This is a genomic window from Ruegeria sp. HKCCD6426 (assembly GCF_057221115.1).
The window spans coordinates 280265-335680 of the sequence record NZ_JBWVBF010000002.1 but is presented as its reverse complement, the minus strand read 5'-3'; the positions used below and the strand labels follow the sequence as shown (position 1 = coordinate 335680).

Below are 55416 nucleotides of genomic sequence, written 5' to 3'. Positions count from 1 at the left end.
GGTGTCAAACACCGCGTGCAGCGCCGTCGTCAGCTCGACCACCCCCAATCCCGCGCCGAGATGCCCGCCGGTAACGGACACGGCAGAAATCGTCTCGGCCCGCAACTCGCCTGCCACTTGGTGCAACTGCGTGTCCGAGAACTGTTTGAGGTCCGCAGGACGGTTCACGAGATCCAGCAGCGGAGTATGCGGGCGGTCAGAGGTCATCTTTAGCGCGTTCCTTGCGGCTTAGCTGTCCCGGGCAATAACGAAGCGGGCGGCATCCTTCAAGGTTTCAGCCTGCACCCCATAAACATCAATCACTGCGCAGGCCTGATCCACCAGTTCCGCCGCACGGTTTTTGGCCGCATCCAGACCCAAAAGCGAGACAAAAGTGGCTTTTCCTGCCTCTGTATCTTTTTGCAGCCGTTTTCCGGCTTTTTCGGCATCGCCTTCGATATCCAAGATGTCGTCGGCGATTTGAAAGGCAAGGCCAAGCGCTTGCGCATATTTACGTAGAGGTTCGGGGTCTGCCTGTGCCAGACGCGCTCCGGTGCAAGCGGACCATTCGATCAGCGCTCCGGTTTTGCCTGCCTGAAGCTGTGTGACTTGCTGCAGGGTCAACGGCGATGCGGCCGTTTCCGCTGCTATGTCCAAAGCCTGCCCAAGGACCATTCCCTGCGCACCGCTTGCTTTAGCGAGTGTTAGAGCCAATTCCGCGCGAACTTCCGCATTTCCCGTCTCGGGCTGCGCGCACATTTCAAATGCCAGTGTTTGCAAAGCATCCCCAGCCAACACAGCTGTGCCTTGGTCCCATTTCACGTGTACTGTCGGACGTCCACGTCGAAGGTCATCGTCATCCATACAGGGCAGATCGTCATGAATCAGCGAATAGGCATGCAAAGCCTCGATCCCGATCGCGGGCCAGATTGCCTGGGCTTCGTCAATTCCGTGCAGGCGAGCGCTTTCCAGCACCAGAAACCCACGTAGCCGCTTGCCGCCCCGAGTGGCATAGGCCATCGCTCGGGTTACATCCAAATCGTCCAGTGCGCCCAGAACCAGATCAAACTGCTCCTGAATCCGCGCCGCATCCTGGGCCAGTCTTTCGCGAAACATTTACTGACCTTCGACAGGCGTCGTCCCGGTCGGCTGACCATCTGCGTCCAGACTGATTGCGGCCACTTTTTCCTCGGCCCGCTTCAGCTCCTCCTCGCAGCGTTTCTTCAATTTCGCGCCGCGCTCGTACAGATCGATAGACTGGTCCAGTGCCACGTCGCCACGTTCCAGTTGACCCACAACGGCCTCAAGCTCTTTCATCGCCTGTTCAAATGTCATCTGCTCAACTGGAGTATCGGTCATCGTCCTGCCTTCATCAGTTCTTCCACATGGGCGCGTGTCGCCTCGGCCAGTGCGTTCAGATCATACCCGCCTTCCAGAGTCGAGACGATACGGCCTGCGCAAACCTCACCAGCGATCTTGCAAAGTTCCGCCGTAAGCCAGGCAAAATCCCCGGTCGACCAGTTCAAATTTGCCAACGGGTCATCCTGGTGGGCATCAAACCCGGCCGAGATAATAATGAGCTCTGGTTTGAAGCTGCGCAAACGCGGAAAGGCTTGGGTCTCATAGGCGGCCTGCATCTCGGCCCCGCCTGTGTTGGGAGCCAACGGGATATTAAGAACCGTCTCATAAACGCCGGTTTCATCCGGACGACCGGAACCGGGCCACAGCGGCATCTGCTGGCTGGTAATCACCAAAGCTCGCTTTTCATCCCACAGCAAGTCCTGCGTGCCATTGCCGTGATGGACGTCGAAATCAACGACGGCGACGCGGCTCAGCCCATGATGATCCAGCGCGTGTTTTGCCGCGAGCGCGGCATTACCAAACAGGCAAAAGCCCATAGCAGTTTCGGTTTCAGCATGATGTCCGGGAGGACGAATGGCACAAAAGGCGTTGGAGGCTTCGCCCCCCATTACTAAATCCACCGCCCGCACTGCCGCTCCGGCGGCGCGGTAGGCAGCTTCGACCGAACCCGAGGACATGAAGGTGTCGCCGTCTATTTGTTTGAAACCTTCAGTGGGTCTGCCATCACGAATGTCGTTGATATGACTTTCCGGATGAATGCGCAGAAGATCATCGTCAGCCGCCAGAGGCGCCGTCACGCGCTTTAGGTCCAGCGCCTCCAGCGCATGCAGTATATGCTCCAGCCTTGCAACACGTTCGGGATGCCCTTGCGGGGTCACGTGCTCAAGACAATCGGCATGGGTCAAAAGCGCGGTCGTCATCGTAATCCCCTGTTCATTGGTTCAAGAAAAACCTCACTGAATGATAAAACCGCTGTACGGTTGTAAGCTCAATCCGGTGCCAGCATATACCCGGCACCCCGCACAGTCTGCAGATAGCGCGGCTGTTTGGGGTCTTGTTCGATCTTACGGCGCAGTCGCGTGATCTGCACGTCCACTGCACGCTCTTGCGCCTGACCCTTGTCGCGACCGAGGTCTTCGACCAGTTTGGCGCGGCTGATCGGCTCACCCGGCTGGGTCGAAAAGATCTTCATCAATTGGCTTTCAGTGGCTGTCAGGCGCACCGGATCTTCGCCCTGCCACATCTCGCCGCGCTCGATATCATAGCGGATCGGGCCCAGGTGCAAGATTTTCGCGGCCGTATCTTGCGCCGGTGTTTCTGGCATGCGCCGCAAGATTGCGTTGATCCGCAACAACAGTTCTTTGGGCTCAAACGGTTTGGCCAGATAATCGTCAGCCCCTGCCTCAAGCCCGGCTATCCGATGCTCGGTTTCACCTTTGGCCGTCAGCAACAGGATGGGCGTCGTATGTGTCTCTCGCAGGGCGCGGGTCAGGCTGACGCCATCTTCGCCCGGCATCATCACATCCATGACGATTAGATCGAAATCCAGCCCGGACAATACGCGCCGCGCATGGGCAGCGTCGCGGGCCGAGGTCACCAGAAACCCGCTGCGCATCAGGAATTTCTTGAGCAGATCACGAATACGCTCGTCATCGTCGACGATCAGAAGATGGGCGTCCATTTCGCTCATGAAGTCGTATCCCGCAGTTTGGTATATGCACGACGCATATCAGCATCCATCATTGCTTCAAGCACTTTGCGAAATCCGGCCACCGCTTCGGGTCCGGCATCTTTGTATGCGGTGCGCATTCGGGCGCGCTGGGCGTCCGACAATTTGGCTTCAAGAGCCTTGCCCTTGTCCGTCAGGAACAGGTGGCGTTCGCGCTTGTCGATCGTGCCGACCCGGCTTTCCACCATGCCATCATCTATCAGGGTGCGAAGAACCCTGTTTAGAGACTGTTTCGTGACGCCCAGGATGGCCAGAAGGTTGTTGACCGTCGTTCCCGGAGCGCGGTTGATGAAGTGGATGGCCCGGTGATGTGCCCGGCCATAGGCCATCTGTGCCAATATGCGATCAGGATCAGCAGTAAAACCGCGATAGGCAAAGAACATTGCCTCGATTCCCTGCCGCAACTGCTCATCTGTCAGAAACAGCAAACTCTCACCAAAGGCCGGAGCGGACCGGGTTTCAGACATGTATTGCCTCATGGTTTAGGTCGCCCGAGTTTAAGTCAGCGTTGTTGACATTCCAAGGGTGGAGGAGTATCGAAACTCGAATTTTGCGCATTATTTCGGCGAAATCGGAACGTATCTGCGCAAGGATCGGAAATTCATCCCATTTCTGGAGGGTTCACATGGCTGGATATGATGATCGTGATGGTGTCATCTGGTTGGATGGCAAGTTGGTGCCCTGGCGTGAGGCCAACGTACACATTCTGACCCATGCGATGCATTATGCCTCGTCCGTATTCGAAGGTGAACGCGCCTATAACGGCAAGATCTTCAAAAGCCGGGAACATTCCGTACGCCTGATCGCTTCGGCCGAGGCGCTGGACATGCCGATCCCCTACTCGGTGGACGAAATCGAAGCCGCCAAGGAAGAGGCGCTGAAAGCCAGCGGTTTACAGGATGCTTACGTGCGGGCGCTGGTCTGGCGCGGTTCGGGTGATGACATGGGTGTCGCATCGGCCCGGAACCCGGTTCGGATGGCCATCGCTGTCTGGCCCTGGGGCGCGTATTATGGCGATGCCAAGATGCAAGGCGCCAAACTGGACATTGCAGAATGGAAACGCCCCAGCCCCGAGACCATCCCGGTGCATGCCAAAGCTGCCGGGCTTTACATGATCTGCACCATCTCCAAGCACAAGGCCGAGGCCAAGGGCTGTTCGGACGCGCTGTTCATGGATTGGCGGGGATATGTGGCAGAGGCGACCGGCGCCAACGTCTTTTTCGTCAAAGATGGCGAGGTGCATACCCCGCTGGCCGATTGCTTTCTGAACGGTATCACCCGTCAGACAGTCATCCAGATGCTGAAAGATAAAGGCATCACTGTGCATGAGCGTCGCATCAAGCCCGAGGAAATGGCAGATTTCGAACAATGCTGGCTGACCGGCACGGCGGCCGAGGTTACGCCCGTAGGTCAGATCGGTGACTACACGTTCGAGGTGGGCGATCTGACGCGCGAGATCGCGGCAGATTACGAAAAGCTGGTTCGTTCGTAACATCCCAATATTACAAACCCCCGCTTTGGCGGGGGTTTTTTGCAGGGCGTGCAATTTTCTGTGCAGTCCGTTCGCAGCCGTGGACGAGGGCGCCAAACTGCGTATCTTGAAGCCATGTTGGACCTTCTCAGCGATATTCTCACCCGCCTGTCACTGCGCGGGACGTTCTATTTCCGCACATCCTTCACTCCGCCCTTCGGCATTCAGGTACCCGAATTCGAAAATGTGGCCCGGTTCCACTTTGTTCAACGCGGCGAGTTGAAGGTTCACATTTCATCCACCGGCGAGACCCTGCGACTGCGGCAGGGTGATTTGGTCCTTATTCCTCACGGGGCACCGCACGCTCTGTTGTGCAACGAGGTTAGGCCGCTGGACGCACTTCCATTGGAACAGGTTATTGAAATTGCAGGTTACAAAGGCGATGGAGTGCTTGTTTACGGTGGCAACGATGAAGACCGCGACACGCAGTTGATTTGCGGACATTTCTCGTTCACCGGACCCGCCGGTCGTCGTGGCACCGGGCATATGCTGATCGATCGGTTGCCGCCCTATATTCTGATCGAGAATTATGGCGAGGAAGCCGGCGCATGGGTCGAGGCCACATTGCGCATGATCGGATCCGAAGTCGCTGGTGCCCGAATCGGCGGTGATTTGATCGCGCTGAAACTGTCCGAGGTTCTGTTTGCCCAGGCTATCCGCGCCTATCTGGAACGCCAAAGTCCGAACAACGCCGCGTTGGCGGGCTTTGCCGATCCACGTATCTCCCGCGCTCTGACCGCTTTTCACCAAGCTCCTGCGCAGGAATGGAGTGTTGCAAGCCTGGCGAAAGAGGCTGGCATGTCGCGCACGGCCTTTGCCCAGCTTTTCGCTGAGAAAATGGGGACCACGCCCATGCAGTATTTAACGGACTGGCGGATGCAGATCGCCTGCCACGGATTGACCGAAGCACGATGGAACGTGGCGGATGCCGCGGCCGAAGTTGGATATGCGTCCGAAGCCGCATTTTCGCGCGTGTTCAAAAAGCAGGTGGGCCTTTCTCCGGCGGCCTATAGGGCCATGCACTGATGCGCCGTTGTTTTTGAACGATCTGCAGGATTTATCAAACGATCTGAGCTGCAACGTTCGATGCGCCTTTCCTACCTTTCTTTCATCACTGTTTGAGGAAAGGAAGTTCAAATGTCTCTGCGTTTTGTTACCCGTTCTGTTCATGCTTACCTTGACTATCCGGTCGCCTTGGCGCTGATGGGCCTGCCCTTTGTTTTGGGGTTGGGCCAGTCCAACCCGATAGCTTTATGGTTGTCGGTGGTCACTGGTGTAGCGGCCCTTGTGTTGACGGTTCTGACCGATCACCACTTGGGGATCTGGCGGGTCTTGCCCTACAAGTTTCATCAGGCGGTGGATTTGATCGTCGGCATCACGTTCTTGCTAGCGCCCAGTTTGTTTGGCTTCTCTGGCATTGACGCTCTGTATTATTGGCTGAACGGTGCGGCAGTCGTGGTTGTCATATCGCTTAGCGCACCGGAACACGAAGCCTTGGCCTGAAAAAAGTAATCACTGATGTCGCGGTATCCACTTGATATTTCCGACAGAAATGATCAGATAATTGCCAAGGCCAGATATTCGACATCCAGCACGGAATTTCGGGGTGGTTTGCGAGTTTAGCGTATGAACTGGTGAGAACTTGCCGCCGCCCCGGAAACGACATGGACCAGTGTTTCAGAGGTCAGGAATGAGCGATCCACTTGGTGAAATCATTGTTCGGCACGAGGCGGCAACCTGTTGCGGTTGCTGCTGTGATGACGATTTTGCGGCTTATGTCGAACAACGTAAACCTACGCCCAAAGCTCACATCGACACGCGAGAGAACAGGCTGCCAACCAGCGCGGCCAGTCAGCGCGGCTCGGTCAGATATGTGTATGAAAACATGCGCACCGAGCAAACTAGGTCACAAAAAGAATAGCGCAGCCAGTTTTGGGCTGCGCCGAATGCCAGTTTTCAGAAATCCACGCCCCGCTGGGCTTTGATTCCGGCCTGGAATGGGTGCTTTTCCTCGGTCATCTCGGTCACCAGATCGGCGTAATCGCGCAGTTCCTGCGGCGCGTCGCGGCCCGTCAAAAAGACGCTGGTCTTGTCGGAACGAGTCTTTAGACCCTCAATAACAGTGTCTACTGTGAGGTATTCGTACCGCAGCGCGATGTTAATCTCGTCAAGTACGACCAGATCATAGTCGCCGCTGCTCATCAGATCGCAGGCTTTCGCAAAGGCGGCGGTTGCCGCCGCGATGTCGCGCTCGCGATCCTGTGTGTCCCAGGTAAATCCTTCGCCCATCGTATGCCAGGTTACCAGGTCGCGATCTTCAAAGAAGCGCCGCTCACCCGTTTTCCACTTACCCTTGATGAATTGCACCACGGCCACCTTCTGGCCCCAGCCCAGAGCGCGAATGACGACACCGAAGGCCGCCGAAGACTTGCCTTTGCCCTTGCCGGTATTGATCAGAACCAATCCGCGTCCTGGATCAACCGCTTCGGACACCTTTTTTCGGTGCTTGGCCTGCACCTCTTGCATCTTTTCCTTGTGATCCTGCGCGTCGCTCATGGGGATACCTCGTTCATTGTCGCGCCCAACCTAGGGGAAGTTCGTAAAAGGTAAAGTCATGGTTTATGATCGCTGAGCGCCCGAGCCTTGCCGCGCTCCAACCCAAGCTGATGCTCGCGCCAGATCACTACCACGTTGCCCGCGATGACCAGAGCCGCCCCAGCCAGGATGGCAATTGTCGGCAGCTCGTCGAACCAGACATAACCAATGATTATGGCAAATAGCATGCTGGTGTAATCATAGGGTGCCAACATTGAGGCTTGCCCAAACCTGTAAGACGAGGTCACGAGAATCTGTGCAACACCTCCGGTCAAGCCAATGGCGATCAGAGTCACCGTTTGCTCCCAAGTCGGTAAAGTCCAGCCCCAGAATACGGTCAGCCCGGACAGCAACGTCGCCGTCATGGAAAAATAGAAGACGATGGCTGCGGGGTGATCTACCTGTACCAGTTGCCGGATATGGATTTGCACAAAGGCACGGGCGATAGTCGCGCCGAGAACGCACAGCGCTCCGATGGTGGCGGCCAATTCCATTTCACTGCTGCCGAGGCGCGGCCAGATCATGATCAGAACCCCCAGCAAGCCTAGTGCGACAGCACCGATGCGGATCATACGAATACGCTCACCCAGCATGATAGCCGCAAGAATCAGGGTGAAGATTGGGGTGGCATAACCAATGGCAGTTACTTCGGGCAGCGGCAGCAAGCTGAGGCCGGTAAATGTCAGGCCCATGGCGGTTGTACCCAGAACTCCGCGCCAGAAATGACCCATCGGCTTTTTCACGACAAAGCCTTGGGCTAATTCTCCGCGCGATATCAGCCAGATAATGATGACGGGAATCGCAAACAGTGATCGGAAGAATACCAGCTCACCTGGTGGAAAATCGTCTGACAACGCTTTGACCAGTGCCGACATCGCCGTGAACAGAAACAGGGCGCAGAGTTTCAGCGCCACGGCAAGAACAGGTCGATGCGATGTTAAGGATTTTGCCATCGGCGCGACCCTGCGCTTTTGTCGGGCAAAGATCAACGCCCGGCGAACTAGTTTAGCGGTTTATCCAGTTTCGCGGCAAGCTGCTGCCGATCTCATCCGCGAATTCCTCGAGAAACCGGATCATTCGACCAGTTCGGTCCTTCGCGATCTTTTTCCCAGTCTCCGTCAGCATATCATCCGGGAGGTTCAGGAGTTTGACCTTCCAGTGGTCGATCGAGAATTGTAGATCGTCCAGCCGCCGGTGCTCGGCGAAGGGGTCGGACGGGTCGTACAGGGCGCGACCCAATGCGCCAGCAACCGAAAACGTACGTGCAATACCGATGGCACCCAGCGCATCCAAACGGTCGGCATCGCGTAAAATGCGCGCCTCTGGTGTGTCAGGAGAAATCCCGGCAGAAAAACTATGCGCGATTATGGCATGTTGCGCGGCCTGGATTTGGTGTCGATCAAAGTCCATTTCCCCAAGAATAGACTCTGATTCCTCGGCTGAACGATGAGAGGCCAGATGACGGTTAGGATCGTTTTTCGGCAGATTGACCAGATCGTGCAGGTAGCATGCGGCAAGCAGCACTTTCATATCGGTCTGGTCGTCCGAAATGACCTGCGCGTTAACCCAGACCCGATCCAGATGGGCCAGGTCATGGGCTGGGTCCGTTGCCATGCGGGTCTTAACGATAACACGCAGGACGGTGCGCAGATCAGCCAATCCGGCCACGGTTCTCGCCAATTTGTCCACGGTGGAGCAGCAGATGATCAAGGATCACACAGGCCATCATCGCTTCGCCGACAGGCACTGCGCGAATTCCCACGCAGGGATCGTGGCGACCCTTGGTAATAATCTCGGTCTCTTCGCCCGACTTGGTGATCGTTTTGCGGGTGGTCAGGATTGAAGATGTTGGTTTGACCGCAAATCGTACAACAACGTCCTGACCCGTTGAGATGCCGCCCAAAATGCCGCCCGCGTGGTTGGAGCTGTATTGCGGGCCGTCTTGACCCATAAAAATCTCGTCCGCGTTAGCCTCGCCCGTCAGTTCGGCGGCGGCCATACCTTCCCCGATCTCAACGCCCTTCACTGCGTTGATCGACATCATGGCGGCGGCCAAATCAGTGTCTAACTTGGCATAAACGGGCGCTCCGAGCCCGGCTGGCACACCACGTGCCACCACTTCGACGACAGCGCCGACCGAGTTTCCGGATTTGCGCAGATCGTCCAGATAGGTGGCCCAGTCCTGTGCGGCCTGTGCATCTGGCGTCCAGAATGGGTTCTGTTCGATCTGGGACCAGTCAAAATTGCCACGGTCAATCTTGTGCGGGCCGATCTGAGTCATGTATCCCGTGATCTGTACGTTTGGCGCGATCTGCTTGATCGCCTCGCGGGCCAACCCTCCTGCGGCCACGCGCGACGCGGTCTCACGGGCCGAGCTACGCCCGCCGCCGCGATAGTCGCGGATGCCGTATTTCTGCCAGTAGGTAATATCGGCGTGGCCCGGACGGAACTTGTCCATGATGTCGCCGTAGTCCTTCGAGCGCTGATCGGTGTTTTCGATCATCAACTGGACAGGAGTTCCGGTGGTCTGGCCCTCAAACACGCCGGACATGATTTTCACAGCATCTGCTTCGCGCCGCTGTGTGGTGAATTTGTTCTGCCCCGGTTTGCGCTTGTCCAGCCAGTGCTGGATCATGCCTTCGTCAATTTCGACGCCCGGTGGGCAGCCGTCGACTGTGGCACCCAATGCGGGCCCATGGCTCTCGCCCCAGGTGGTGACGCGGAAGAGGTGGCCAAAACTGTTCATCGACATGGGCATGCTCCTTTGAACGTCGTGATTAGCGGGGAGTGCCTTTGTCCTCAAGCGGATTTGCAGACCAGGCAAGCAGGTAGCGCCACCTGGCGGCGACGCCAAGGCCCGAAATCAGGCTGCTTTGGAAAGAGCCGCCCGCGCCTCATTGATCTTCAGCGTGGCCTGCGCTGCTTCGCGACCCTTCTGAACGAAATGCTCCCGGTAGATCGCGTTGTGGTGATCAGTCTCCTGATACTGGTGCGGAGTGAGTGAGACCGACAGCACCGGGATACCTGTGTCCAAACCTGCACGCATCAACCCGTCAACCACGGCTTGAGCGACAAAGTCGTGCCGATAAATACCGCCATCTACGACAAAGGCAGCGCAGACCACTGCTCCGTATCGCCCAGTCTGGGCCAGATCGCGGGCCAGCAGAGGCATCTCGAAAGCGCCGGGTACGTCGAACACATCGACCTGTTCGGCAGGTATCAATTCAAGAAACCCGTCGAGCGCGCGGTCAACGATATCGGAATGCCAGTTCGCTTTGATAAAAGCATAGCGGGTGTGTGTCATCATGATCTCCTTTCGCAACAGACACGTCACCCAAGGCGATCACGAGCAGACACGCCGCGAAACGGCGCGCTGCACGTTCTCTTTCATCCGGACTATCACCGTCGGCTCTGGCTTCTCACCAGATCTGCTGACACCCCGAAGACCGGGGCCGCTCGCGGGCTTACGGGTCGCTGCCCGCATACCGCCGGTGGGGAATTGCACCCCGCCCTGAGAACGCACCGAACTTGCCAAGATGCGGACGGTTCTGCAAGAGAGATTGACAGGAGGACAGTCATGCATCCCAATCCAGCATTTCGGGCCGAGGACCGTGCGCGTAACATAGAATTCGCGCGAAAACGCGCGTTTGGTGTGCTTGCTGTGTCCGCGGACGGGGCGCCACTACTCAGCCACGTTCCGTATCTTTTGGCCGCGGACGGTCAGAGCGCAGAATTGCATTTGGTTCGGTCAAACCCGATCGTCCGGGCGCTGAAGCATCCGCTGCCGGCACGAATCGCCGTGCCGGGTCCGGACGCATATGTTTCTCCTGACTGGTACGGGATGGACGATCAGGTCCCGACCTGGAACTATGTTGCGGTTCACCTGACCGGGCAGCTTGAGCTTCGTCCGCAGGATACGCTGAATAGTCTGCTGGACCGACAGTCGGAGTTTTTTGAAGATCGCCTGAGCCCTAAACCGTCGTGGATGCCACAAAAGATGACACCCGAAGCGTTGGAACGGCTTTTGCGGATGATCGTGCCCTGCCGCATGCGCATCGAAGACATACAGGGCACCTGGAAACTGAATCAGAACAAGCCGGAAAACGCGCGCCTGGGGGCCGCGGCTCAGATCGAGAACGTCGGGTTTGGAAGTGAGGTGGATTGGCTGGCCGCGTTAATGCGTAAAGCGTGACCAGCCCGGATTTGGCGGCTTGCCCCTATTGGACTGAGAACGTCGCCAGATAGGCGGCAATGTCATCGGCCCCCTTCTTCAGTTTGACCGACATATTTGGGCGCGCGGTCTCATCCTGCAAGTATTCTTTGATAAAACCTATCGGGTCCTTCGAATAGGCCGATATGTTTTCTTCAGTCCAAACCAGCCCCTCTTGTCCCGCGCGGATCATATCATCCGTGAACATGCCGACAGGCAGACGTTCACTGCCATTGAGGTAATCGTTTTCCGTTCCTGCGGCCCGCCCGACCACACCATAGAGATTCGGTCCGGTGATGCCGCCTTTGACCAGAACCTCGCCATCCTTGATAATTGCGTGGCACGATGAGCAGCGGTTATAAAGCTTTTCACCTTTAGCCGGATCGCCCGCAGCAAGACCCTGAGTGGCGGTCGCGACTGTGAACAGCAGTGCGGTTGCAGATATCTTTGACATGGGGTGCTCCTGTTTCGCAATTGCTTGAAGGTGCCCTTGGGGCATTCACGCAAAGGGTGCAACAAGAAACGAGGCGCAATAGGCCTTTCAAAAATATCTATTTTAAATGAATGAATTAGATACGCTCAAATCCCGCTAAAGTAGAAATCGGTGGGGCAATTCTGTGGCAATTCTGAGGTTCTCATGTCCGCGATTTTCACTCGACGCCAATTAATCCGAGATCACACAGCCCGTCAGTGCGCGCGCGAATCACGTCCTGCCGCCGCCGCCGTTTGGGTCGGATTGAATGGCCCGAAAGATGTGTAACCTTGAAATATTGCCGCCTCGTTGTGACATGAATGCCCAGATGAGGCGTACTGCGCGCCTATGACCGCTGGACGAACCGTTTTCTCCCGGATAGATAGCCGCGATGAGACGCCGCTTTGATGCGGTGCTGACGCATGTTTGCCCGAAACGTCGGGCGCTGGAATCGGAGAAAACCTCGTGTCCCACGCAGAAGACCACGAAGGCACCCGCAGAGATTTCCTCTACTACGCCGCTGGCGGTGCAGGTGTCGTTGCGACGGGTGCAGCCGTATGGCCCCTGATCAACCAAATGAACCCATCGGCAGACGTTCAGGCTCTGTCCTCGATCCGTCAGGATGTGAGCGGGGTTGAGCCGGGCACGCAGCTGACCGTGAAATGGTTGGGTAAGCCGGTATTCATTCGCCACCGGACCGGTGCCGAGATTCAGGAAGCGCAGGAACAGGATGCAGAAGGCGTTGACGCACTGCCCGACCCGCTGGCCCGCAACCTGAACCTGAGCGCCGATGCGCCGGCAACCGATGCCAACCGCGTGATGCCTTCGCCCGAAGGCGAAGCGCCCGGTGCCTGGATCGTACAGATGGGCGTTTGCACCCACTTGGGCTGCGTACCTTTGGGCGACGCTGGCGACTTTGGCGGCTGGTTCTGCCCCTGCCACGGCTCGCACTACGACCTTGCCGGTCGTATCCGCAAAGGCCCTGCGCCTGAAAACCTGCCCATTCCGCCTGTGGAATGGGTTGACGCCACTACCATCAAGCTCGGCTAAGGGAGACCCAGATGTCCGGAATTCCCCACGATCATTACGAGCCGAAGACAAATGGCGAGAAGTGGCTGAACAGCCGTCTGCCGATCGTCGGCCTGCTTTACGACACCCTCATGATCCCGACCCCCAAGAACCTGAACTGGTGGTGGATCTGGGGCATCGTCCTGGCGTTCTGCCTGGTGCTGCAAATCGTCACCGGTATCGTTCTGGTGATGCATTATACTCCGCATGTCGATCTGGCCTTCGCCAGCATCGAACACATCATGCGCAACGTGAATGGCGGCTATATGCTGCGTTACATTCACATGAACGGCGCCTCGCTGTTCTTTGTTGCCGTTTACATCCACATCTTCCGTGGTCTGTTCTACGGCTCGTACAAAGCCCCGCGTGAGATCACGTGGATCATCGGTATGCTGATCTATCTGATGATGATGGGCACCGCGTTCATGGGCTACGTTCTGCCATGGGGTCAGATGTCCTTCTGGGGTGCGACCGTGATCACCGGCCTGTTTGGCGCGATCCCGTTTGTGGGTGAAGCGATCCAGACCTGGCTGCTGGGCGGACCGGCCGTGGACAATGCCACGCTGAACCGCTTCTTCTCGCTGCACTACCTGCTGCCGTTCGTTATCGCGGCGTTGGTGATCGTGCACATCTGGGCCTTCCACACCACCGGCAACAACAACCCGACAGGTGTTGAAGTGCGCCGTGGATCGAAAGCCGAGGCCGAGAAGGACACGCTGCCGTTCTGGCCATACTTCGTGATCAAGGACGTGTTCGCGCTGGCCGTTATCCTGGTCGTGTTCTGGGCCATCGTCGGCTACATGCCGAACTACCTGGGCCACCCGGATAACTACATCGAAGCCAACCCGCTGGTGACGCCTGCACACATCGTGCCCGAATGGTACTTCCTGCCGTTCTACGCGATCCTGCGTGCCTTCACGGGTGAGGTTTGGGTCGTACAGTTCGCAAGCTTCATCACCGGCGGCATCATCGACGCCAAGTTCTTTGGTGTGATCGCGATGTTCGGTGCGATCCTGGCCATGGCGCTGGCGCCCTGGCTCGACACCTCGAGCGTACGTTCGGGCAAATACCGTCCGATGTTCAAATGGTGGTTCTACCTGCTGATCATCGACTTCTTTGCCTTGATGTGGCTGGGTGCGATGCCCGCGGAAGAGCCCTATGCGACCTTCTCGCTGATCGCATCTGCCTACTGGTTCGCTTATTTCTTCGTGATCCTGCCGATCCTGGGTGTCATCGAGAAACCCGAGGCGCAGCCGGAAACCATCGAAGAAGACTTCAACGCGCACTATGGCAAGGCTGACGCCGACGCCACGCCGGCCGAGTAAGAAGAGGGACCGGAAACATGTTCAAGAAACTTGCAATCGGCGCCGCGTTTGCTCTGGCTTTGACCCCTGCTGCATCCTTCGCAGCAGGTGGTGGCGATGAGCATATCGAGGACTTCGCATTCTCTTTCGAAGGCCCATTCGGCACCTACGATCAGCACCAGCTGCAGCGCGGACTTCAGGTCTATACCGAGGTTTGCGCGGCATGCCATGGACTAAAGTACGTCCCGCTTCGTGACCTCGAAGCGCTGGGTTATTCGGAAGAAGAAGTCATCGCCTATGCGGCTGACAACTTCGAAGTGTTCGATCCGGAGCTGGACGATTTCCGCCCGGCCATCCCGACCGATCATTTCCCCGCCAATGACGGTGTTGGCGCACCTGACCTGAGCCTGATGGCAAAGGCACGCGCAGGCTTCCACGGACCATACGGTCTGGGGATCAACCAACTGTTCAAAGGCATGGGTGGCGCTGAGTACATCGCATCGCTGCTCGATGGCTACACTGGTCACGAAAAGGAAGAAGCGGGCGCGGTTCTGTATGAAAACACCGCCTTCCCGGGTGGCTGGATTTCGATGGGCCCGCCGCTGTCGGAAGATCAAGTCGAATTTGCAGACGGGCACCCTGCCACTGTCGAGGCGATGTCCGAAGACGTAGCAGCGTTCCTGATGTGGGCAGCTGAGCCCAAGATGATGGACCGCAAAAATGCCGGGTTTGTCGGCGTTCTGTTCCTGACCGTTCTCTCGGTGCTGTTGTATCTGGTCAACAAGCGTTTGTGGGCGCCGGTGAAAGGCAAGAAGTCGGTCTGACTTCTGTTCTTGCAATAAGATCGGACAAGCCCTGCGCCACGCGCGGGGCTTTTCTTATGTGGGCGACTGTCAACAGAGGTTTTGCTGCGGCTGCTTCATTCGCTTCCAATGACCGTTTCGAGCCCAATTTTCCGATTTTCGGAGCAAATGCAGATGCCTGCATTCCCAGTCACGGGGTTGAACAGTTTTCCAAGCGGGCTCAATTGACCGATCCGCATTTTCACGTTTACTCCAAAGTAAAGACCATCTGAAACGATGCCGCTTGTTGCCGTCGAAGGATATCGACGAGCATCAACAGTCTTTTAATCCGACCGCATCTGAAGGCGTTGTGCCATCCACTTAGAGGAGCAGCCCACCGGGGAGTTCTCAACACTCCTTCACGCCAATGCTTATCAGGTATTCACCCGAAATAAAAAGAAGCTCATCTGGCCCGGCATATCTAGCCGTGGACATAAACCAACTTCTCACGGGCTCTGGATAATAGCTGGAAAACGAAGCGCTATACCTGTCGAATTCATCTCTGGTCATTTCTTTTCGAGACGAAAGAAAAGGGCCATGAAACCCGAACGTAGTATCAGATGCGATGCACGCGTTGTCCGCACCCAGAAGCAAGGTGCAGCTGGAATAACAGTAGTCACCGATTATCTGAACTTGCGCGTTCTTCCGATTGGCGATTTCAATCTGTACTAAGCGGCTCAAGAACCGCCCGCCTGTATCATTTCCAACCTGTATTTCTTCTGATGCCACCGGCAGGCCCATCAGGATAAGCCCTGCCAAGGCTGTAATAATGCCTTTCATCCGCCGCCTGCTCTAACGTGGAATCCTATTGTTTTCTTTACGCTTAACAGAAGCACTTGCATCGTGGACGCTAAGAAAGGTTCGTTCTTTATTTATCGTTGCTGATACGCCACAGGTCTTTGGATTAAATTCCACGCGAAGAACTACGGGTGCTACACGTAACTTCAGAGCCAAATCGCTCGAATTTCTCGACCATCAAATTCGCGGTCACCGCATCACGGGTATGTTCCCCAACAAATTCGAATCCGTTTTAGCCAACTAGAATGCAGACCTTGGAGCCAAAGGAGCGAAGGCTAACATTTCCCGCTCAGCTGACCTTGAGTTGGTGCCTGAACAACTTACCCTCGTGGGCGTGATGCCGCTGGGTTTGGGCCGTGCCTACCTGAAAAATCTTACCGACATTTTCGAGATGGAGCATTGGACCATGAAGGAAACTATCGCCGAGGGCAATCACGTGGTTGGTGTCGCGGTGACAGCCTGGAGGCACAAAGAAACCGGCAAGACGGGGGAAACGCCGGTGGTTATCATCTGCCGGTTTCGGGATGATCTGGTCACGAATGCGAGGAGCTCTATGACACCGCCGCCGTGTCCGCCGCCACCAGCTGAATAAGATCCGTGTCAGGCAACCAAATACGTGTCGGTGTTGCCGGAGATTTCGGATTCAACAATCTGACCCTCAACCTTTGGTGTGACAAATGTCACTTCGGCAAATTGTTCGGTCCGGCCCATATGCGGGTTCTCCATCAGAATCCGATGTGTTTTCCCGATCTGCTCCGTCAGGTGCTTTGCCACCTGCAGATCCCCGGCCGCGCGCAGGCGGGCCGCGCGTTCTTTGATGATGTTGCCGTTGGTCTGTTGTGGAATGCGGGCTGCCGGGGTGCCTTCGCGTTTGGAGTAGGGGAAGACATGCAACCAGGTCAGATCGCACTCTGAGACCAGTTTCAGCGAGTTCTCGAAATGGGCATCGGTCTCGGTCGGAAATCCAGCAATGATGTCGGCGCCAAAGGTCATATCTGGCCGCAGCTTGCGGGCCTCTTCGGTAAATCGAATGGCGTCATCGCGCAGGTGCCGGCGCTTCATCCGCTTCAGAATAAGGTCGTCGCCATGTTGCAGCGATAGGTGTAGATGCGGCATCAGGCGCGGTTCGGTCGCGATGGCACGCATCAGGTTCTCGTCCACTTCAATAGAATCGATCGAGCTGATCCGAAGGCGCGGCAGGTCCGGTACGAGTTTCAGGATCCGCATGACCAAATCGCCCAACTTGGGTTGCGCGGGTAGATCCGCGCCCCACGACGTCAGGTCGACACCGGTCAGAACCACCTCGTTATAGCCCCGGTCCACCAGCCTCTTGATCTGGTCCACCACAACGCCGGCAGGAACGCTGCGCGAGTTGCCACGGCCATAAGGGATGATGCAGAAGGTGCAACGGTGGTCACAGCCATTCTGGACCTGCACATAAGCGCGAGAGCGGGTGCCAAAGCCATCGATGAGGTGACCCGCTGTCTCTGTCACGGACATGATGTCGTCGACCTGCACATTCTCGGTTTCGCCAATGAAATCGGCCGCCATACCTTTCCAGGTTTCAGGCTGCATCTTTTCGGTATTGCCGATGACGGCATCAACTTCGTCCATCGATGCAAAAGTCTGAGGCTCCGTCTGCGCGGCGCAACCGGTAACGATCAAGCGCGCGTTCGGGTTCTCCCGACGTAGCTTGCGAATTTCCTGCCGCGCTTTGCGCACGGCTTCGGCGGTGACGGCGCAGGTGTTCACAACCACGGCGTCCTGCAGACCTGCCTGTTGCGACAGCTCTTTCATCGCCTCGGTTTCATAGGCGTTCAGGCGACAGCCCAATGTGGTGAATTTGGGCGGATTCATCCCAGTGTTTCCAGAAACGCGGGTGTCAGGGTTCCCGAAAAGACGTGGCAGGTCGGCCCGGTCATCCAAACTCCGTCCTCGCGCCAGTCGATCCAGATCGTTCCACCATCCAGTTCAATCTGCACCTTGCGCCCGGTCAGGCCGCGTCGCGCTGCTGCAACGGCCGTTGCACAGGAGGATGAACCAGAAGCAAGCGTGATCCCTACGCCCCGTTCCCACACGCGCATACGGATGTGGTCCGGGCCAATCACCTGCGCAATCTGAACATTGGTGCGTTCTGGATAGAGCGGGTGGTATTCGTAGCGGGACCCGAACTCTTCCAAGGGTATCGCTTCGGCATTTCCCACAAAAAACGTGCAATGCGGGTTGCCCATTCCAGTAGCCGTTGGTCCGCCCTCGATCGGTAGTTCCAGCGTGTCCATTTCTTCGGCCAGCGGAACTTCGTTCCAGGCCAGTTGCGGCTGTCCCATATTGACTGAGGTCAGGCCATTACCTGCATCCCGTGCCAGCAACGTGCCGCGTTCGGTTGTCAGGGTCAGTTCGTTTTTGTTCTGCTCATCCATCAAAAACCGGGCGATACACCGTGTGGCATTGCCACACGCTGCCGAGGTTGAACCATCAGCATTGAAGAAAACCAGATGGGCATCCGCGTCGCCGTTTTCGATAACGGCCAATTGGTCAAACCCGACACCAAACTGCCGGTGCCCGATTCCCTTGGCCAACGCCGTGGTAACCGCCACTGCCTGCGCGCGCGCGTCTACAATGACAAAGTCATTGCCCAGCCCGTGCATCTTCATGAAGGGCAAGCCTATGGGATGAGTCTTTTGCATGGCGGGCATATAACGCTCGTCGAGAAACGAATCCACCCTGACGCGCAGATTCCTGAAAAAAGGGGTTGACCCCCCTGCGTCACCTCCCTAATTAGGCCGCCTATCGGGGCGCGCGAAACACTGATAAATCGCGTGAAACGAGGTGCAAATTAGGGACTTGAACCCGGTTGGGAAAATGCCTTAGAGAGCGCCACGGATCGACAAGATCCAGAAAAGAGTGGGCCGTTAGCTCAGTTGGTAGAGCAACTGACTTTTAATCAGTGGGTCGCAGGTTCGAATCCTGCACGGCTCACCACTTTTTTCAATAATAACAAGTATTTACACGGAGTCGTGTAGAGCGCGCTTCGTGACGTGCGGCTTGCCGGAAGCAATACGGAAGCACTGTGACAAAGATTGAAGTGTGCCTATTGGATCACAACGGTATAGCGCGGCGGCAGCTCTCGGACACGGGTGTGCAACCTCCCGGACAAACTCAAGCGGGACTTGAGCAGGTCGGCCACTGAGCTGCCGTTCGCTGCGGTTGCGGCACTAGGCCTCAGCGACGGCGGCAATGCACAGGAAGCGGACTTTAAATCAAATATGCAGTGTTTTGGGGCCTTGGACAGTAGCGATGCGGACAAAGCGGCCATTCACATGGTAAAAGCGAATGGCGGCTTTTGAGGTGGTTCGGGCGCTCAATGCCTTAAAATAGTCACTCGGGAAAACTAGCTTTCACACATGGATCGTCCAGACTTTCAATTTCGACAGGCGCAAGCTGCATTCGACCTGATTTGGTTGCTTCAAGCCCAAGACGATGTTCTGCTTGCTCAGATTGGTGGTCAGGAGTTTCCAAGGATCGTTCGGGAAAGGTCGTGTCGCTTTGAAGACGAGGCAGACGCAAAGTGCTATGAACGGCTCGCGATCATAGCTTTGGATTCCTCAGAAGGGGCAGACATCGCAGTTGCAATGATCGTGGTCAACGATCTTCAAAGGGGATTGTGGAGCGGCGACACAAAAGACTTCGCCAAAATGGCGGAAGAGAAAATACTCGCCTCACGTCGGCATCTTCGCACCGCAATACTTCGCGGCTTGGACATTCTCGAAGACTTCTCCCACAGCTATGAACCGGCAGAGTACTTTCTGCCTCATGAAACTAGGCTGACACGCCCAGCCGAGCAAATACTTCCCAAACTGTGTGAGGTCGCCAAGACAATGGACGAGCCAACGCGCAAAAGCGTTGCTGCCGCCGATTACGGAAGTGATATCGACCAGCATCTGGAAGCTCTGAACGACGCGCTTTCGTCTGAGACATGCCTGTTCCCAAAAGATGTTTGGTATCCAAGCGAAGTCGTCGAACTTGTATCTCACGTGCGATCAACGCCTGGTTTCGTGCCTTGTACTGCGCTCCTTTTGGCAAATGCACTACAGGGCAGAGACAACGTCGGCTGGTTTAAATTTCGTTGGACCAACTTAGCGGCTGACTACAACAACCTTCCCAAGAGCGCTCGCGCTCCAATTTTAGCGGGCCTTCGAATTTTGTATGAGTCTGGCAAAGATTTCATGCCTTACTCCGGAGGCAAACACTGTGATCCAGTCACTACGCCGGAAGGCATGATTGATTTTGTCAAATTGCCAGATGACTCGTTTTAGGTTGTCTGAAAGCGGTCACTCGTTGGCGATGCAGCATCGGACACTCTGGGCTCGCAGCCGACATTCGGTCATTTCACTCAGACAATTGACCGACACCTAGGGCTCAAGGCCGGCAAAGTGCTTTTAGCAGCCTAATGCACCCGCAGCAGCCAATTTACGCAGCAATGGCAGCAAGGGGCTCAAACTGCTATCCTTGGCGCGACGACTGCTTTGAGTTTCTCTCGGGCCCTCAGTCTCAACAAGACTTGGAGGACAGTCGAATGAGGTTCAGTTCGAATTTGGGCTGATCTCGCGCTCTACCACCCGTTCCACGTCACTTTTAGTTTTTATACTGAAATTCCGGATGACTGCAGATCGGGCCGGTTATGTTTGCAGGTCGTGACATCTACCCTAAGATTTGCGCATCCAGTAACTGCCTCAAATCATTTGCCTGCATAACTGTAAAAACGTCCGACCAAATTCCAGCTGAAGCCGCTGCTGCAATAAGAAGGCAGGACTCTATTCCATCGACATCCTTGGACTCACCACCATGTACTAGCCATACCGCATACTCACCTTTTTCATCTTCATTGGTGGAGTAAATTCTACCTACGTTGCATCCTTCGTTGCGGAGTTCCTTTGAGCCAAATAATTCTGTTATCTCCTCGGGCAGTTCTAAGCCGTCTGGTTTCACAAACATGCCTTCCGAAACTATTTCAGGGTCGACAAAGACAGAAAAAAAACTCTGCCCTTACCAGATCATACTTGTTTGAACTCGAGGCCAAGTACCGATCCACAATTTCATGAGCCGCCTCAGAAACTTTTGGATCACTTATATAGCCGTATAACGGAACACCTTCATGTTCGTACGCGACCAAGCTCTTCGCTTTTTCAGGCTCTTGCGATAGTGCTCGCGGAATATTTGGCAAAGGAAGAGCAGTACTTTCCGAGGTACGTAATCCATTTTTCTGTGGATGCTCAGCCAAGTACGGGCGAATAACTTCCAAAGCCTTCTCTGAAATTGGTGGAATAGTTATTTGGATAGTTTCCGTGTCCGCTTCAGGTTCGTCGAGTACCTGGGCGTTCGTTTCTCCTGATTCTTGTGCCACAGCGGGGAGATTATTGAGTAAGATAACGGCCGAAACTGCTGCACAATATGCTGCTGCGCGCCAAAGCGCACTTTGTCCAAATTGAAATTTTTCTGCCGTTTCCAATTTTGTCCTCCGGTAGTCTCAGTCGTGGTCGATTTTGTGCGTTAAAACAGATAATTGTCTCATTTCTGTTCTTATCAATTATGTAGATGATTTTAGCATATGACGTCAAACACAGGGTTTATTGAGACGCAGGGCATGCCCGCTGAGGCGGTGCCATTCGCCGGTTCGAACCCAAACCGGCGAATTTGGCTGGTGAATCGAAAGCGGCTATTGGCGCAGTTGCGGTGAATTTCTACTTTGTCCGCTGCCTTGCCATCTGAGAAGCGCGTGGGAATGTCCGGTTTGCGTGGTTCAGAGCCTTCTGCACGAGCAAAACTCAAAGTGCGGTTAAGGTCTGGTTGGGGCTCTTTCAGCCAGTCAGGGCGCACCGCAGAGAACAGCGGCATCGAGCCCAAATTGACTCTGATCTCCGACGTTTTCCGCTGATGAAACGTCCCAAAATATCCATTTCAAAACCCGCCTGTGTCCTATGTTTTCGGAGGTTTGGAGGAAAATCGAATGGCGACGCGTGGGTATTGCCTGTGTAGGAAAATAAGTTGGGTCTACCGGGGTGATCAAACATGGGCATGCTATTGCCACTGCGATGACTGCCGTCGGAATTGTGCCGCGCCGGTGGTTGCGTGGTTCGGTGTGCCAATAGAGAACTTTGAGTGGACCGGTGATAAACCCTGTACTTATGAAAGTTCCAAAGGCGTTTTCAGGCACTTTTGCGGGACGTGCGGCTCACCCATTGGATTTGAAGCCGATCACTATCCGGGTGGTATGCACCTCTACGCTGCATCGCTCGAAAACCCGGAAGATTTCAAACCGACTTTTCACGTCAATAAGCAAAGCATGTTGCCTTGGCTGCAAATGACTGATGATCTCGACGCGTTTGAAGGCACATTGCTACACACCCCTAACGACCCAGACGGATATCAGTAGATGGGGAAGCGACCTGATTTTCACAATGGCAGCTTTGTTCGGATTGCGGTCCGCTGCATGTGCGAAATGCGGAATTGGGATTTAGGGCAGCTTAGGGCTCAAACTGCCCAAATGGACACGGCAAAAATGAAGGCGGGTGCTCGTCAGTGGTTTACGCAATGAACCGATATCTGTTCTTCGCTTCATGCAGCTTGTTTGCGGCGCGCTCGGGATCGGCCTGTACATTCTCTGCGAGCCTGCCTCCAACACTTTGCATGAAATCACCCAGCTCACTTTCCTGAGTATCCTCCAGTGCGGCTAGCGTGATCCCAAGGCCTGCAATTTGCGCCGTGATCAACCTAATTTGCTCAGCGCGATGTACGTGCTTGACGCTGGTTGCGTCGATGTGGCTGCGCATTTCCAGCAAGTCATCCTCCGACGATCCAGCAACCAAATCCCAAATTTGATGATTGGACCACCGAGCGCGATTGCTGTCATCAGGATCAGGCTCACAGTAACGTATCTTCTGCAACGCCTCGGAAATGACATCGCCGAACATGGCATCGAATTGAGGCCATGTCCTGATCTGCCAACGATCCTTGAGCAAATCTTTCCCAGCACGAACCTCAACACGCCACACACGACTTTGAGACGCATCAGAATGGTCCAAAGGGGGCAAATCATCCCGCTCAAGGTTTGTGTTCCAGATATCCCACCAGATCGGTTTTTTCGTGTCGATCACTTCGCGACGCTTGTCATAAATGATGACCTGACGTCCCGGCATTTTACCGACCGTAACGGATGTGAACTGACCAGATTTACCATTGCTGCGCATGTCGTCCTGAACTGTGAGATAGTCGGCGCGGTTGGTGTGACTGTGAATGACGAAGTTTTCAGGAACTAGTTCAAACTTTGGTGCAAGGATATCAACGCAGAAATCGGCGCGGCCAATGCTGACTTGATGTGACTCAAAGCGGATTCCGAGCCTTGTTAGGGTCATATCAATGTAGGAACGCGCGTGCCCGAGGCCGTGCGTCGCAAGGAGTGTTGAACCGACCGAAACCCGAATGCCCCACGGGTCGCGCGCATTTGGCTTCTTGAAGAACCAAGTTACGTCCAATGGCCCGCCTTTGAGGATAAAGCGATATCCGTTGCCACCGTGAGGGAACAAATCAAAGTCCGCGCCACCATAGCTGAACGGAATGGGATGCCGCTCTTCCTCGGCTCGTTCCCGTTCGGTGTTCAATACCTCGAACAACTCCTGCGAGATATTCGCCTGAATCGAAAGTGCGATGGTGTCGAAGCCTCGATGAACAACTTGCATTTTTGGGTCTCCTTGGGTTTCGGTATTTCCAGAGGGGGGTGCTACAATCACCCCCCTCTTTCGGCGAATGCCGCGCGATATGGTAAAGGTTTGGAAAGGGGCGGGCGCTGATGCGCCCTTCGATAGTGCCTCCGGCGGGGCAGCTATTGTTTTGGGGCCGGGCTGGACGCCCGGCGGGTATCATTGGCTGGCTGCAGCCTGCTTGCGTGAAATCCAATTCTCTGCACGTTCGGCGCATTTGGCGACGTTCAGAAGATCATTGTGAGAAAACGCGCTGGTGGTGCGCCAGTCGCCCTCCCCGTTCTTGTAGGATCGTGAGATATCGACTGAGAAAAACCCATCATTGTCCCAGATCGTTGCGGTGATGAGCCCGATTTTGAATTTGAAAGCGGGTTGCTGTGTCATGGTGAACTCCTTGTTCGAACTGTTTGGCAGACACAGTAAGGGCGCGAGGTGGCGACACCCCGCGCCCCTGAGAGCCATCCGGCCCCAAAATCCCACTCAGCGCTGCCAACTCTGAGCGGGCAAAACTCGAAAGTCAGGAAGGTGCGGCGCTGGTATTGGCGACCCGCTTTTCGGCAATCCATTTTTGCAGATCGCGGCGCGTGTAACGGACAGAACGACCGGACACTTTCACGAACATCGGTCCGCCGCCCCGAACCCGCCAGTTCTGCAAAGCGCGTACCGAATAGCAAAGATAGCTGGCGGCTTCTTTTTCATCGATAAGTCGGTCGAAGTAGTCCGGATCAATCTGTGCTTGCATGGTCGCCTCGCTGCATGCCGTTTCGTTGCAACCAGAATGCAGCGTAGGCGCGGATTATTCTAATGTCATATATGGCTCAAAATCTGTCCATTTATGACATCCCCTATTTTTTAAAGCCAAACACGCGCAATGTCGTGTTCCCGATAGTGTGCGATGTCGGGAATTTGTGACTCTGATCAGCCCAGAAGAATGCATACAGGAAGCTAAAGAAATCGCTTTTGTAAGGCTGGTCTTCGTCCAGTTCGTCGTAGCGATAAGTCTCCATCGGGTTGCGCCCGCTATAGTGCAGGAAGACCTTCGCGAGTTGTTGGATCGTTTCTTCCAAACTTTCGTTTTGCTTAGGTCTAGCACGTGGGCGCTTGTGATGCTCTAGTGCGTCTCCAATCAAGAACGCAATCTCGGGAAGTTTCTCGTTCAGGACATCAATCAGATACTCTCCGTAATCCAACCCTTCGTGGTCAGCACCCATCGCATTTTCAAAGTAATCTTCTGGCTCATTCGCCATTCCAACCTCTTCAAGTTCCCATTGAATAGATGGAGGCAGGTTTGAAAGCTGATCCAGCAAGGATCTGACAGTCTTGTCTAGCTTGCCGTAGATGGCTTTGCGCTCTTTCGCAGGAAGTTGCGATATCCGTCGGTCTTTGGGGTGGTAGTGCTGAGCAATCCACGCAATGTCCGTAGCAAACCCTTCTGCTACGGGCAGTGGAAGTTGCATCTGGCTCCACATGTTTTCGAAGTCCAATTCGCTGTTCTTGTCGTGATTATCCAACATATGTCCGGAGCCTGTATTGCTATTTCTCTTATGGTTGCTGCGAAACGGCCTATGTAACGTAACCTATACGTAGGGCGTCCAATTCCGCAGCGCTGTCCCTATGTAAGGTAGCGTTACTGTACAACCCGCAGCGGTGTGGTTCTGACGTCCTTTCGAACCGCGCGAGCCAAACGGGCGGCAACTGACCCCGCTGCGCGCTGAACGGCATCGTCCGCAAGGTGAGCATAGCGCAGGGTCGTGGTCAGGTTCTTATGGCCCATAATCTCCTTAAGGGTGAACGGGTCGATCCCGTCTTTCATTGCCACAGAGGCATAGGTGTGCCTGAGATCATGTATACGGACGTCTTCCAGTCCTGCTGTCTTACGTATACGCCGCCACGGCTTTTGCAGGTTGTTAAGTGGTCCGTTCTCCGACTCGCCCAATATGACGTAGGGATTGCCCGGTTGTCGGGGCAGGTCCATTAGGATGTCATAAGCTTCCCTTGGCAACGGGATGCGGCGACGTCCGGTTTTACTGTCCGGCAATTCCAGATGGTGAGACGTTATAAAGTCCCAGCCCAGCGTCAGGATCTCGCTGAGGCGGCATCCGGTGTAAATAAGTAGAAGAAGGGCCGAAACCACGTATACAGTCTCTGTACCGTCTTCCAGCGCCTCTGCCAGCACTTCGCCGAGCCGTATCTGTTCCGCGTCTGACAGATATCGTTTCTTCTCTTCTTCGCGGAACTTCTTGATCCGGCGCGCGGGGTTCGATCCGGGCTGCCGCAATCCCCAATCCTCGGCCAGATTGAACAGCTTCGACAGCATCGCTGCCGCCCGGTTGGCCTGATACGGGGTTTCGCGCAAACCGTGGTGAAACGCCACCACGTCGGCGCGGGTCACCTCGGCAATTGGGATCGGGCCAAGCTTGGGTCGGATAAACCTGCGAATGACGCTGTGATAGTCACGGGCTGTGGTTGGCTTGCAATGCTGGTCGACATATTCCTCTAGAAACCGATCACAGAGACCCGCAACGGTTGGTGCGCGCCGCCTGGCTTGTTTTTCGGCGGAAGGGTCCGATCCGCGCGCAACGTCGCCCAGAAGCTGCTTGGCTTGTGTCCGCGCTTCCTCAGCCGTCAGAACGCCATGTTGGCCGATGGTGATCCGTCGCGTCCTACGTCCGGCCCGGTACTGAACCAGATAGGTCTTTTTGCCGGAGGGATAGACCCGCAGCCCAAAACCGCGCATGTCCCGGTCCCAGACAAGGTATTCCTTGGTCTCAATGGAAAGACCCTCTACCGCGCGTTTGGTCAGTTTGAACATATCCAGAACACTCCTTGCTTCCGGCCTGCTTCCGGAAGCTATACGGAAGCAAATGGCGGCGAATTCTGGAGTAATTCATGAATTCAAGGCGCAGCGAAGGTCAACGTAAAATACTGTTTTTGCTTCATTTTTGTCAGTGTAGCGAAATCTGGAGAAATACAGAGAAATGGCACTGGCCGTTCTTTTAATCAGTGGGTCGCAGGTTCGAATCCTGCACGGCTCACCACTTTTTTCAGTGACATAGCCGATATTTGTCTCTGACTGGAGATAGCGTGGGTACCGCTGGGCTACCACGAAACGTAACTTCATCGAAATAAAGTCGTTGAGCGCCTCAACCTTTGGCAGCGCCCCGGCAGTTGTCGCTTGAGGTGCCGCGTGTACCTGGCGTAAGAACCCGCGATCAATCCTCTATTCTCTGTGGAAGCTTCAATGCCATCAAAAAAACGCCTGACGATTTCGTTCTTCGCCTCACTTTTCTGCGCCTTTGTCATGCTGTTCGAAGATATCGGCGAAGCGATGGGTGTAGCCTGGATTGATGAATGGGATGACATTCATGTCTGGGAAGTCCTGATCATGTTGTCCCTGTTTGGTGCAATAATGCTTCTTGGTTTCGAGGTATTGAAGATGCGCCGGTATCAGGAGACGCTTGAGGATAAAGTGGCCAGAGCTTCAAGCGCGTTTGAAGATTTGTTGAATGCCTATTTCGAGAAGTGGTCTTTCTCAGAGGCGGAACGCGAGGTTACCCGCCTGTTGATCAAAGGGTGTTCAACCGCCGAAATGGCAGAGATCCGCAATGCCAAGGAAGGCACCATCAAGGCGCAAACCAACTCGATCTATAAAAAATCAGGATACGCCGGCAAGGCGCAGCTGCTGAGCGCATTTCTGGAGGACCTGACCGACGGCGGATCGGTGGCCTGATTTCAATCCTGTCGAGTCGCGTGCAGCCTGAACCTCGCAAATATAGCGGGAAGTCTCAAAGTTGGATAAACGCCTGTCACGATTGCATAAACTAAAGTTCTAAACCGCCGATTTGGCCACATTTCCGCCCTCATCACTCTTTTAACGCTGCTCTGGAGTGTGCAAACACACATCGCATTGAGTGGGTGACGCTGGGGAAACAACCCTGCGGACTCGGGGAACGGAAATGAGCCAGATGGGGCAGAGTTATATGCAGATCGAGCAAAGAGTTCGTGCTTTCACGCGCGGGGGGCGTTTGACCAAGTGGAAGGGTAGAGTAGCGAGTGTCGCCCCCTCAGTATTTTTGTGTTCTGCCTCGGTTTTGGCAGTTTCCGCGGGATCTGTTTTTGGCGAAGTGGTGAACGGGCCACGGACGACACCTCTGGTCAGTAGCGTCGACGAAGATCATACGATTACGGCAACAGGTTCGATTGACGTCAACCTGTTGACCGGGCCGGGGGTGGTCCAGATCAATGTGCCGGATTATACCAGTACGCTGACAAATGACGGGCGGCTGACAGCGCCGGAAGGTACACTGAGGACCCGTTCAGCTATTGACATCAATGGTGATCTGTCCGGCACAGTTCTGAATTCTGGAACGATTTCGATGGGCGCAGCGACTGGCGACAGTGCTGTGCTGTACGGTGTCGATGTATTGGGGAATTTGACGGGTGCCGTTCAGAACACAGGCACCATCGACATTGCAAATTCCGCTCTGACATTTGGCACCGCAACAGGTATTTCAGCTAATCAGATCGACGGCGCGCTATCCAACAGTGGAACGATCAATGTTCGGGCTGACCTCAGCTCTCGGGTATCGGCCGTCGGGATAGCGGCTCAGACCGTGAATGGGACTGTCAGCAACAACGGCAACATTACCGTCGACGCGTCCAGTTCTGGCGGCAGTGCCTTTGCAGATGGCTTCAAACTGGCAACTGTCGCCGGGACGGTCGAGAACTCAGGGCCTATCGTCGCTGCAGCTTCGGGCAGCGTAACCGCAAGTGTAGATGGAATTGGTATCAACTACCTTTCAGGCCATCTGATCAACTCCGGTGCCATAAACGTTGTGGGCAACGCTGGAAGCAACGCAAACGGCGATGCGATCGAGATTGCGACTGTCTCAGGTCGTTTGGAGAACAGCGCCGCTTTGACGGTTTCGATGACGGCGGGTGACACCGGTCGTGCTTCCTTTGACGTTGTCGAAGTTTCGAACCTGACAGGAACGCTAACTAACTCGGGAGCTATCAACGGAACTGCCATGGCCGGAAGCGCTGGCGCCGATGGATTTGACATTGCGGATGTAGCCAACAGTGCCGTCTTCGACAACTCTGGCGCGGTGAACGTTCAGGTCCTGGGCACCACAGCGGATGCAAGAGCGGATGGTTTGGATTTTGGTGACGTCAACGGCAACGTCGCGAATTCCGGACAGATCAATGTCATTGCGAACGGAACCACCTCGGCGACAGCCCGGGGAATTCACGGAGGAAACATCTCTGGCACACTGGTCAACAGCGGACGGATTTTCACGGATGCAAGGTCCGGTAACAGGTCAGCTGAAGCTTTTGGCTTTCAGGTTGATGAGGTTCGCAATCAGCTGACCAATGACGGGCAACTGGTGATCGCGGCGGCCGGGGTGAGCAACGTCTCTGCGATTGGAATTTCTACGGATTTCGTTCAAGGCGCGTTAACCAACAACGGAACCATCACTGCAATCGGACAAGGCGGCAGCACTGACGTGATCGGGATAGAGACTGGAAATGTCGACGGCACCCTGATCAACACAAATACAATTGCTTTGGACGCAATCGCCACCTCATTTTCGGCTCTTGCGACAGGCATTGACGCTGGAAGGTTGAACGGGCTGCTACAAAACTCTGGTAACATCCTCGTTCAGGTGGAGGCCGTTAATCATGCATCGACCTACGGTATTGAAGTCGGAGAAATAGATGGCACTCTGAACAACTCGGGAACGATTACCGTCAATGTAGTCAATGGTTCGAGCGTCGAAGCCATAGGAATCCGGTCTTCCACTCTGACGGGTTCATTCGCCAACAGCGGGAATATCTCGGTTGTTGCGCAGGGGGCTGAAGTAACAGCGGAAGGGATCAGCGTGAACGGCGTACTCGCAGGGGCCGACGTCACCAACGCCGGCACGGTTTCCGTCCTCGCCGAAAGCCCAAGTTCTTATGCAAGCGCTATTGGCGTCACGGCCAACGGTACCGTCGAGGGCACGTTCAGCAACAGCGGAAGCCTGATCGTTCAGGCGGTTTCCGGTGGTTTCACGGCAACCGCTTACGGTATCGAGATCTCTCATGTCGAAGGACAATTCTCCAACAGCGGTTCGATCATGGCAACTGCGCAGGGTATTACTGCGCAGGCCACCGGTATCCGCAGCGGCCTAATATTCGGCGCGACCAGCAATTCCGGTTCAATCACCGTTCTGGCCGATGGGCAGACAACCGCCTTTGCGCTGGGGATTGAAATGAACGATCTCGTCGGGTCTTTTGCCAACACGGGGACAATTACAGTTGCCGCATCGGGCGGGTCGACTGCCGGTGCAGTCGGTATCACATCGAGCGACTACCTGGGATTCGCAAGCGGACAGTTTGAAAATTCGGGTAACATCTCGGTGACCGCAATAGCCGATAACGGGTCGAGCGCCAGCGCGGTGGGTATCAGCACCAGTAAAAGCGGTACCTATTTGAATTCCGGCAACATTTCCGTCGCTTCGAAAGGCGATAGGATGGCATATGCCTACGCACAGGGGCTGCGCATCGGAGAGGTCGAAGGGTCCACAGCCAACAGCGGCGACATCTCGGCGCGGGTCGAAAACACCCACGGCACCTCGGCCTACGCTGAGGGGATGTTTGCCGGAATAATTCAGGAGAACGCGCAGATTTCAAATTCGGGGACAGTGCAAGTCGCCGCCATCGGCCAGAATGTATCTACGGTCGCTGCCACCGGTCTGGGCTTTGGCCAGATCGAGGGCATAGCCGAAAACTCGGGAACAATCTCTGTATCCGCTCTGGGAGATTCCCAGATCAGGGCCGAAGGGTTGTTTGCCGGCGATCTGACCGCAACCGGCGTCCTGACCCACAGCGGCTCGATATCCGTTACCGCCACCGGGGGTACCGCAGAAGCCTATGGCTTGCATCTGCAATCGGCTCAGGGCGTGGTCAACGTCACCGGCGACATTGCGGTCCAGTCGTCAGGCCAAAGTTATTCCGTCTTTCTTGGCGATGGCGGTGGCACGCTCAATGTCGAAACTTCAGCCAATATTGATGGAACCATTCGGGTCAGTGATCATGACGTCAATCTGAAGAATGTCGGTGGACGGGTTGTCTATCACTTCCAGGACGATGACACGTCCACTGGTGTCTTCACCACGACGGTGTCCTCACCGTTTCAGGGTTGGTTTGTTGACGACGAAGGCGGCACGGCCCCTGTCTATGCCACATTTGATGCCACTGAATTGCAGCCCAACACAAACCAGGCGTTTGAAATTGCCGGACTGTCTTACGATTTGGCCCGCCAGTTGGATAGCACTGATGGTGGCACTGTTAGTCAGGACAGAGTTGTTCTCAGTACCCGTGGAAGTGGTGCCATCGAAGGGTTCAGGCCGTATTTTCTGATCAGCGGCAGTCGAAGCGATGGAACTTCGAGCGGGAGTTCTGCGTCCCTGTCGTCGAACATGTGGAGTGCCAGCGCAGGTGTAACCCGCGATCTTGGAACCGGCCTGCGATACGGGCTTGGGGCCAGCTATCTCAAGAATGACGGTACCTTTGGCGCTACGTCTTTCGACACGTCCGGTGTCTTCATGAGCGGCATCATCGCCCAGAACTTTGGCTTTGCTGATCTGAGCTTTGGTCTTGGTTACGGCAACCTGGATCACGACGACTCCACCACAAGCGGAAACACCACAACTGATGCGGATTATTCCAGCGACATGATTACTGTGCTGGTGGCTGCCGAACGGGACTTCGGAATGGAGAATGGTGCGATCCTGACCCCGCGGGCCAGCTTTTTGCATGGCGAACAGGACCTGGATGGTTACACCGAGACGGGCAGCAGCCCCAATGCGACGGTGGGCGATAGAACCGTCACGTTCAGCGAGACCCGGATAGGAGGCGCATACTCGACCGCCGTGGGTGGCGGAAGTCTCTCGGCGTCGCTGGCCGCCGTACATCGCGACGCGGATGCGCCGTCGGTTGTTGATGTCGCAATTTTTGGCAACACCCTTGCACTTGCCTCAGGCGGCAGCGGAACCGACACTTTTGGCGAAGTGGGCCTGAGCTATGAGAAAGCCTTTGATCACGGTGGAAACCTACGCCTTGAGGCGAGATCAACGCTTGGTGCCGACGTATCCACGCAGGCTCTCTGGGCGTCGTACGAATGGCGGTTTTAAGCAATAGATACGTCATAGTGAGGTAGCGCAGTAGCATATGCAGTCTCACGTGGGCCATCTCGAACCTTCTCAGGTGGCCCACAGAGTATTTTGCTGGGAACTAATCCGATAAGCCCAACAGGATAGATGGGCATAAGAGTCCATAGGATCAACGAATTGGAGGACGCCCTCCGATTTCCAGCCGGATCTGGTGCGCAAGATGAAGCGCTGTTCGTCTCACCAGTTACAACGGGAATTCCCCGCGCTGCGCAGGCGCTATTGGAGCCGCTGGTTCTGGGGCAGGGGATATTTCTTAACCACAAACGGTGTCATCACTAGGGGTGTCGTTATGCAGTATCTCGAATACCTCATCGCCGATCCCACCAACGCCGGTCGACAGTTGTTCAGTTCAGGCCGAGCTAATCGCCTTAGTTGGCATAAACTTTCGGCCTAAGCCGCTTGAATTCTGCCAAAAGTCCAATTTTGTCGATCTCAAGAACTTCTCAGATAAGAGCAACCGCAATCTCGCGGTGGCAGATTTCTTGGAAAGGAATGCAAATGAACAATCTTGGAAAACTGGCGATTCTGGCTGTTCTCATTACGCCCGGATTGGCTCTGGCGCAGGTCAATGTGGGCGATACCCTGGGAACGTCGGTGGCGGCCATTCGCTCTGCGTTAGAGGCGGAGGGTTACGTCATTTCAGAAGTAGAGACCGAGGATGACGAAATCGAAATCCAGGCGTCAATGGGTGGCACAGATTTCGAGATCGAGGTGTCGCCTGAGACCGGCCAAATACTCGAGATTGAACTGCAAGACCCCTCTGACGACAGCTGACCGTCGATTGGTGCGCCTTGTCTAAGGGCGCACCCCTTTTTCCGAAAGCCGATTATGACACGTATTACCATTTTATGGTCTTTGTTCGCTTTGCAGGCCGTCTGTAGCGCTTACTTCCTGATGGATATTATCCTGGATCTTCTTTGGCCGACATCCTCCATCCAATTGGCTGAAAGCGATCTTGTCGAGGCGCTGGTAACAGTTGCGCTGATCAGTGGGTTGGCGTTTACGGCGAACGAGCTGCGCCAAGTTCTGACCCGCCAAACCCAACTTGAAGATCAGGTAAAAGTTGCGTCAGGGGCATTCAGTGAGCTTCTGAAAACCCGATTTCAAGCGTGGTCTCTCAGCAAGGCAGAGCGTGAGGTCGCCATTCTCGCCATCAAGGGTTTCTCGATCGCTGAAATCGCCGATCTGAGGAGAACCAAACCGGGCACAATCAAGGCGCAATGTGCTTCTGTTTATCGAAAAGCTGGTGTGTCAGGTCGTCTGCAGCTTCTAAGTACTTTTATCGACGACCTTCTCGCGGACGAACTGATCAGCGCCGAATTTCAAACGCAGATCGAGGAAAACTCATGAAACCAATCGGACTCTTTTTGATCGGTGTGACGATGCTTGTCCCGGCTTACCAGCTTTTTTCTCTGCCGGGCATCACCGACCAGACAGCGCTGTTTTCCCAATATTTGGGTCTCGCAGCGCTGGTTCTGATGGCGTGGGGGCAAATTCTGTCAACGCGTCTGCCGGGGATCGAGCACTTATTCGGTGGCCTTGATCGTGTTTACGTCTTGCATAAATGGGCAGGGATCGCAGCAATGGCAGCAATTTTGTTGCACGATACAATTGGGGCCGAAATGCGCGGTCTTGGCCGCGAGACCGCATGGAATGACTTCGCTGAATCTTTGGGTGAAGTCAGTTTCTACGGGTTGCTCATCCTGGCCCTGATTTCCGTTGCGACGTTTATCCCCTATCACCTGTGGAAGTGGACGCACAAAGCCATGGGAGCCTTGTTTGCTATCGGTGCTCTCCATTTCTTCCTGATCATGAAGCCCTTTGCGATGACGGATCCTGCCGGATTGTATACCGGTTTTTTCTGTGCGCTGGGCATTGGTGCCTATTCATGGATGCTGCTGCCGCAAAAACTACGTCCGTCATACGGATACAAAATCTCGAAACTTGAGACGACCGGCGGTGCTTTGGCTGTTACACTTGAGCCTGAAGACAGACGGCTCAACCCAGTCCCTGGGCAATTTGGCGTTCTGCGCTTCACCGGCGCCGGGAAAAATGAACCGCATCCGTTCAGCTTTTCGAAAGTCGGTCCTGACGGCACTCTGCGTGTAACCGTGAAATCCCTTGGGGATTATACATCTACTCTGGGCCGCGCCCTAAAAGAAGGTCAGTCTGTTCATATCCAAGGCCCTTATGGGCGGTTCCGCCATATAGGCAGGGGCCCTGAGGTCTGGGTCGCGGGCGGCATCGGTATCACTCCATTTCTTGCATGGGCCAATGCGTTGAACGGTGACGGCGAACCAGTTGATCTTTTCTTTTGCGTCAGCTCCCGAGGGGCCGCCCCGCATTTGAAAGAAGTCGAAAAACTTGCTGAACTCAAACCGAATTTGAGGTTGCACCTCGTAATATCTGACGAAGGTCAACGCATCAGCGCTGAAATGATCGCCGGCGTCATAGGCCCGAACCTGTCGCGTGCAAAAGTCTCCTTTTGTGGGCCGGTCTCTCTCCGGGTGTCTCTCAGCGAAGGCTTGCGTCGCTTCGGTGTGCCTGCGCGAAGGTTCCAGTTTGAGGAGTTTGAGTTTCGAACAGGCGTCGGCGTCAGGGGTCTGGCTGGATGGTTGCGAACCCGAAACCTTACCAGCGTTTCTCAATTTCAATTTGGCAACCGTGAATGACGGTTCCAATAATACCAACCGTCTTTCCAAGGATGGGCGGTTTCCTGTTTTGAACGATCATGAAGATAACACCACCGCGTGCGCATGAGGTACGAAATGCAGTTACGCCACTTGTTGTTGCTATGGGTGACGCGGAGGTGACGTTTTTGGAGCTGCAGTAGCAACAAGTGGATTAAGGAAGCCGTTACAGGCAAAACAACACCGGATAATAAGTCCTTGAAAAGACGCCGTACCTACACAGGCGACGTCGTTCCCTTCGGTGATAAGTTGTCGCATCTATCTTTTTCGCTGTGAGTTTGCCAATCTTTGCAGAATTTCAGGACCCAAGGGGATGTAAATCAGCATAACATTCCCTATCTTATTGGGTATATAAGAAAAATAAGGATAGGACAGATGTCGAACCAGCAATTCGAGGCGTTGATTCAAGAGACTCAACAGAAAGTACGTGAGAGCCAATCGCAGATAGAAGGGCTAACATCACGGATCGAAGCCGCGCGAGCCAAGATCGGAACCTCCGAGGCGGATATCGACATTGAAAACGCTACACTCGAAGACGTGCACGCGCACACCGAGGTGATGAACGCCAATATCGCCGAGCTGATCATGGGGCTGGACGACGTCACCAGCGCTTTCTCCAAGGATTTCGATGAGATGCGTTCGAAATCCGGATGGGAGACCTTTGTTGGTATCTTCTCGAAAGGCAAATCCGAGTCGATGCGGCAGGAGCGTATGCGCACCGCCAATATCGACGACAAGCTGCAGGACCTGATCGCTAAATCCGATGTGATCGTGAAGTTGTTGGAAGGCCAGCTGTCGGTGCTGGAAGAACAGCGTGTGAAGGTCGAGGATAACCTGACCGGCACACTGGATGACCGCGAGGCGACTGTGGCCGAATTGGAGGCTCTGCGCGCCGAGATTCAGGGCATGGACCCGACGATCATCACGCTGGAAAACAAGATCAGCGTCGAACAGGACGCCGCCGCGCGCACTCAGCTTGAGACCGAACTGGCTGAGCTGAACAAGCAATACAACGCCAAGGTTCAGGAAGAGCAGGTCAAGCTGGCCAAAAGCCAGACGCTGGAGCGCTATATCGAAAAGGGCAAGACCTGGGTCGATTCACTGCAAAACCAGGCGGCAACGCAGATGGTGCTGATCAACAAGCTGCAAACAGACACGCAACAGCGCGTGGTGCTGTATGACGCCCTGACCAAGTCGCTGAAAACGGCGCAGCAGCAGGACGTGGCCCACCGCATAAACGAGATCGGCGTGCAGACAGATCAAGAGGCACAAACCGCCATGGCCGCCATCGGCACCGCGACCAACCAGAAAATGGCCGACATGCTTGAGGCACATGAGGACCACATGGTCTTTGCCCGCGACGTGCTGGAGAAGAAGGCCAAGGCAGACGAACGCTTTGCCCGCCGCTTTGCCTCGATTGTCGAGAAGCATGATAAGAATTTGTATGGGGGTTGAGCTGGGTGAGCTACGCATCACATCGCATTCTCAACCTTCTTTTCGGCGCGTTGTTTGTTGCATTGCTTCTATCCATTGCTGCGGGCATTGCATCTGACAAACCCAATCTCAGCATCTTGGCCTGCTGGAGTATCGTGCCTCTTTGGATAGTAAAATCGTTTATTCTGAGGGATGGCCGTGGCCGGGACAAAGATTACCTGACCATTTCAGAGGCGGTGAAGTCCAAGCGTTTTTGGCGGAAATATTTCAGAGAATGGGCTTTGCCGTTTTCAGGATTTCTGCTCGGCGGACTTTTGTATCTTTATTGGGGTTTACCGATAGCTGGTGCCGTTGGTCTGTACCTATTCCTTTTCGTCGGAACAGTGGACCATTGCCGTTTGGAATCCAATCGTCGTAGACGCACTCAATGACTGACCCAACCCACGACCATGTCGGCCTGACCGACACCTTCGCCTCGCGCCGCTATTTCCGCAAATTTGAGGTGATCACCGTCCACCTCCTGCGCGTGGCCGCGACGATGGAGGCTGAGGGCGTGATCAGCAAGCAAGAGGTGCGGATCGTGTCGCGCTACCTCTCAGGGCTGCTCTACACATTTCGCGCGCTGAGCATGAAATACCTGCTGGTCGGGCGCGATACGGGGCGATTCTTTGGCAGCCTCGCCATGGACAAGCGCGACAGCGGGTTTCCGGTGGCGGCTGAGCTGCTGACCATGGCCAATGACGCGCAGCAGGCGCAGGTGCATCTGGCGAATATGCCCTCGGAAGAGGACCTGAAAACCGACATGGTGCGGACGATCATCGGTGATCAGAAAATTCCCACCAAACTGCAATTCGCGCTGTCTCAAAGGCTCTATTACGAGGAATTGCTGAAGGGTCAGCTGTTCTGGGCCCGTAACGATCCTGAATGCCACTGGATCGGGAATGAGGGCGAGCGGCGCAAGTTCATGATTCATTGGGCAGTCTATGACAGCCAGATCAACCTGCCGGTCATTTACCTGATGCAGCTTGAGGACAGCGGTAAAACCGCCCTGCCCAAGGACCAACGTCGCTGGCCCGAGGTGCAGGCGCATCTGATGGCGCAGTCCCTTGGCGGGTTGAAACTGGTGACCATCGCCAAAGGCTTCGATCAGGATTTCGACGACCTGCACCCCAAACATCTGCGCCGCATCCATGTGGGGCCGATGTATTCCTCGGCCTATACCGAGCAATCCGGGCCTCTGCGGCAGGTGCTGGAGGGCGCGCAGGCGCCCGAAGGTCAAGACTGGGCGCTGGCCTGGACCACGGAAGAGCTGGAAAGCGAAGAGGTGATCGAAGAACGCGCCGGGTGGTTCTCGACCGTTGAGCGTGAGGTCTTTGCGCTGGACCCGTTCGGCGGGCAGGGGGCCGAGACCGGCGCGACCCGGACAGAGCGGTCAATTATCCTGCCCCAACGCCCGTTTCAGGTTTTGGCCGAACGCAACCCGCCGGGCTTTGCCGATGTGCGCAAGTTTGTCGTCAGCAAGACCGGGCAGGTGTTGAGATATTGAATACAGCGAAGGCGATTTTGAAATGAGTTTGACGTCAGATCAGATGGAATTACGCGAGGCGGATATTCGCAAACATTATCCCGCAGCGACCGCCTTGCTGAACGGGTTCGAACATGCGCCGCGAATTGCAAAGGCGGTTGAAACGTCGACTGAACGATCCCCGGGCGTGGCCACGGGGCGGCGGTTCCGGTCGACAACGCCGGGGCTGGTGACGCGACGCACCGTGCGGGCCGACGGGGTGCATCTGATCAAGCGGATCGAGGCCTCGGATGACGGCGATACACTGGTCTCTCCGCCGCAGGCCACCACGCAGCAGGCCCTTCGCCGCGCCATCGCCATCGCTCTGGCTGTGGCCGAGGCCTATGCAGACCAGACCCCGCTGGCCGATCTCAAACGCGCAAACCTCGCCGGGGATCTGCCCGCCGCGCGCAAGACTGAGTTCTCTGAACTGCTGACCGCTGAGGCCCTGATCACTTCGCATACCTTCGGAAATGCGCTGGCTTACCTGATGTCCTCGCATCTGGGCGAGACCACCGTGGACCTTGGTGAAATCGAAGAGGTTCTGACCGACAACGGCCAACTCGCCCTGCATGGCGCGCTGTGGGAGCTGGACCAAACACTCGCCAAACATGCCCCCGACGATGCCCACCTGATCGCTGCCACCAGCGCCTATGCCGAGCAACTGATGGAGAAGGTGGCGTTGCGTGCGCAATCCGCAGGCCATCTGGCACCGTTCCAGAACGCCGCCTGGCATATCGAGGCTGACGACCTGACGATCCGCGGTTTTGAACCGGCCTCCAAGGCCAAATCCACCACCCTGACCATGACGTTCAAGAAACCGAATGAGGTGGTGGGCAACCACATCGCCAAGTATCAGGCCATGAAACTGGCCAAGATGTTGATGGCCTACGACTTTGACCGCCGCTTAAACCCGTTTGCGGAACTGGGCGGGTTCATCTTCACCTTTATGGGCGACGGCAAGCCGGGCACCGGCAAAACCACCCTGATCCAGATGATGGCCGGGCTGATCAACGATTATTGCCAGAGCGCGGGCTATCCGTTCCGCTATCAGAACCTGAGCACCGACAATATCGACAGCTATCAGGGCAAATCCGGCCAGAACGCCAAGGCGTTTATCAACACGATCATCGACCCCTCGGTCATCGGCTTCGGCACCATCGACGATATCGACCAACTGGCGGGCAAACGCGGCGATCGGCAGTCCTCGGCCGGGCAACTGGAAATCACCGCCGTGCTGATGGAGAGCTTTGCAGGCGCCAACACCGTCGTGCGCGGCAATTGCACCTTTGGCATGTTCTCGAACTACCCCGAGAATGTGGACGACGCTCTGCGCCAGCGGGCCGGTGCGCGGTTCCTCGTGGACGGGCCGCAAACGCGCGAGGACTATATCGACATCCTGCATCTGCTGATGGGCCGCAACCACGACATTCCGCTGGGCGAACACGAAGCCTATGCCGCGCAGGAGATCAAAAAGGCTGTCGCCGCCAGTTTCGAAAGCCACGCCCGCCCGCATGAGGACGCCTTGCTGCAGGTCTATGACCGGGTCTCCGGCGATATCGGCCAGATGGACACAATCGCCAAGCTGGGCACCTACCTCAAGGCGATCCAACAGGCGGATGAGCGTTTCACTGGCCGCGCGATCAAGAACATCACCGACGCGATCAAGGTCCGCGCAATGGACTTTGAACTGCCGGACGAATGGATGGAAAACCCCGACCTGTTCCTGTTCCGCGACTACGACACCAAGAAGGCCATGATTGAGGACCTGCGCCAGCCGATCACGGTGGAAATGGTGATCCAGGAGATCAACCGCTACGCCGACAGCGAGTTCCGTTATGCCGACAAGAGCGACGAGGTCGCCATCGAGAACGCGGTCCGCGAGATGGGCCGGATGGAAGAGGCCAAACGGCGGTATCTGGAGGGGAAGGGGTAAATGTTATCTTTGATTACCTGGATACTTATAACAATGTCGCTGGCTTGGTTTCTACCAAGACTTCTTTGGCCTTTTCGTTACCCAAATTGGTTTTCCGTCGGCTTGATGGCGGTGTTCTCCAACCTTTTTACACTATTGTTGATCGTAGCTTTCCTTCTCGATAATGGCTTCGCATTTTCGAACGGCTTGGAAGAAAGTCATTCGGGCTTGGAACTAGACTGGACCATAATGATTGCCCTAACCTTCCAGATTGCATTGATAGGGATCTCGGTGCTTTCAGGCCTTCGCTTTGCGCGCCACCTCGCAAATGGTGGGGATAGAATTGGGACTGCAGTTCTCAAACATTTAGGTTGGGCGATAGGAATTGCGTTCAAAAAGCTAAGTAACTGGATAAGGCTGAGTTCCGGAGCATCCAAATGATCCGCCTCATCAAAAAAGGCCTGATGTTCGGCAATCTCGTCCACATCTCCAGCCCGGCTCTGGTCGAACGGTATAACCGCGCGCTGCAGCACCTGGCAGGCAAGACCACGGCGCTGACGGATTTCCATGTGGATATCTCGGGCTATTCGCCCGAGGTAGGGATTGAGCTGGAGGACGAGCTCTACCTCAACCCCAACGGGGTTAACCGGCAGTTCATCCTGCTGACGACCGAGCAGAAACGCGCGCCTTTGTTGAACGTCAAATTCTCGACCTCTCGCGATATCCTGCGCGAATTCATCGAGATGAACGAGGCGCAGCTGTTCGCCCTGACCGCCACCGATGCGGTGGCTGGAGAGCTGGTGAACTCGGTCATCACACTCACCACGCCGGGCGATCTGCTGAACCTGCAAAAGATCGAGATCGAGGCCGACACCGCAGGCGGCACCCTGCGCAAGGCACAGCAACTTGCAGGCATGGTCGAACGGTTCAAGACCAAAGAAGACGCCTGGTTCGACGATGTGCTGATTGCGGAAATGATCGAGACGGCCAAGGAAACCGGCGACGTGACACGCAACCCGGTCCGCCTGCGCCACACAGCGTTTGAACAACGCAATTTCTGGACAGCGCATTTCGGCGGGCTCTACCTATTCCCGGATTTGGAACATCCGGCTGCAATCTGTATGGCCGAACGGCTGGACGATCTGCCGATCAAATACGTATTTGACGTGTCTCAGAGAAATCAGATCGCCAAGTTCCTCGGGTACAACAATCTGGTCGAAACGATCATCGAAGCTCGTGGTGTGGATTCCGCAGCTATCCTGCAGCAGAAGATGGATTTCCTGACCATTGACGCCGCCGCAGATGCGGGCGTTGACCTGACGGGGCTGGATCGGGGCGACATGCGGCGTCTGGCCCGCAACCACGCGGATCGTCTGCCCGAGGCCTATCACGGCCTGGCACAGTTGTTGCGCTGGGCGAAAGATGGCGGTCCGTGGCCCCGCATTACCTCAGATCACCCAGCCTATTTCTACACGCTGCGTGCGGCGGATACCCCGAGCCGCGATCTGGTGAACATGCTTTTGGCCGAGCTTGCCCCGCTGGACCCTCGTCAAATGTTCATCTGCCATAAAGAGCTGTTTTACAGCACATACGCCCTATGGCCTGAAACCAAAAAAGCCTATGTTGCCGACTTCCTCGCACGCGAGTATCAGGTGGACAAGGCAGGTGCCCGCGCCGCGTTGTTCGGCCATGAGCCGGACATGAGCGGCAACGACAGGGTCAGCGACGAGGTCATAGCTCGCGTCGGTCCCTGGGGCGCTGTTGGGAGGAATTGAATGATCGTTGCAATCCGTTTCTTGATCCCGCTTCTGATTGTTCTGACGGTGATCTACATCGGTCTGTCAATCTATTCCCGCCTGATGCGGCGGCGTAAGCTGATCGCGCATTGGGAGAAGAAAGGGTTGACCGGTGATCGCGACGCTTTTGTCGCGCGGGGGTTGAAGAAATACGACAACTCCTTTCGCAGGAAACTGCTGTTGGGCGTCTATGTCGTCCCGCTTGGGGCAATTGCCCTGCTGATCTATATTACTAATTTTATGTGAGGGCCGGATAGATGGTCTATGTCAAATGGGCGTTCATCATAGTTTTCTGGGGTTTGGTCGCCGCAGTGCTGGAATACACCCTGCCGCAGCAGGATGTGGTGCGGATCGTCAAAACCGAGGTGAGGCGCGTCGATTTCGGTGAGAATTCGATTTTCTGGGCGCAGCAGGACACTGGTCAGGAAACCGCGCAGACGGTCAATCGCGATGTGCGTTTCGTCGAAACCTTCCGCCCCAACGGCAAGCCGCGCGTTTATCGCAACGAGGATACCGGCTGGGGCTGGCCGCCCTATTTCAAGCTCGACAGCTCGAATCTGCAGGCGGAGCTGACCAATCTCGTGTCGACCGAGGCGGACCCGCAATGGGTGGTGTTGCGCCATTACGGTTGGCGCAATCAACTCATGTCGATCTTTCCCAACGCGGTGTCGGTGCGCCCGGTGGACAGCCCCGATGTACGGCTGATCCCCTGGTTCAACATCATCTTCCTGACGGTGTTCTTTGCCATCGTCTGGGCGATCTGGGTGCGCTGGCGACGATTTCGGCAGCGCCGCATCGACCCGATGCTCGAAAATGTCGAAGACAGCTTTTACGCGGCGGGCGATGCAATTGAAGAAAGGCGCACCGGGTTCCGCCGTTGGCTGGACAGCTGGAAATCAAAATGACGATGGCGCGACAGGTCTGATCTGGCCATCCGTTGCGGTCAGAACGCCTATCGGACAACGAACTCGGCATGAAGCGCCCCGGCGGCCTTGATCGTTTTCAGAATGTCGATCATGTCGCGAGGCGACACCCCAAGGGCGTTCAATCCGGCTACCACCTCTGACAGAGTGGTCGCTTCGGGGATTTCAGCCAGCCCGGTGCCCTCTTCCTCCTCAATGCCTGCGATCGTGCGTGGAACAACGACGGTTTCGCCACGGGCAAAGGGGTTGGGCTGTATGGCAATCGGAGCTTCTTCGACGGTCAGAGTCAGGTTGCCCTGCGAAACGGCCACGCGCGAAATCCGAACGTCCTGCCCCATAACAATCGTACCAGACCTTTGGTCAACCACGACTCTGGCCTTGCTATCTGGCTGAACCAGAATGTTTTCGATGCGCCCGATGGCATGAGCGGGTGATATGGCCTGCGTTGCTGCGATATTCAGTTCGACTGTGCCGGAATCCCGCATAATTGCGACAGCGCGGTTGAATTCTGTGTTTATCGCAGCTTCGATCCGACCCGCCGTCGTGAAATCAGGTTCCCGCAGCGCCAGTCTAATTTGTGCGAGGGAGGATAATTCAAAGTCTATTTCCCGTTCCACTCGAGCGCCGGAGGGGACGATACCCGACGTAGGAACGCCACGCGTAACCGAGGCTGCTTCGCCCTCGGCCACCGCGCCACCGGCCAGAACTGTACCCTGAGCTACAGCGTAGATCTGACCGTCGGCTGCGTTCAAGGGCGTCATGACCAGAGTCCCGCCCAACAGGCTTTTACTGTCTCCGATGGCGGATACCGTTATGTCGATCTGGCTGCCGACCCGGGAAAAAGGCGGCAGAGCCGCGGTGACAAGAACGGCCGCAACATTTTTGGGGCGAAAATCCTCTCCGTTCACGTTGACGCCCAGGCGTTCCAGAATATTCGACATAATCTCTTCGGTGAACGGAGAGTTGCGTAACCCGTCGCCGGTACCGTTCAGCCCGACAACCAAGCCGTATCCCACAAGGTCGTTGCCGCGCACCCCGTCGAAATCCACAAGATCTTTCAACCGGATCGCACCAGCGTTGGTTAGGCTGGGCAACAACACCAAAAGGAACAGAAGAACTCTCATCTCAGGAAATTTACCAGTGAAAGGTTGGCGTTGCGAACAGTCACGGAATACAGGCTTTCCAACTGAAACTGCACTGTTTGCAATCGGGCAGCGGTTTCATATGGGTCCGCGGCGATCAGCGCGCCGCGTGCGTATTCCGCACTGGTTTGCGCCGCAGCATTTCGCGCGGCAGCCTGTTCAACACGGGCCTCTGCCGCGCCCACTTGCGCTCGCAGTTTCACGGCTTCGTCCTGTGTGCTCGCCAAATCTACACCCAACTGTGTGAACAACGCAGTCCTCTGGGCTGGCGCCAGATTGAGCGCGCTGTCTGATACAAGTGCTGCGACGGCGACATCGCGCAGGGCCGCCTTGAAGGCAGGATCCGTTGCCATGATCGGGACGTCGATCCTTTCGTTGTCGGAGATTTGCATCGGGGCCAGCGACGTCGCGGCCCCTTGATAGATGACGGCGTCAAACCCGGTAGGATCATTGAACCAGTCTTCAGCGGCTTGTAGGATGTCCGCGGCTGTTGTCAGCCCTGCCAATTCGGTTTGCAAAGCGTTCAGCAGTGTATCAGCTGACGGCAAGGGCGACATATCCGTCGCCGTTCCTGCATACAAGCTGCGTCCGCCAACTCGTGTGTTGAGGGCAGAGACCATCGTATCCAGCTCATTTCGGGCCTGAACCGAGGCCTGTTCATGTGTTACCGTCTGGTTCGCCGTCCCAAATGCCAGCAGTGAGGCGGATAAATCACCAACGGAATCGCTGAATGTTGTCAGGCTAAGCTGCATCGCATCCGTGAACAGACGCGCCTCGGCTGTCGCGACGCCATAAGCGTCCAGCCGGGCCAGCCCATGATCCAGATCGAGCAAATGCGAATAGTCACCGCCCAACCGGCCCGAGACATCCTGTACCTGACCGGTGGACATTTCATATGACAGGGTTTCGATCTGGGATTTGATCTCGGTGCTGCGCGACCTCAGGGTCAGACCTCGCGCCAGATCGCCAATTGAATTCAGTGTCATGATCAGAGCCTCAGCAAAGTGTCCATCAATTCGTCGACCACCGCGACTATCCTCGCGTTGGCTGCATATGCCTGCTCGATCTGCATCATGCGTTGCAACTCCTGATCGCTGTCAACACTCTGCTCGGCAACGATTTTTTCCATTTCAAGCTGAGCACTGGCGGCAAAGGACATGCGTTGGTTGGCGGCGTGTGCATCTGTACCCGCTTTCGACAGTAACGCTTCGGCGATTTCAGCCGCGCGCATGTTGCCGGTTCCAAAGCTTGCTCCAGTCACCGCGCGTCCAGTGTCGAGTGCCGCCCCAAACGCTTGCAGTTGAGTGGCGTCACCCGGGTCTCCCGGTGAAGCGGCGCCCAGCCCTGCACGCAGTTTCCAACTTGCGCCGCCCGCGTCCGGACTCACGGCGGCATTAAGTTCAATCCGGGATGCGAGGCCAGTCAATGTGGCCGCGTTGAACCTGTTCCCGTCATCGGTGAAAAGCCCTGGATCCGCGGCGGTCAGGGTAGGATCCAACCCCGGCGTTTCAAACCGTTCGATCAGATCACGGGCAACGGCATCCAGATTTGTCTGCGCTTCAACCGCCAGTTCATCGCGGATTTCGAACTGTGCAACAAGGGCACCCCCCCGGATCTGGGCGTAATCACCACTGACCCTTACCGGCTGCCCGTTGACCTCGAGGCCGGACAGTAGCCCGTTGCTTACCGTCATATGAGGCTTGGTTTCACCGGTCGTTGAAAACGAAAACTCGACGGCGCTTCCTTCCAGCAGGATGAGGCCTCCGTCAGAATAAAGTGAAACCCGGTCATTTTCGCGAGAGACGACGTTGACGGGAACAAGCTCATTCACCTGATCGATCAGGACCTGCCGCTGATCCAGCAATGCGCCGATGTCCCCTCCCGAATTTCGCACAGCTGGAATTCTTGCGTTCAGTTCCTCGATATCCCTGAGAGTCTGATTCAGCGTTTCGACCTGGTTTCCGATCGTTCTGTCCGCATCAGACCGCATTTGCCGCAATCCCTCAGAAGCTGCGTTAAGCGCACTCGACAACTCATTGCCTGCGCCCGCGACCTGATCTAGACGTACGGTGGAATCCGGCAGACTGGCTGCTGTAATCAGGCTGCTTTCAAAGCTTGCAAGGCGTGCGGCGATCGAGGTTGGGTCCGTTGCGGAACCAACCAGTTTTTCAAAACCTGCATGAAACTCTGATAGGGTCGAGGTGTTGGCCATATCCGCATCCGTCGTGCGGCGGTTGGCAAGAAGTACGGGGTCCTGGTGGCGAGTTATTCCGACTACCCGAACACCGTTGCCGGAAATAGGGCTGGTCGCCAATTCCAGCGAGCGGCGCGCATAGCCCGGGGTCAACGCGTTGGCGATGTTTCCCGAAACAACCGCCGCGCCGCGACTGGCTGCGCTTAACCCGCCCAGCGCGTTGTTCAATGCCGTCGACATGTTCATGGATCAGTTCCTTTCCGCCGGTCAAACGCGGGATCAGCGTTTGATATTGGTGGTTTCCTGCAACATTTCGTCGACGGTCTGGATCACTTTGGCGCTAGAGGAGTAGGCCCGCTGCGTCTGGATCATCGACGTGAGTTCGGTGGCGACATCGGTGGTCGATTCCTCGCGCGCGAAAGAGATCAGATCACCTGTTGGACCTTCACCAGCATCCCAAAGGAAGAACGTTCCGCTTTCCCGGGATGGGGCATATGTCTGGCTGTCCAACGCCGTCAGGCCGTTGGGGTTCGGCACATCCGCCAGCGGAATCTGGAACATGCGACGACTGACGCCGGTATCGTAGAAGGCGTAAACATATCCTTTTTCGTCGACCTGAACGCTGGTCATTGTTCCAACGGCCGAACCGTCGCGGGTAATCGAAACAGGGGCGAAGGTATCGGACAGCTGTGTAATGCCATCCGTATCACCAATCTGGCCAATGTTGATTTCCACCGGCCCGCCTGCAACGTTTACGACAAAGCCGCCGGTAACCGGATCATATGCGCCGCCGGAAACGGCAGTGACGCTGGCCAGCGTTCCGCCCGCTGTCCGGCTGTCAGTAAAGGTAAGAGTGTATTCCCCGATCACCGCCCCGCCCGAGGCCGAATCCCGCAAGGTTAGTGTCCATTCATTGCTTGAACCGGTTGCCGGGATCGTTGGCGTTAATTCAATATCTACGCTTTCCGATTTGCCGAGATTGTCAAAATACTCCACCGACAAAGGCTGAACATCGCCGGGGGCACCCGCTTCGGTCGCTGTGGCAGGCAAGTTCATTCTCAGGTTCATTGCGGTTGTAGGGGAACCCGAGAGCTGATTGACGCTCAGTTGGACAGGCACCAATGCAGCGGGCGTGTCGCGCGGCACACTGGGAATCGATCCATCAGCTGCCGCGGGCCAGCCCAGCAGCACCAGTCCGGATTCTGTCACCAGATAACCTTCTTCATTTGTGCGGAATGAGCCGGTGGTCGTCAGTTGCATTTCATTCGAACCGGTTCCGATCTGCGAGCTGGGCCGTACCGGCAACATGCCGCGCCCACGAACGGCCAGATCGGTGGAATTATTCGTGGTCACCAAAGATCCGCGCTGGTCGATCAGGCGCTGACTGGTGGTTCTGACACCCCCAGCGGAATAGCTGCCGCCTTGGCCCGATGTGACCATCGAATGAAAGTCAGTCTCAACCCGCTTGTACCCAAATGTCGAAGAATTGGCGATGTTGTCTGAAATGGTTGCAAGCCTGTTGGCATTGGCCTTCAACGCCGCCACACCGGCATTCAGCGAAGAGGATATGGTCATCAGCACGCCCTTCTGTTGCGTATATCGTTATTGCAACAGGTAACGCGCCGGGCCTTAACAGCGCGCTAACAGGTAAAATGCGTCCTATCGTTTTGGATCAGGGGCTTCGAAGGAAGATGACTTCGATCCGGTTGTTGCGCGCTGCCATCGGATTTTCGGTCACCAATTCGCGGTCCGCATGGCCAGCCACGCGATCAAACCGCGAACCTACCATTCCTTTGTTTTGCAGTATCTGTCGCACGACCTGAGCGCGCGACGTCGATAAATCCCACGAGGGGTTTTTGGCCAGGACCAGCGGTTCAGATCGAACATGCCCCTCCACTGCGACATCATTGGTCACGAGATCCGAAGACCGGGCCACTAGCAGGGCCAGTGCTCGCATCATGTCCGTCGGCTTGTCGGATCCTGATTCGAAAAGCGGCTGGTCTTCAGTATCGAACATCTCGACCACCAACCCCTCGTCTGTGACGCGCGTAATGATGTGCTTCAGCAGTTTTTCTGATACAACACTTTCACCGGTACGGCCCAGCAGGTGCGCCTCGAGCGATGAGAATTCTTCGGACACTTGGTCGTCACCGCCCTCGGCATCCACACCGGTCGAACCGCGTGCTTCTTTGGCCCTGGTCGGGTTGCGTTTGGTTGCACCTGATCCGTCCATTACCAGCGTTTTTTCGGAAAACATGTTGTTGCCGCCAAAGGCACCGTCGCCGCCACCCGAAACTGGGTTCACCGGAATCGTGGGCGAGAAGTAATCCGCCAACCCTTTTCGTTGCTTTTCTGTTGTTGCATTCAGCAGCCACATCAACATGAAGAAAGCCATCATGGCCGTAACAAAGTCAGCATACGCGACTTTCCACGCGCCACCGTGATGTCCAGCGCCACCCGTTACACGCTTCTTCTTGATGATGATTGGCGCCGCATTGGATTGCGCACCCATCTCCACCACCTTCTTATCACCCGTCTACCGGGGTAACAGGGCAGATCTTAAGGTGGACTTAACACTTAAAACTGTCTCGGTTTTCCTTCATCTGGGCAACCCGGAGCTGGCGCGGCGCAGAATCAGAGACAGGTGGTTGAAACTGTTCTCAATCCCGTCGGTTTCCTGTTTGCCGAAAAATGCGTCCAGTTCCTCATGGACCCGCACGGCCTGATCCAGCAACGGGTCAGTGCCTTCGGCATAAAGCCCGGCTTTGATCATAACCTCGGACTGTTCATAGCTGCCGACCAGTTTGCGGGTTTCCGATATAATCCGGTTTTGCTCCTCCGTCGCTGCGCCCGGCAAGCTGCGCGAAACTGATCGGCTGAGGTCAATCGCCGGAAAGCGTCCGCGTTCGGCGATGTCCCGGCTCAACACGATATGGCCATCCAGAACACCGCGGAGGATGTCCGCGATCGGTTCATCCATGTCCGATCCGGCCACCAGAACGCTGAATACCGCAGTGATGTCCCCCTGTTCGGAAGTCCCAGGTCCGGCGCGTTCGCAAAGATTTGCGATCAGCGTCGTCACGGATGGAGGGTACCCACGCAAAGAAGGCGCTTCGCCCATCGCGGCAGCAATTTCACGATGCGCTTCAGCGAAGCGTGTCACTGAATCAGCCAGAAATAAAACGTTCAGACCCTGATCCCGCAGATACTCTGCCACTGACATGGCTGACCAGGCGCAACGCCGACGCGCCAGCGCCGACTGGTCCGAAGTAGCGGCAACGACAACAGACCGTTTCATGCCATCGGGCCCAAGGGCGGTGTCGACGAATTCGTTTACTTCTCGCCCTCGTTCACCCACCAGCGCGACAACGACCGCATCTGCCTGCATCGCTCTGGCCAAGGTGGCGAGCAAAGTGGATTTCCCCACACCGGAGCCGGCGAACAGGCCGATGCGCTGACCGCGAACAATTGGCAACATGGTGTTGAGAACGGCCAGCCCGGTTTCCATACGCTCACCCAGCGGTTTGCGTGCAACGGCAGGCGGAGGGGTGCGCGTCAGATCAACTTCATGCTTCCCGCCGATCAGAGGTTTGCCGTCCAGCGGCTGGCCGAACGGGTCAACAACTCGCCCCAGCCAATGCATCCCGGGCGCAAACGCAGCTACAGGTTCAAGCACTACCGGGTCGCTTAGCGATACGCCGTCTGGCGCGGACCCTGGCAGCATGTGCATCCTGTCCGAATCGACACGCAGCACTTCGCCGATGATGTCCGGGCCTTTGCGACGGCGCAAAATAAGGTGATCCCCGATCTTAGCCCTGTCGGACAGACCGTCGATTTCAATAACCCCGTGCGCCACCCCCGCAACGCGGCCCATATTGCGCACAGCAGTCATCCTGTCGAATTCGCATTTCAGAAGTATCGGATCGAAATCGGACATCGCAGGTCTCCAACTTGGTTCTGAAAACGCTTTCTAAAGGAATCGGGGTTAAGCCTTGATTGAAATTGATCGAGGGAGAAGCCCCGATGTTCTCTGACCTGAACGTCTTTAAGACAGCGTACGCAATGGCAACCCATGCCGGGCAACGGCAAGCGGTCATCGCGCGAAACATGGCCAATGCGGATACACCGGGCTATCAGCCGTGGGATATCGAGGCTTTTCAGACTGCTTTCGACAAGGCCGGGCGTGAGGCCGAGATGGTCGCCACGCGCCAGGGTCATCTGCACGGTAGCACGGGTGCGCAGCCCTGGGCCGAACATGTGGCCAATTCGTCCGGCGATCCCAATGGCAATGGCGTTTCGCTGGAAGAAGAGATGCTGAAAGCGGTTGAAGTCAAACGGCAGCATGACCGGGCTCTGGCCATCTATCGCTCTTCCATCGGAATCCTGCGTACCAGCCTTGGCCGCGTGTAAGGAGGGATTGAGATGAGTGACTTTTCCCATTCCCTGTCTGCCTCGGCCAGTGCTCTGCGCGCGCAAGCGACCCGATTGCGCCATGTTTCCGAGAATATTTCAAACGCGGATACGCCGGGCTACCGGCGAAAGACTGTGCCGTTTGAAGCAGTCGAGCGGAGCGGCGGCACAACGGTGCAGGCGGGGAGGGTCAAGCTGGACCGGCGTGATCTGACGCGCATCTACGACCCGAGCCATCCCATGGCTGATGGAACAGGATACTTTCATGGTTCGAATGTCGATCTGATGATCGAGATCGCCGACGCGCGCGAGGCGCAACGCAGTTACGAGGCCAATCTGAAAATGTTCGACCAGACCCGGCAGATGTCGTCGAGTCTGATGGATTTACTTCACAAATAAAGGAAAGCCAGAATGGATATCCGATCGTTGACCGCAGCGCAGAATTACGCTGTTGCGCGCCCTGCAACACAGGCCAATCCCGATCAGCAAGGGATGGCGCAAGGGTTGCGATCCTCGTTTCAGGATTTCGCCACAACGCTGACGCACAGCGAACAGGTGGCGCAATCCTCGATGGTCGGGCAGGCCGATCCGCACGCGCTGGTGCAGGCGTTGGCGCAGACCGAACTGGCCGTGGAAACCGCTGTTATTGTCCGTAACAAGGTGGTCGAAGCCTATCAGGAAATCCTGCGGATGCCGGTCTAGGCCATGCTGAGCGAAGGCCTTTTCTACGACATCGTGCGCCATGCCTTATGGGTCGCGGTGATCACCTCGGTCCCGATCCTGGCGGTGGCGCTGATCTCGGGCCTTGCTGTGGGTCTGTTTCAGGCGCTGACCTCGGTGCAGGAAATGACACTGACCTTCGTTCCCAAACTGATCGCCATTGTCATCGTGTTCTGGATTTCGATGGGATTCATGACCCAGACGCTGGTGACGTTCTTTACCAAAACCCTCATCCCTTTGATCGCAGGAGGCCGCTGATGGACACCACCTATGTCACTCTGTCCCGCCAGTCCGGTTTGATGAATGAAATGCGGCAAGTGGCCAATAACATCGCCAACGTCAACACCACCGGCTACCGCGAGCAGGGGTTGGTGTTTTCCGAGTTCGTTCAGGACATGCCGGGCAACCCATCCCTGTCCATGAGTCGAGCCGAAGTGCGCAATACGTCTATGCTCCAAGGATTGCTTACCGAAACCGGTGGGCAATTCGACTTTGCCATCGAAGGCGATGGGTTTTTCATGGTCGAAACGCCATCTGGCAACCGCCTTACCCGCGCGGGCAGCTTCTCGCCCAATGCTGACGGGGATTTGGTCGCATTGGATGGCGCGCGCGTGCTGGACAGCAATGGTGCACCAGTTTTTGTCCCGCCAGATGCAGCCACGGTTGATGTTGGCAGCGACGGCACGCTCAGCGTGGATGGGCAGCTATTGGGTCAAATTGGCGTTTACCAGGTTGCCGAACCCAATGAATTGGTACGCGAAGGCAATACGCGATTCCGTCCCGCGGGCGATGTGGAGCCGGTCGAAGATCCGGTCATTCTGCACCGCTTTCTGGAAGGGTCGAACGTGAATGCCATCGAGCAAGTCGCCCGGTTGGTCGAAATTCAACGCGCATATGAGCTTGGGCAGAGCTTTCTGGAAACCGAAGATGAACGGGTTCGCGGGGCGCTCAAGGCCCTGATGCGTTGATTTGTACAAGGAGATTTCACTATGCGCGCTTTGAAGATTGCTGCCACAGGTATGACTGCCCAGCAAATGCGGGTCGAGACGATCTCAAACAATCTCGCGAACATGAACACCACGGGTTTCAATGCCCGTAGGGCCGAGTTCGCCGATCTGCATTACCAGCAAATGGCGCGCGCCGGGACGGTAAACGCTTCGGACGGTACGGTTCTGCCGACCGGAATTCAGCTGGGCCTTGGGGTTCGCGCCGCGGCCGTGACAGTACAGCTTTCGCAGGGCGCCCTGTCTGCCACGGGCAGTGATCTCGACATTGCCATCGAAGGGCGTGGATATCTTGAAGTGGCTCTGCCGAACGGCCAGTCTGGATTTACCCGCGACGGTAGTTTGAAAAGATCCGCCGAAGGGTTGATTGTAACCTCAGACGGGTTCGCCGTGGCGCCAGAGATCACCATCCCGGACGACGCCCGATCAATCTCGATAAACGCCACAGGTGAAGTCTATGCCTATTTCGACGACACCGCAGAAGGTCAGTTGCTGGGGGAGTTGACGCTTGCGAGCTTTTCGAATGCCAAAGGGCTCGAAGCTATCGGCAGCAACCTGTTCAAAGAGACAGAAGCCTCGGGCGCACCTGTGATTGGCACGCCGGGTGAGGACGGGTTGGGCACCATTCGGCAAGGCTATCTGGAGGATAGCTCGGTCGATGCTGTGCGCGAAGTTACCGAACTGATCGAGGCCCAGCGCGGCTACGAAATGAATGCCAAAGTCATCTCTGCTGTTGATCAGATGATGGGCGCAACGACACAGGTGCGCTGATGAGAGGGCTGATTCTGTTTCTGGCACTTTCTCCTTTGGACGCATTGGCCGAGATTTTGGTTCCGACCCGGACCATCCGCGCCAAAGAGGTGATCATGGCCGAGGACCTCGAAACCAAAGCCATAGATGCCGTGGGGGCCATTACGAGGGCCTCTGACCTGATCGGGCAGGAGGCGCGCGTCGCGCTCTATCCGGGGCGCCCCATCCGTGCCGCGGATTTCGGTCCACCCGCAATCGTCAACCGTAACGATCTGGTGACGCTGGTTTTTGACCACGCGTTGCTGTCCATCTCGACAGAAGGGCGCGCCCTTGGGAGGGGTGCGGCCGGCGAGCGGATTCGCGTGATGAACCTGTCGTCGCGCACCACAGTAACGGGCTTAATCCGGGCCGACGGTCATATCGAGGTCCAGTGATGTTAAAAATTCCCGCTCTCCTACTTTTGTGCATGCTTTTCGCGTCCGCCTGCGGGCGTGTGGACCATCTGGGTAAACCACCTAGCCTTACGCCCAACACGGAATCCCCGGAACATGTGGCGATGCTTTGGCCAGGACTACCGCTGCACACTCAACCGCAACGGTCGGTTGATCAGTCTTCACTATGGAGTGGGGGGCAGCATTCGCTGCTTGGTGATCAACGAGCAATAAAAAAAGGGGATATTCTGACCGTTGTAATCGAGCTGGACGAAAAAGCAGAATTTTCAAATGACACAAATCGTTCGCGGGTCGGATCGGAAAGCCTTGCTGTGCCCAGCCTGTTCGGCTTGCCGCAACGTGCGGCAGACCGACTGCCGACAGGAGCGTCACTGGATGAGGCGGTCTCAATCGACTCTGAATCGTCCAGCAAGGGAAAGGGGTCGGTCAAACGCAAAGAGAAACTGACGCTGCGCGTAGCTGCGACAGTTATCGACGTATTGCCCAATGGTGTTCTGTCAATCTCTGGCACACAGGAATTGCGGGTGAACTTCGAACTGCGAGAGCTGCTTGTTTCCGGATATGTGCGACCTCAAGATATCTCGCGCCAGAATGAGATCACCTATGACAAGATCGCTTCGGCGCGGGTGTCCTATGGTGGCCGGGGGCAAATAACGGATGTGCAACAGCCGCGGTATGGCCAGCAGATCCTCGATTTGCTGCTACCGTTCTGAGGTGCCGACGTGATCAAAACGCTCTTACCATTTATCTATCTGATCGTTGGTTTGGCGGCTGGTGTCGGCGCAGGGGTTGCACTGGCGCCATCGGACCAAGGCAAGGACAAAGCCAGCGAAGCTGCCGCCGAAGCCGCGCCGAAAGAAGACAAGCCAACCAAACTAAAGCCAGCAAGCAACGGTGAAAACCCCTCCGAGTTTGAGTACTTGAAACTGACAAAGCAATTCGTGGTTCCGGTCGTAGGGGATGACGAAATCTCGGCGCTTGTAACTATGGCCCTAAGCCTCGAAGTGAAACCGGGAATTGAGGAATCGTTTTACGACATTGAGCCGAAACTGAGGGACGGCTTCCTGCAGGTGCTTTTCGATCATGCCAATACTGGCGGATTTGATGGGGCATTCACCCGGTCTGACAATCTGACTACCCTGCGAAAAGCCTTGTTGGAGGTGGCCCGGATAAATCTGGGTGAAGATGTTTCGCGCGTCCTGATCATGAGCGTTGCCAGGCAGGACACCTAGAGCAACCTTTCCCGGCCACGTTCATATGCCAGGGCGTTCTAGTCGAAGACCTGGTTCAATTGTGCTCTTTTTTGTTTCCGCCGTTTCTCATTTTTTGCCTGCAGCGACAGTCTTTCGACGGCCTGTTTTCGACCAAATGCCTTGCGCAGGTTTTCGATTGCGGACAGCTTTTGCGATCGTAACCGTGCAAGTTCCGTGTTCAACTGGCGGCGCATTTCAGATTCCCAGCTATACCAAAGCATGTCACTGCCTGTGATGTAATATCCCTCGGTCTGAATGCTGTCCGAGCGTACTTGAGAAAGCTGTGCGTCCAGGCGTGCCAATTGTTGTTGCACACTAGCCTCTTGTTGCAAAAGCGGGCGTAGTTGCTGGAATTCTTTCTGGAAGACTGCCTCGGTCACTGCAGCAAGATCAGATATGCGGGCGCTTTTCATCCAACTTGCCCTTTTGCCCGTTTTCGCATCGCTTCGGCAAACCGAATGGCGGCGGCCACGGGACGATAGTGCTCTTCGGCGATCTCCTGGCCGATGTCGACGGTGGCGTGCAGTGCTCGGGCGGTTGGCGGGTCGGAATGAACGGGAACACCGGATTCTCCAGCGGTGGTTCTGATGGCGGCTGCAACTTCGTCCACACCCTTTGCGACACAGACAGGTGCGGTACCGGTGTCGCGCGACCACTTCAGGGCAACCGCATAGTGAGTCGGGTTAACTACGACGACATCAGCCTTAGGAACATCGGCCATCATTTGGTTGGTTGCGATATCCTGCGCCCGCTGGCGGCGTTGTTGTTTAACGTGCGGGTCGCCCTCCGAGTCCTTGGTTTCGTCCTGAATCTCCTTGCGCGACATCCTGTTCTTGCGCAGATGTTCGGCGTGCTGCCACAGGTAATCCACAACGCCGATCGTCAGTGCGATCGTGATCACGATAAACAGGAAGCGAAACAGCAGGTTCATCATCAGCAGGATCGAAGACCGGGCCGGTGCGGCGCTGGCAGCAAGAATCTCGGTCAGGTTCGAGCGTAGAAACAGTGTCAGGCAAATGCCGTAGATCACCAGCTTTACGAAGCTCTTGGTAAATTCGAACAGGCCGCCCCGGCCAAACTTGTTCTTGGCGTTCGACGGGATCGAAATTCGTGACGAACGCGGTTTCAGCTTGTCAGGTGCAAAGACAAGCGCCCGTTGGGCGATCAGGCTCAGCAGTACGGCTGCAGCCGGGACAGCAAACAGCAGGGAAACTGGCACAAGGGTTGATTGCAACAGCCCACCGACAGTGACGAAAGCCGGTCCGGTAGCCAGCAGATCTGAAAACTGCTCGGGTTGGTCGATTAGAAC

General features: G+C 56.0%; 63 protein-coding genes, 1 tRNA gene, 1 pseudogene and 1 riboswitch (2 of these 66 only partly in view). Of the genes and pseudogenes, 35 read left to right on the top strand and 30 right to left on the bottom strand.

Going from position 1 to position 55416, the window contains the following annotated elements:
* From dxs to AC2TDA_RS06365, 6 genes are all read right to left on the bottom strand, one after another.
* Positions 1-207, bottom strand: partial view of a 1-deoxy-D-xylulose-5-phosphate synthase gene (dxs, locus tag AC2TDA_RS06390; protein ID WP_480877835.1) — the start only. Its footprint begins 1725 nt before the window's first position; 207 of the gene's 1932 nt are visible here — the first part of the coding sequence; the start codon lies at positions 205-207; its stop codon lies off the left edge, out of view.
* Between the two features lie 21 nt (positions 208-228).
* The gene (locus tag AC2TDA_RS06385) at positions 229-1095 is read right to left on the bottom strand and encodes a polyprenyl synthetase family protein (protein WP_480877837.1); all 867 of its coding nucleotides are present in this window, start codon (positions 1093-1095) and stop codon (positions 229-231) included.
* Complete coding sequence (locus tag AC2TDA_RS06380; RefSeq protein WP_480844890.1) at positions 1096-1338, bottom strand: exodeoxyribonuclease VII small subunit; 243 nt, start codon at positions 1336-1338, stop codon at positions 1096-1098.
* Positions 1335-2261 (bottom strand): histone deacetylase family protein, encoded by a 927-nt coding sequence (locus tag AC2TDA_RS06375; protein WP_480877839.1) that lies wholly within the window; start codon positions 2259-2261, stop codon positions 1335-1337. Before AC2TDA_RS06375 ends, AC2TDA_RS06380 begins: the two co-directional genes overlap by 4 nt.
* A 68-nt stretch (positions 2262-2329) precedes the next feature.
* Positions 2330-3031, bottom strand: coding sequence for a response regulator (locus AC2TDA_RS06370; RefSeq protein ID WP_480844888.1), 702 nt, complete (start codon positions 3029-3031; stop codon positions 2330-2332).
* Complete coding sequence (locus AC2TDA_RS06365) at positions 3028-3537, bottom strand: MarR family winged helix-turn-helix transcriptional regulator (RefSeq protein ID WP_480844886.1); 510 nt, start codon at positions 3535-3537, stop codon at positions 3028-3030. The genes AC2TDA_RS06370 and AC2TDA_RS06365 overlap by 4 nt, the downstream gene beginning before the upstream one ends.
* A 158-nt stretch (positions 3538-3695) precedes the next feature.
* Between AC2TDA_RS06365 and AC2TDA_RS06360 the strand changes: the two genes are divergently transcribed.
* From AC2TDA_RS06360 to AC2TDA_RS06345, 4 genes are all read left to right on the top strand, one after another.
* The gene (locus AC2TDA_RS06360) at positions 3696-4562 is read left to right on the top strand and encodes a branched-chain amino acid aminotransferase (protein WP_480844884.1); all 867 of its coding nucleotides are present in this window, start codon (positions 3696-3698) and stop codon (positions 4560-4562) included.
* 114 nt (positions 4563-4676) lie between these two features.
* On the top strand, positions 4677-5627 hold the full coding sequence (locus AC2TDA_RS06355) for an AraC family transcriptional regulator (RefSeq protein WP_480877841.1): 951 nt from the start codon (positions 4677-4679) through the stop codon (positions 5625-5627).
* Between the two features lie 111 nt (positions 5628-5738).
* Positions 5739-6104 (top strand): SPW repeat domain-containing protein, encoded by a 366-nt coding sequence (locus tag AC2TDA_RS06350; RefSeq protein ID WP_480844881.1) that lies wholly within the window; start codon positions 5739-5741, stop codon positions 6102-6104.
* Between the two features lie 187 nt (positions 6105-6291).
* Positions 6292-6522, top strand: a complete 231-nt coding sequence (locus AC2TDA_RS06345) for a hypothetical protein (RefSeq protein ID WP_480877843.1) — start codon at positions 6292-6294, stop codon at positions 6520-6522.
* Between the two features lie 35 nt (positions 6523-6557).
* Here the strand turns inward: AC2TDA_RS06345 and cobO are convergent, their stop codons facing one another.
* The 5 genes from cobO to AC2TDA_RS06320 form a co-directional block, all read right to left on the bottom strand.
* Positions 6558-7157, bottom strand: coding sequence for a cob(I)yrinic acid a,c-diamide adenosyltransferase (gene cobO / locus AC2TDA_RS06340; RefSeq protein ID WP_480844878.1), 600 nt, complete (start codon positions 7155-7157; stop codon positions 6558-6560).
* Between the two features lie 56 nt (positions 7158-7213).
* A complete protein-coding gene (locus AC2TDA_RS06335) occupies positions 7214-8149 on the bottom strand; it encodes a DMT family transporter (RefSeq protein WP_480877845.1) in 936 nt (311 codons plus the stop codon).
* Positions 8150-8201: 52 nt separating this feature from the next.
* Positions 8202-8864, bottom strand: a complete 663-nt coding sequence (locus tag AC2TDA_RS06330; protein ID WP_480877847.1) for an HD domain-containing protein — start codon at positions 8862-8864, stop codon at positions 8202-8204.
* Positions 8848-9948 carry a chorismate synthase gene (gene aroC / locus AC2TDA_RS06325; RefSeq protein WP_480877848.1) on the bottom strand — a complete coding sequence of 367 codons (1101 nt, stop codon included), beginning with the start codon at positions 9946-9948 and terminating at the stop codon, positions 8848-8850. The genes AC2TDA_RS06330 and aroC overlap by 17 nt, the downstream gene beginning before the upstream one ends.
* A 111-nt stretch (positions 9949-10059) precedes the next feature.
* Positions 10060-10500: a 6,7-dimethyl-8-ribityllumazine synthase gene (locus AC2TDA_RS06320; protein WP_480844873.1), complete on the bottom strand. Its 441-nt coding sequence runs from the start codon at positions 10498-10500 to the stop codon at positions 10060-10062.
* Between the two features lie 71 nt (positions 10501-10571).
* Positions 10572-10719: riboswitch (FMN riboswitch) on the bottom strand.
* A 54-nt stretch (positions 10720-10773) separates the two neighbouring features.
* On the opposite strand from AC2TDA_RS06320, the gene AC2TDA_RS06315 reads away from it, so the two are divergent.
* Positions 10774-11388, top strand: a complete 615-nt coding sequence (locus AC2TDA_RS06315) for an FMN-binding negative transcriptional regulator (RefSeq protein WP_480877850.1) — start codon at positions 10774-10776, stop codon at positions 11386-11388.
* A gap of 25 nt (positions 11389-11413) precedes the next feature.
* Here AC2TDA_RS06315 and AC2TDA_RS06310 read toward each other — a convergent pair whose 3' ends face one another.
* Complete coding sequence (locus AC2TDA_RS06310) at positions 11414-11860, bottom strand: c-type cytochrome (RefSeq protein ID WP_480844871.1); 447 nt, start codon at positions 11858-11860, stop codon at positions 11414-11416.
* 483 nt (positions 11861-12343) lie between these two features.
* Between AC2TDA_RS06310 and petA the strand changes: the two genes are divergently transcribed.
* From petA to AC2TDA_RS06295, 3 genes are read left to right on the top strand one after another with little or no spacing between them, the layout of a single operon-like run.
* Positions 12344-12928 carry a ubiquinol-cytochrome c reductase iron-sulfur subunit gene (gene petA, locus AC2TDA_RS06305; protein WP_480877852.1) on the top strand — a complete coding sequence of 195 codons (585 nt, stop codon included), beginning with the start codon at positions 12344-12346 and terminating at the stop codon, positions 12926-12928.
* A gap of 11 nt (positions 12929-12939) precedes the next feature.
* On the top strand, positions 12940-14271 hold the full coding sequence (petB, locus tag AC2TDA_RS06300) for a cytochrome b (protein ID WP_480844868.1): 1332 nt from the start codon (positions 12940-12942) through the stop codon (positions 14269-14271).
* A gap of 17 nt (positions 14272-14288) precedes the next feature.
* The gene (locus tag AC2TDA_RS06295; protein WP_480844867.1) at positions 14289-15074 is read left to right on the top strand and encodes a cytochrome c1; all 786 of its coding nucleotides are present in this window, start codon (positions 14289-14291) and stop codon (positions 15072-15074) included.
* 366 nt (positions 15075-15440) lie between these two features.
* Here AC2TDA_RS06295 and AC2TDA_RS06290 read toward each other — a convergent pair whose 3' ends face one another.
* Positions 15441-15872 carry a hypothetical protein gene (locus AC2TDA_RS06290; RefSeq protein WP_480844866.1) on the bottom strand — a complete coding sequence of 144 codons (432 nt, stop codon included), beginning with the start codon at positions 15870-15872 and terminating at the stop codon, positions 15441-15443.
* Positions 15873-16197: 325 nt separating this feature from the next.
* On the opposite strand from AC2TDA_RS06290, the gene AC2TDA_RS06285 reads away from it, so the two are divergent.
* A complete protein-coding gene (locus tag AC2TDA_RS06285; protein ID WP_480844865.1) occupies positions 16198-16482 on the top strand; it encodes a nuclear transport factor 2 family protein in 285 nt (94 codons plus the stop codon).
* 8 nt (positions 16483-16490) lie between these two features.
* On the opposite strand, the gene mtaB is transcribed toward AC2TDA_RS06285, so the two are convergent.
* Together mtaB and dapF are read right to left on the bottom strand one after the other, a co-directional pair.
* Positions 16491-17747, bottom strand: a complete 1257-nt coding sequence (gene mtaB, locus AC2TDA_RS06280; protein WP_480877854.1) for a tRNA (N(6)-L-threonylcarbamoyladenosine(37)-C(2))-methylthiotransferase MtaB — start codon at positions 17745-17747, stop codon at positions 16491-16493.
* Positions 17744-18586, bottom strand: a complete 843-nt coding sequence (dapF, locus tag AC2TDA_RS06275; RefSeq protein WP_480877856.1) for a diaminopimelate epimerase — start codon at positions 18584-18586, stop codon at positions 17744-17746. Before dapF ends, mtaB begins: the two co-directional genes overlap by 4 nt.
* 210 nt (positions 18587-18796) lie before the next feature.
* Here dapF and AC2TDA_RS06270 point away from each other — a divergent pair.
* Positions 18797-18872, top strand: a tRNA-Lys gene (locus AC2TDA_RS06270).
* Positions 18873-19294: 422 nt separating this feature from the next.
* The gene (locus tag AC2TDA_RS06265) at positions 19295-20206 is read left to right on the top strand and encodes a hypothetical protein (RefSeq protein WP_480877858.1); all 912 of its coding nucleotides are present in this window, start codon (positions 19295-19297) and stop codon (positions 20204-20206) included.
* Between the two features lie 385 nt (positions 20207-20591).
* Here AC2TDA_RS06265 and AC2TDA_RS06260 read toward each other — a convergent pair whose 3' ends face one another.
* Together AC2TDA_RS06260 and AC2TDA_RS06255 are read right to left on the bottom strand one after the other, a co-directional pair.
* On the bottom strand, positions 20592-20879 hold the full coding sequence (locus AC2TDA_RS06260) for a hypothetical protein (RefSeq protein ID WP_480877859.1): 288 nt from the start codon (positions 20877-20879) through the stop codon (positions 20592-20594).
* 22 nt (positions 20880-20901) lie between these two features.
* Positions 20902-21399, bottom strand: coding sequence for a hypothetical protein (locus tag AC2TDA_RS06255; protein ID WP_480877861.1), 498 nt, complete (start codon positions 21397-21399; stop codon positions 20902-20904).
* A gap of 498 nt (positions 21400-21897) precedes the next feature.
* On the opposite strand from AC2TDA_RS06255, the gene AC2TDA_RS06250 reads away from it, so the two are divergent.
* Entirely contained in the window at positions 21898-22323 is a 426-nt protein-coding gene (locus AC2TDA_RS06250) for a GFA family protein (RefSeq protein ID WP_480877862.1), read from the top strand.
* A 151-nt stretch (positions 22324-22474) separates the two neighbouring features.
* On the opposite strand, the gene AC2TDA_RS06245 is transcribed toward AC2TDA_RS06250, so the two are convergent.
* From AC2TDA_RS06245 to AC2TDA_RS06225, 5 genes are all read right to left on the bottom strand, one after another.
* Entirely contained in the window at positions 22475-23626 is a 1152-nt protein-coding gene (locus AC2TDA_RS06245; RefSeq protein WP_480877863.1) for a hypothetical protein, read from the bottom strand.
* 180 nt (positions 23627-23806) lie between these two features.
* Positions 23807-24031, bottom strand: coding sequence for a hypothetical protein (locus AC2TDA_RS06240; protein WP_170326242.1), 225 nt, complete (start codon positions 24029-24031; stop codon positions 23807-23809).
* Between the two features lie 133 nt (positions 24032-24164).
* On the bottom strand, positions 24165-24389 hold the full coding sequence (locus tag AC2TDA_RS06235) for a helix-turn-helix transcriptional regulator (protein WP_480877865.1): 225 nt from the start codon (positions 24387-24389) through the stop codon (positions 24165-24167).
* A 103-nt stretch (positions 24390-24492) separates the two neighbouring features.
* Positions 24493-25161 carry a hypothetical protein gene (locus AC2TDA_RS06230; protein WP_480877866.1) on the bottom strand — a complete coding sequence of 223 codons (669 nt, stop codon included), beginning with the start codon at positions 25159-25161 and terminating at the stop codon, positions 24493-24495.
* A 113-nt stretch (positions 25162-25274) separates the two neighbouring features.
* The gene (locus AC2TDA_RS06225; RefSeq protein ID WP_480877868.1) at positions 25275-26459 is read right to left on the bottom strand and encodes a tyrosine-type recombinase/integrase; all 1185 of its coding nucleotides are present in this window, start codon (positions 26457-26459) and stop codon (positions 25275-25277) included.
* 429 nt (positions 26460-26888) lie between these two features.
* On the opposite strand from AC2TDA_RS06225, the gene AC2TDA_RS06220 reads away from it, so the two are divergent.
* From AC2TDA_RS06220 to AC2TDA_RS06155, 14 genes and pseudogenes are all read left to right on the top strand, one after another.
* A complete protein-coding gene (locus AC2TDA_RS06220; RefSeq protein ID WP_480877870.1) occupies positions 26889-27377 on the top strand; it encodes a helix-turn-helix transcriptional regulator in 489 nt (162 codons plus the stop codon).
* Between the two features lie 397 nt (positions 27378-27774).
* Positions 27775-31821: a hypothetical protein gene (locus AC2TDA_RS06215; RefSeq protein WP_480877872.1), complete on the top strand. Its 4047-nt coding sequence runs from the start codon at positions 27775-27777 to the stop codon at positions 31819-31821.
* Between the two features lie 184 nt (positions 31822-32005).
* Positions 32006-32254 (top strand): annotated as a pseudogene (locus tag AC2TDA_RS06210) (transposase); the annotation flags it as partial.
* Between the two features lie 104 nt (positions 32255-32358).
* Positions 32359-32634, top strand: a complete 276-nt coding sequence (locus AC2TDA_RS06205) for a PepSY domain-containing protein (protein ID WP_480877874.1) — start codon at positions 32359-32361, stop codon at positions 32632-32634.
* A gap of 54 nt (positions 32635-32688) precedes the next feature.
* Positions 32689-33210, top strand: a complete 522-nt coding sequence (locus tag AC2TDA_RS06200) for a helix-turn-helix transcriptional regulator (RefSeq protein WP_480877876.1) — start codon at positions 32689-32691, stop codon at positions 33208-33210.
* Positions 33207-34532: a ferredoxin reductase family protein gene (locus tag AC2TDA_RS06195; RefSeq protein ID WP_480877878.1), complete on the top strand. Its 1326-nt coding sequence runs from the start codon at positions 33207-33209 to the stop codon at positions 34530-34532. Before AC2TDA_RS06200 ends, AC2TDA_RS06195 begins: the two co-directional genes overlap by 4 nt.
* 393 nt (positions 34533-34925) lie before the next feature.
* The gene (locus AC2TDA_RS06190; RefSeq protein ID WP_480877880.1) at positions 34926-36005 is read left to right on the top strand and encodes a hypothetical protein; all 1080 of its coding nucleotides are present in this window, start codon (positions 34926-34928) and stop codon (positions 36003-36005) included.
* A gap of 5 nt (positions 36006-36010) precedes the next feature.
* Positions 36011-36415 (top strand): hypothetical protein, encoded by a 405-nt coding sequence (locus AC2TDA_RS06185; protein WP_480877881.1) that lies wholly within the window; start codon positions 36011-36013, stop codon positions 36413-36415.
* Positions 36412-37530, top strand: a complete 1119-nt coding sequence (locus AC2TDA_RS06180) for a hypothetical protein (RefSeq protein WP_480877883.1) — start codon at positions 36412-36414, stop codon at positions 37528-37530. The genes AC2TDA_RS06185 and AC2TDA_RS06180 overlap by 4 nt, the downstream gene beginning before the upstream one ends.
* 22 nt (positions 37531-37552) lie before the next feature.
* A complete protein-coding gene (locus tag AC2TDA_RS06175) occupies positions 37553-39484 on the top strand; it encodes an AAA family ATPase (RefSeq protein ID WP_480877885.1) in 1932 nt (643 codons plus the stop codon).
* Positions 39485-39904 (top strand): hypothetical protein, encoded by a 420-nt coding sequence (locus AC2TDA_RS06170; protein WP_480877887.1) that lies wholly within the window; start codon positions 39485-39487, stop codon positions 39902-39904.
* Positions 39901-41238, top strand: coding sequence for a DUF6638 family protein (locus tag AC2TDA_RS06165; protein WP_480877889.1), 1338 nt, complete (start codon positions 39901-39903; stop codon positions 41236-41238). Before AC2TDA_RS06170 ends, AC2TDA_RS06165 begins: the two co-directional genes overlap by 4 nt.
* Positions 41239-41505: a hypothetical protein gene (locus AC2TDA_RS06160; RefSeq protein WP_480844832.1), complete on the top strand. Its 267-nt coding sequence runs from the start codon at positions 41239-41241 to the stop codon at positions 41503-41505.
* A gap of 11 nt (positions 41506-41516) precedes the next feature.
* Positions 41517-42164 carry a DUF1523 family protein gene (locus AC2TDA_RS06155; RefSeq protein ID WP_480877890.1) on the top strand — a complete coding sequence of 216 codons (648 nt, stop codon included), beginning with the start codon at positions 41517-41519 and terminating at the stop codon, positions 42162-42164.
* Positions 42165-42211: 47 nt separating this feature from the next.
* Here the strand turns inward: AC2TDA_RS06155 and AC2TDA_RS06150 are convergent, their stop codons facing one another.
* The 6 genes from AC2TDA_RS06150 to AC2TDA_RS06125 form a co-directional block, all read right to left on the bottom strand.
* Positions 42212-43306, bottom strand: coding sequence for a flagellar basal body P-ring protein FlgI (locus AC2TDA_RS06150; protein ID WP_480877891.1), 1095 nt, complete (start codon positions 43304-43306; stop codon positions 42212-42214).
* A complete protein-coding gene (locus AC2TDA_RS06145) occupies positions 43303-44310 on the bottom strand; it encodes a flagellin (protein WP_480877893.1) in 1008 nt (335 codons plus the stop codon). The genes AC2TDA_RS06150 and AC2TDA_RS06145 overlap by 4 nt, the downstream gene beginning before the upstream one ends.
* 2 nt (positions 44311-44312) lie before the next feature.
* Positions 44313-45764, bottom strand: a complete 1452-nt coding sequence (gene flgK, locus AC2TDA_RS06140; RefSeq protein ID WP_480877894.1) for a flagellar hook-associated protein FlgK — start codon at positions 45762-45764, stop codon at positions 44313-44315.
* Positions 45765-45797: 33 nt separating this feature from the next.
* Positions 45798-47093, bottom strand: coding sequence for a flagellar hook protein FlgE (locus AC2TDA_RS06135; RefSeq protein ID WP_480877896.1), 1296 nt, complete (start codon positions 47091-47093; stop codon positions 45798-45800).
* 97 nt (positions 47094-47190) lie between these two features.
* Complete coding sequence (locus AC2TDA_RS06130) at positions 47191-48030, bottom strand: flagellar motor protein MotB (protein ID WP_480877897.1); 840 nt, start codon at positions 48028-48030, stop codon at positions 47191-47193.
* 87 nt (positions 48031-48117) lie between these two features.
* Entirely contained in the window at positions 48118-49455 is a 1338-nt protein-coding gene (locus AC2TDA_RS06125) for a FliI/YscN family ATPase (RefSeq protein WP_480877898.1), read from the bottom strand.
* An 86-nt stretch (positions 49456-49541) separates the two neighbouring features.
* Between AC2TDA_RS06125 and AC2TDA_RS06120 the strand changes: the two genes are divergently transcribed.
* The 9 genes from AC2TDA_RS06120 to AC2TDA_RS06080 are packed head-to-tail and all read left to right on the top strand — an operon-like array spanning position 49542 to position 54086.
* Positions 49542-49928 carry a FlgB family protein gene (locus tag AC2TDA_RS06120; RefSeq protein ID WP_480877900.1) on the top strand — a complete coding sequence of 129 codons (387 nt, stop codon included), beginning with the start codon at positions 49542-49544 and terminating at the stop codon, positions 49926-49928.
* Between the two features lie 12 nt (positions 49929-49940).
* Positions 49941-50327, top strand: a complete 387-nt coding sequence (gene flgC, locus AC2TDA_RS06115) for a flagellar basal body rod protein FlgC (protein ID WP_480877902.1) — start codon at positions 49941-49943, stop codon at positions 50325-50327.
* A 12-nt stretch (positions 50328-50339) separates the two neighbouring features.
* On the top strand, positions 50340-50630 hold the full coding sequence (gene fliE, locus AC2TDA_RS06110; protein ID WP_480877904.1) for a flagellar hook-basal body complex protein FliE: 291 nt from the start codon (positions 50340-50342) through the stop codon (positions 50628-50630).
* Positions 50631-50633: 3 nt separating this feature from the next.
* Positions 50634-50906 carry a flagellar biosynthetic protein FliQ gene (locus tag AC2TDA_RS06105; protein WP_480877906.1) on the top strand — a complete coding sequence of 91 codons (273 nt, stop codon included), beginning with the start codon at positions 50634-50636 and terminating at the stop codon, positions 50904-50906.
* Complete coding sequence (locus tag AC2TDA_RS06100) at positions 50906-51616, top strand: flagellar hook-basal body complex protein (RefSeq protein WP_480877908.1); 711 nt, start codon at positions 50906-50908, stop codon at positions 51614-51616. The genes AC2TDA_RS06105 and AC2TDA_RS06100 overlap by 1 nt, the downstream gene beginning before the upstream one ends.
* A gap of 21 nt (positions 51617-51637) precedes the next feature.
* Positions 51638-52423, top strand: coding sequence for a flagellar basal-body rod protein FlgG (flgG, locus tag AC2TDA_RS06095; RefSeq protein ID WP_480877910.1), 786 nt, complete (start codon positions 51638-51640; stop codon positions 52421-52423).
* Positions 52423-52836: a flagellar basal body P-ring formation chaperone FlgA gene (flgA, locus tag AC2TDA_RS06090; protein ID WP_480877911.1), complete on the top strand. Its 414-nt coding sequence runs from the start codon at positions 52423-52425 to the stop codon at positions 52834-52836. Before flgG ends, flgA begins: the two co-directional genes overlap by 1 nt.
* Positions 52836-53567 (top strand): flagellar basal body L-ring protein FlgH, encoded by a 732-nt coding sequence (flgH, locus tag AC2TDA_RS06085; protein ID WP_480877913.1) that lies wholly within the window; start codon positions 52836-52838, stop codon positions 53565-53567. Before flgA ends, flgH begins: the two co-directional genes overlap by 1 nt.
* A gap of 9 nt (positions 53568-53576) precedes the next feature.
* Positions 53577-54086, top strand: coding sequence for a flagellar basal body-associated protein FliL (locus AC2TDA_RS06080; RefSeq protein ID WP_480877915.1), 510 nt, complete (start codon positions 53577-53579; stop codon positions 54084-54086).
* Between the two features lie 38 nt (positions 54087-54124).
* Here AC2TDA_RS06080 and AC2TDA_RS06075 read toward each other — a convergent pair whose 3' ends face one another.
* Together AC2TDA_RS06075 and flhB are read right to left on the bottom strand one after the other, a co-directional pair.
* Entirely contained in the window at positions 54125-54520 is a 396-nt protein-coding gene (locus AC2TDA_RS06075) for a hypothetical protein (RefSeq protein WP_480877917.1), read from the bottom strand.
* Positions 54517-55416, bottom strand: the 3' portion of a protein-coding gene (gene flhB / locus AC2TDA_RS06070; RefSeq protein WP_480877918.1) for a flagellar type III secretion system protein FlhB. The gene runs 189 nt beyond the window's last position; only the last 900 of its 1089 coding nucleotides appear in the window; its start codon lies off the right edge, out of view; its stop codon occupies positions 54517-54519. Before flhB ends, AC2TDA_RS06075 begins: the two co-directional genes overlap by 4 nt.

Coding starts and splice junctions, on each gene's coding strand:
- AC2TDA_RS06385 (WP_480877837.1), bottom strand. CDS start 1,095: ATGTTTCGCGAAAGACTGGCCCAGGATGCGGCGCGGATTCAGGAGCAG.
- AC2TDA_RS06380 (WP_480844890.1), bottom strand. CDS start 1,338: ATGACCGATACTCCAGTTGAGCAGATGACATTTGAACAGGCGATGAAA.
- AC2TDA_RS06375 (WP_480877839.1), bottom strand. CDS start 2,261: ATGACGACCGCGCTTTTGACCCATGCCGATTGTCTTGAGCACGTGACC.
- AC2TDA_RS06370 (WP_480844888.1), bottom strand. CDS start 3,031: ATGAGCGAAATGGACGCCCATCTTCTGATCGTCGACGATGACGAGCGT.
- AC2TDA_RS06365 (WP_480844886.1), bottom strand. CDS start 3,537: ATGTCTGAAACCCGGTCCGCTCCGGCCTTTGGTGAGAGTTTGCTGTTT.
- AC2TDA_RS06360 (WP_480844884.1), top strand. CDS start 3,696: ATGGCTGGATATGATGATCGTGATGGTGTCATCTGGTTGGATGGCAAG.
- AC2TDA_RS06355 (WP_480877841.1), top strand. CDS start 4,677: ATGTTGGACCTTCTCAGCGATATTCTCACCCGCCTGTCACTGCGCGGG.
- AC2TDA_RS06350 (WP_480844881.1), top strand. CDS start 5,739: ATGTCTCTGCGTTTTGTTACCCGTTCTGTTCATGCTTACCTTGACTAT.
- AC2TDA_RS06345 (WP_480877843.1), top strand. CDS start 6,292: ATGAGCGATCCACTTGGTGAAATCATTGTTCGGCACGAGGCGGCAACC.
- cobO (WP_480844878.1), bottom strand. CDS start 7,157: ATGAGCGACGCGCAGGATCACAAGGAAAAGATGCAAGAGGTGCAGGCC.
- AC2TDA_RS06335 (WP_480877845.1), bottom strand. CDS start 8,149: ATGGCAAAATCCTTAACATCGCATCGACCTGTTCTTGCCGTGGCGCTG.
- aroC (WP_480877848.1), bottom strand. CDS start 9,948: ATGTCGATGAACAGTTTTGGCCACCTCTTCCGCGTCACCACCTGGGGC.
- AC2TDA_RS06320 (WP_480844873.1), bottom strand. CDS start 10,500: ATGACACACACCCGCTATGCTTTTATCAAAGCGAACTGGCATTCCGAT.
- AC2TDA_RS06315 (WP_480877850.1), top strand. CDS start 10,774: ATGCATCCCAATCCAGCATTTCGGGCCGAGGACCGTGCGCGTAACATA.
- AC2TDA_RS06310 (WP_480844871.1), bottom strand. CDS start 11,860: ATGTCAAAGATATCTGCAACCGCACTGCTGTTCACAGTCGCGACCGCC.
- petB (WP_480844868.1), top strand. CDS start 12,940: ATGTCCGGAATTCCCCACGATCATTACGAGCCGAAGACAAATGGCGAG.
- AC2TDA_RS06295 (WP_480844867.1), top strand. CDS start 14,289: ATGTTCAAGAAACTTGCAATCGGCGCCGCGTTTGCTCTGGCTTTGACC.
- AC2TDA_RS06290 (WP_480844866.1), bottom strand. CDS start 15,872: ATGAAAGGCATTATTACAGCCTTGGCAGGGCTTATCCTGATGGGCCTG.
- mtaB (WP_480877854.1), bottom strand. CDS start 17,747: ATGAATCCGCCCAAATTCACCACATTGGGCTGTCGCCTGAACGCCTAT.
- dapF (WP_480877856.1), bottom strand. CDS start 18,586: ATGCCCGCCATGCAAAAGACTCATCCCATAGGCTTGCCCTTCATGAAG.
- AC2TDA_RS06265 (WP_480877858.1), top strand. CDS start 19,295: ATGGATCGTCCAGACTTTCAATTTCGACAGGCGCAAGCTGCATTCGAC.
- AC2TDA_RS06250 (WP_480877862.1), top strand. CDS start 21,898: ATGGCGACGCGTGGGTATTGCCTGTGTAGGAAAATAAGTTGGGTCTAC.
- AC2TDA_RS06245 (WP_480877863.1), bottom strand. CDS start 23,626: ATGCAAGTTGTTCATCGAGGCTTCGACACCATCGCACTTTCGATTCAG.
- AC2TDA_RS06240 (WP_170326242.1), bottom strand. CDS start 24,031: ATGACACAGCAACCCGCTTTCAAATTCAAAATCGGGCTCATCACCGCA.
- AC2TDA_RS06235 (WP_480877865.1), bottom strand. CDS start 24,389: ATGCAAGCACAGATTGATCCGGACTACTTCGACCGACTTATCGATGAA.
- AC2TDA_RS06230 (WP_480877866.1), bottom strand. CDS start 25,161: ATGTTGGATAATCACGACAAGAACAGCGAATTGGACTTCGAAAACATG.
- AC2TDA_RS06225 (WP_480877868.1), bottom strand. CDS start 26,459: ATGTTCAAACTGACCAAACGCGCGGTAGAGGGTCTTTCCATTGAGACC.
- AC2TDA_RS06220 (WP_480877870.1), top strand. CDS start 26,889: ATGCCATCAAAAAAACGCCTGACGATTTCGTTCTTCGCCTCACTTTTC.
- AC2TDA_RS06205 (WP_480877874.1), top strand. CDS start 32,359: ATGAACAATCTTGGAAAACTGGCGATTCTGGCTGTTCTCATTACGCCC.
- AC2TDA_RS06200 (WP_480877876.1), top strand. CDS start 32,689: ATGACACGTATTACCATTTTATGGTCTTTGTTCGCTTTGCAGGCCGTC.
- AC2TDA_RS06195 (WP_480877878.1), top strand. CDS start 33,207: ATGAAACCAATCGGACTCTTTTTGATCGGTGTGACGATGCTTGTCCCG.
- AC2TDA_RS06190 (WP_480877880.1), top strand. CDS start 34,926: ATGTCGAACCAGCAATTCGAGGCGTTGATTCAAGAGACTCAACAGAAA.
- AC2TDA_RS06180 (WP_480877883.1), top strand. CDS start 36,412: ATGACTGACCCAACCCACGACCATGTCGGCCTGACCGACACCTTCGCC.
- AC2TDA_RS06175 (WP_480877885.1), top strand. CDS start 37,553: ATGAGTTTGACGTCAGATCAGATGGAATTACGCGAGGCGGATATTCGC.
- AC2TDA_RS06170 (WP_480877887.1), top strand. CDS start 39,485: ATGTTATCTTTGATTACCTGGATACTTATAACAATGTCGCTGGCTTGG.
- AC2TDA_RS06165 (WP_480877889.1), top strand. CDS start 39,901: ATGATCCGCCTCATCAAAAAAGGCCTGATGTTCGGCAATCTCGTCCAC.
- AC2TDA_RS06160 (WP_480844832.1), top strand. CDS start 41,239: ATGATCGTTGCAATCCGTTTCTTGATCCCGCTTCTGATTGTTCTGACG.
- AC2TDA_RS06155 (WP_480877890.1), top strand. CDS start 41,517: ATGGTCTATGTCAAATGGGCGTTCATCATAGTTTTCTGGGGTTTGGTC.
- AC2TDA_RS06150 (WP_480877891.1), bottom strand. CDS start 43,306: ATGAGAGTTCTTCTGTTCCTTTTGGTGTTGTTGCCCAGCCTAACCAAC.
- AC2TDA_RS06145 (WP_480877893.1), bottom strand. CDS start 44,310: ATGACACTGAATTCAATTGGCGATCTGGCGCGAGGTCTGACCCTGAGG.
- flgK (WP_480877894.1), bottom strand. CDS start 45,764: ATGAACATGTCGACGGCATTGAACAACGCGCTGGGCGGGTTAAGCGCA.
- AC2TDA_RS06135 (WP_480877896.1), bottom strand. CDS start 47,093: ATGACCATATCCTCTTCGCTGAATGCCGGTGTGGCGGCGTTGAAGGCC.
- AC2TDA_RS06130 (WP_480877897.1), bottom strand. CDS start 48,030: ATGGGTGCGCAATCCAATGCGGCGCCAATCATCATCAAGAAGAAGCGT.
- AC2TDA_RS06125 (WP_480877898.1), bottom strand. CDS start 49,455: ATGTCCGATTTCGATCCGATACTTCTGAAATGCGAATTCGACAGGATG.
- AC2TDA_RS06120 (WP_480877900.1), top strand. CDS start 49,542: ATGTTCTCTGACCTGAACGTCTTTAAGACAGCGTACGCAATGGCAACC.
- flgC (WP_480877902.1), top strand. CDS start 49,941: ATGAGTGACTTTTCCCATTCCCTGTCTGCCTCGGCCAGTGCTCTGCGC.
- fliE (WP_480877904.1), top strand. CDS start 50,340: ATGGATATCCGATCGTTGACCGCAGCGCAGAATTACGCTGTTGCGCGC.
- AC2TDA_RS06105 (WP_480877906.1), top strand. CDS start 50,634: ATGCTGAGCGAAGGCCTTTTCTACGACATCGTGCGCCATGCCTTATGG.
- AC2TDA_RS06100 (WP_480877908.1), top strand. CDS start 50,906: ATGGACACCACCTATGTCACTCTGTCCCGCCAGTCCGGTTTGATGAAT.
- flgG (WP_480877910.1), top strand. CDS start 51,638: ATGCGCGCTTTGAAGATTGCTGCCACAGGTATGACTGCCCAGCAAATG.
- flgA (WP_480877911.1), top strand. CDS start 52,423: ATGAGAGGGCTGATTCTGTTTCTGGCACTTTCTCCTTTGGACGCATTG.
- flgH (WP_480877913.1), top strand. CDS start 52,836: ATGTTAAAAATTCCCGCTCTCCTACTTTTGTGCATGCTTTTCGCGTCC.
- AC2TDA_RS06075 (WP_480877917.1), bottom strand. CDS start 54,520: ATGAAAAGCGCCCGCATATCTGATCTTGCTGCAGTGACCGAGGCAGTC.